Here is a 57,671-nt window from a genome sequence, read left to right on the forward strand (position 1 = left end):
CTCTTGTATTTCCAGTGGAAGTGAAGTTTGTTCAGTGATATAATTGGGGTTAGTAATCTTTGGATTGCTCATAAAAAATCGTCCTTCCTAAATGTTGGTGTGGTAACTTTCATTTTACAAGAAGTGACGATTTTTTTGTACCTATTTTTAATAACGGAAGGCACTGTTCTGAGAGGTTGTTGCTTTTAAAACCAACACTGTTTGAAGGTTGATTGGAGCGAAAGTGCGAGACTCCTGCGGGATGTGCGGACAGGTGAGACCCCACAGGCGTTTGCGCCGAGGAGGCTCACCGCCCGCCCCGCGGAAAGCGAGCAACTGTAGCGGAAATCAACCTTTACGCACTACTTGATAAAAAGCAACAAAGTATGTGAGAAAAGCCTAACGAAAAAAGGCAGTCCTCAGAAGTCATTTTTCATGGACTTTTGGGACAGCCCCTTTTTACATTGTAAAAGCAACCTATAAAAGGAATAATGCGTCATATGAAAATGTCGAAAAACTAGAGTGCATTTATAAATTCTATCTATTTTATATTAAGTCTAAAGTCCTTGCGTCCATTCTCCTACAATATTTTACAAATTTTTAAAAATAATATTGACTAATTGTTATATCAAGTTTAAACTGATAGTAACAATTATCAGTATATTTCATAGTTTCAATCAAGTAACTAGAAATAGTATTGATCACGATGCCAGAGTCTTTCAAAGGGATTTTAAGTCTAAAACTATGAAGCTAGTTAAAGTAGATTGAATTGGTAAATGACCAGAATCATAATGGAAGCGCTAAGAATTCTAAATTATATGAAAGGGGAAACTTCGACAAGTTCTTTATCTTTTTTATTTATTAAATTAAGTAAGCGTTATTAACTCAGAGTTTTCTAAAAATAAAAAACATCAAGATGTAATCGGGGGAGACGATATGGAAAAGGCAGTTGCAAGTAAAGATATCGTAATCGTGCCAAAAAAGAAATCGATTTTCTTTAGACTAGCAAATCAGTGGGAACTCCAATTAATGGTTATTCCTGCCGTAATCTTCATTTTTATCTTTAGCTATATTCCGATGTACGGAATCGTTATGGCGTTCAAGGATTACAACATTTTTAAGGGGATCGCGGAAAGTCCTTGGGCTGGCTTAAAACATTTCAAAATGTTTTTTAACGCTCCTGAATTTACACAAGTAATGAGAAATACGCTTGTGATTAGTTTTCTGAAATTCTTTATTGGATTTCCGGCACCAATCATTTTGGCTTTAATGCTGAATGAAGTTAGGAAAATGTTTTTTAAACGCATTGTGCAAACCGTGAGTTATTTACCTCACTTCATATCTTGGGTTATTGTGTCAGGATTCGTCATGTCACTACTATCCACAGATAACGGAAGCTTAAACATTGCTTTGGAAAAGATTGGAACCATTGATGAACCAATTAGTTTCCTAAGCATCCCGCAATATTTTTGGACGATTTTAGTGGCTACGAACGTATGGAAAGATATTGGTTTTGGTTCCATTGTTTATTTAGCCGCTATCGCCGGTGTTGATACTCAGCTTTATGAAGCGGCTGCACTTGACGGTGCAAATCGATTCAAACAAATGTATTTGATTACAATTCCTTCTATCTTGCCAGTCATCCTTATTTTCATGATTTTGGCGATTGGAAACTTATTGAATGCTGGTTTTGAGGATATTCTCCTTTTAGGCTCTAACCCTGTTGTGAGGGATGTAGCGGATGTCTTGGATACGTATGTATACCGAAGAGGTATTCAACACTCACTATTTTCTTATGCAACTGCTGTAGGTTTATTTAAAGCCATCATCAGTGTAGGCTTGCTCACATTGGCAAACTTCTTGTCAAGAAGAGCAGGATCAAGCTTGTGGTAAAAAAAGGGGAAAAGGAGGATTCCACATGTTAAAAATGACAACAGGCGATCGAGTCATGTCGGTTACCATTTACATCATGCTTACAATATTAGCTTTCGTCACCTTTTATCCATTCTGGAACGCATTGGTTATCTCGTTTAACAGCGGAATCGATACGATGAAAGGCGGAGTCACCTTTTGGCCAAGGGAATTCTCCCTGGACAATTATGAAATCGTCTTCCAGGATTCTCGTATCCTAAATGGATTTTTTATCTCTATTCTTCGTACCGTTATCGGAACAGCGACAGCCGTCATGTTTACAGCTATCTTCGCGTATGGGATGTCGAGAAAAGAATTAATTGGTCGTGACTATTACATGATTTTCTGTGTCATCACGATGTTTTTCAGTGGTGGTTTGATTCCTACCTTCTTATTGATTAGAGGATTAGGATTATTCAATACATTTTGGGTTATGATCATTCCGGGCTTAGTAAGCGTATGGAATATGATTATCTTCCGGACCTTCTTCCAAGGCTTGCCAGCAGGACTGGAAGAATCCGCGAGAGTGGATGGATGTGGATATTGGGGAACGTTTTTCCGAATCATCCTGCCGCTATCGGGCCCAGTTATCGCAACCTTATCGTTGTTTACAGCTGTTTATCATTGGAATGACTGGTTTTCACCAAGCATCTACATCTCAGAACAAAAACTATTGCCTATCCAAACCATGCTGCAGCAAATCCTTAGCTCCAACATTATGACGGAGCAAATGGCGCAGGCTGATTCAACCGCTGCCGCGCATATGCAGAAATTAAAATCAGTTTCAACAAAATCCCTGTCGATGGCGACAATGATGGTCGCGACGATCCCAATCATCTGTGTATACCCATTCGTTCAAAAGTATTTCGTTAAAGGGGTATTGGTTGGTTCTTTGAAAGGGTAATCAACTTGGTTTAAGGCGCAAGCTTTAAATATATTAAAAATATTTAAGGGGGAAAAGAAATGAGAAACAAGATGAAGGTTTTATCTTTATCTCTAGTTGCTCTACTTATGGTCTTCGCCGTATTGTCCGGTTGTTCTAAAGACAGTTCAGGCGATAGCAAGGGCAATGATAGCAACGGATCCAAAGATTCGGGCAGTAAAAGTGAAGGCTTTGTTCTTGGTGAAGACGAGTTAGAGTACACAATGTACGGCCATTATGACTGGTATACAATGCCAAACTGGGGCGAAGACGAAGCAACAAAATGGATTAAAGAAAACAAAAAGGTTAACGTCAAGCCAATCAGTTCTGGTGGTAATGCTGCACAAAAATTCAACACAATGATCGTTGGTAACGACCTTCCAGATGTAATGTGGTTGGATCGTAACGCAGACTTAGACAGACTTCGCAACAACGATATGTTAGTTCCACTTGATGAATATATTGAAAAGTATCCAAACATCAAGGAATGGGTTGGAGAGTCTACTCTTAACATGCTTCGTGCTGAAGATGGACATATTTATACTATTCCTAACTGGTATACAACACAACCAAATGGTAACTCTGGTTATGTCGTAAATGAAAAAATTTATAAAGAATTAGGTTCACCAAAACTAGAAACAACTGATGATCTTTATGCTTATTTGAAACAAGTTAAAGAAAAATATCCAGATGTATTACCTTTTGAAGTTGGACAAGGTGGCGGACTAGACGTTCTTTACTCAGCATTTGCTGAAGAACATCCAAACATGTTCATGAGTCAACACTTTGTACCAAATGGTGACAAATTATCTTCTATCTTTACAGATCCTGTATTTAGAGAAGCAATGGTTTATATGAACAAGCTTTATAGTGAAAGATTAATTTCACAAGATACTTTGACTCAAACAGCTGAACAAGTAAAAGAAAAAATTGTTTCGGGTAAATTCGCAGTATTTGCAGAAAGCTCTCCTACAGAGCACGGAAGCCTTGCTCATACCGAACTAAAAGCTGAAGATCCAGATGCAGGACTTAAAATGATCTGGCCAATTCATAAAGAAGGTTTGGACAAAGAAAAAATCACTCCAGGAACATGGAGCCAGCTTGGCTGGAACGTAAGTGTTATAACAAAAGCAGCTAAAAACCCAGAAGCCATCTTTGCTTTCCTTGATTGGATGGTAGGTCCAGAAGGTCAACGTACTATTTTCTGGGGACCAGAAGGCCTATATTGGGAAGGAACACAAGCTGTTGAAGGCATTGCGGAAGCTCCTGTATTTACGGATAAATATTTAACGGATGTTGAAAATCTTTCTAAATTGATGAATACAACAAACAGCTTCCAATGGGTTGGTAACACTGTTTATATCGATAAATCCAAAACAGCATTTGAAATGACGTTGCCAGAAGAACAACAAAACTGGGATACAAGATACCAAATGAGTATCACTTGGAAGACTCAAATGAATTCAACAGAATTCCAAAACCTATCGCCACTTCCTGAAACAGAAGAAGGTATGGCAGAACAACGTGTGAATGAAATTTATGATGAAGCAAGAGCAAAAGCACTTCATGCGAAGAGCGAAGATGAAGTTATAAAAATCCTCGATGCAGCTGAAAAAGATGCTCAAGCTGTTGGATATGAAAAATTGCTAGAATTCAAGACTCAAAAATGGCAAGATAACAAGGCAAAAATGGCTGGAAATTAATAGCCAATAAATGTATGGGTCACTTCAGAATTATAAACTGAAGTGACCTTTTCTATATTTTCGACATCTAAAGTAGATCATCAACAATATTCTACAATTCTCTTAAATTTATATTGACTATTTGTTACGCCAATATTAAAATTGTTTATAACAACATCAGCGTTTTTATTTTTTTATGAATCCTTTGAAAGGGATTACATAATTAATAGGTAAGAAAAGACATTTATAGAAACGCAAAAGATGTTGATTTTATTTTTCTGATAAGTAAGCGTTTTACCTATAGGATTGATTAGTTATATTCGGTTTAAGGCACAAGCTTTAAATATATTAAAGGACACCAAGGGGGAAAAAGAATGAAAAACAAGATGAAGTTCTTGACTTTATCTCTAGTCGCTCTACTTATGGTCTTTTCCATATTGTCGGGCTGTTCTAAAGGCAGTGCGGGCGATGGCAAAGGAAATAATAGCAGTGGATCGAAAGATTCCGAAAGTAAGGGCGAAGGATTCGTTCTCGGGGAAGACGAGCTAGAATACACTATGTATGGTCATTATGACTGGTACACAATGCCAACTTGGGGCGAAGATATCGCTTCAAAATGGATAAAAGAAAACAAAAAAGTTAATGTAAAATCCGTAAGCTCTGGTGGTAACGCGGCACAAAAGTTCAATACAATGATTGTTAGTAACGAACTTCCTGATGTTATCTGGATGGATCGTGGACCGGATGTAGATAAACTTCGTGATGCTGGAATGCTAGTAGCTCTTGACGAGTACATTGAAAAATATCCTAACCTTAAGGAATGGGCAGGCGAATCAACGCTTAACATGCTTCGTGCTGATGATGGACACATTTATCAGTTTCCGAACTGGTACACATCACAGCCAAATGGCAACTCTGGTTATGTTGTAAATGAAAAAATGTATAAAGAATTAGGATCACCAAAATTAGAAACAACAGAGGAATTATATGCTTATTTGAAACAAATAAAAGAAAAGTATCCTGATATTGTACCATATGAGCCTGGCCAAGGAGACGGACTTGATATTCTTTACTCCGCATTTGGTGAAGACCATACGACAGCTTATGTGGGAATGCGTGCTGTTCCACAAGGAGACAAGCTATCATCTATTTTTACAGATCCTGTTTATCGTGAGTCTATGCAATATGTAAGCAAGCTCTTCCGTGAAAAACTTATTTCACAAGATGCGTTAACGCAAACCGCGGATCAAGTAAAAGAAAAGGTTATGACTGGTAAATTTGCTGTTTATGCAGGAAGCAGTCCAACAGTTAACTCTAACTTGGCAGACTCCCTTTTAAGAGAGCAAGATCCAGATGCTGGTCTTAAAATGGTATGGCCTTTCCATAAAGAAGGCTTAGATAAAAACAAAATATGGACTGGAAGCTGGTCGCAGCTTGGTTGGAACGTAAGTGTCATCACAAAAGCAGCAAAAAATCCTGAAGCCATCTTTGCTTTTCTTGACTGGTATACTGGTCCAGAAGGTCAACGTCATATTTTCTGGGGACCTGAAGGTTTGTATTGGGAAGGAACACATGCTGTTGATGGAATCGACGAAGCACCAGTATTTACAGATAAATTTGTTACGGATGTAACTGAGCGTGATAAATTAATGCAAACGACGGATCCACTTCAATGGGCTGGAAATACAGTATACATTGATAAATCCAAATCTGCATTTGAGATGACGCTGCCGGAAGAGCAACAAAACTGGGCTACAAGATATCAATCTCAAATCACTTGGAAAACACAATATAATACAACTGAGTTTGTAAATCTTTCTCCAATGCCAGATTCTGAAGAAGGATTAATTGAACAGCGAGTTAACGATATTTATGACGAAGCAAGAGCTAAATCAGTTCACGCAAAGAGCGATGAGGAAGTCATAAAAATCCTTGACGAAGCAGAAAAAGATGCACAAGCAGTTGGATACGATAAATTATTGGAATTCAAAACTCAAAAATGGCAAGAAAATAAAGCGAAAATGGCTGGTAATTAATAACTAATAATAAAAGGGCCGCTTCGAACTGTATAGAGTGTCAAAGATTTGACACTCTATACACGTGCCGAGGCAGGGCCCTTATGTTATTCTATAAAAAGAAATATTGTTCAAGGGGGACATCATGGGATACACAGGTTTTTCAAGAATACTTCTCGTTTTTTCCGAATGGATTATGAAATTTGCAGTTACAAATATTATATGGCTCTTATTTAATTTGCCGGTCGTTTATTTTGTATTAATTTTGCTATATGCAGACACCTTTGAAAAATTCCAATTAATCGTTATTACCATTGCGGTATTGGCTCCTTTTTTCTTTTTCCCTGCGACAACAGCAATGTTTGGAGCAGTAAGAGATTGGATTTTGGGAAAAAAGGCTGTGCCACTTATAAGTTCTTATTGGAAATATTATAAAGAGAATTATTTAAAAAGCTTGTTAGGCGGCATTATTATTGTTCCAATATGGTCAGCTTGGCTTTATAATTATTTAACTTCCGGTGTTCAAATTGGTTCAATTTCATTTTACTTTTATGTGATAGTTACAATCTTCCTTTTTACATTTACTGTTCATTTCTTTTCGGACACAGTTCATTTTCAAGCGAAATTAAAGGATTCGTTTATAAAATCGATTTTGTTGGCGATAGGCAATCCTCATTACACACTTTTGTTAGCGGTGCTAAGTGGAATGTTCCTCTTCCTGTTGATCAAATATATTCCTGTTTTTATTCCATTTTGCCTTGGTTCAATCATTGCTTATTTATCATTTTATGGATATTATCGGATCTTTTTAAAGATGCAATCCTTAGTAGAAAAACTGGGTGGTACAGAAGAGAATACAGAACAATAATAGATAGATGGTATGTTATACCATGGTCAATACCTTGAAATTTTGCGAACGTATGTTATAATAATCAGTGTAACACCTTAGATGTTTTATTAGGTTAACTAAAAAGAAAACCGGAAAACATCTTCTTATTATGGGGACGTTACGGATTCGACAGGGATAGTTCGAGCTTAGGTTGCGAGTCGAGGGGATCGTCCTCGTAAAAACGTCAAAGCCAATAATAACTGGCAAAGAAAACAACAACTTCGCTTTCGCTGCTTAATAACAGTCGATAGCGGTTCCTCCCTCCATCGCCCATGTGGTAGGGTAAGGGACTCACTCTAAGTGGGCTACGCCGGACGTCCTCCGCCTGAGGACTATGGAAGAGATCAATCAGGCTAGCGTTTCGGATGCCCGTCGATAGGCGGAAGAAGTCGCGAAATTACAATATATTGACTACACTCGTAGACGCTTAAGTGCCGATGTTTCTGGACGAGGGTTCGACTCCCTCCGTCTCCACCAAATACATATTTGGTGGTTTTTATTTTTTTGACTAGGATTAGAAATTATTAAAAGTACCCTAAAGTAGACACTAAATAAGTCTATCTGTAGGGTGCTTTTTTGTATAATGAAAAAATACAACTTGTGAAAAATGGAAACGGAGAAAATAATGAATAAAAAAAACAAACTTTTTTTCTTCTTTAATTAAAGCGAGCCCGAGACGATCTCTCCTTTGAACATCGTAGCTGCTCGTTTCGATTTTCTTGCAATGGTTTCAGCAGAACAAGATGCATCAACTAATACGACATTTGCTTCGTCTCCCACTTTCGGCCAGACCTGTTTTCCCTCAGGGTTAAGAGGTGTTTTGCCACCGGTAATAAAATAGAGAGTTTGTGCTAATGATCGTTCATCGCTCCATCTTGAAATTTCCGCTAATCGTCCAGCTCGTTCTAAAATATCACCATTCCCAAAAGGTGACCAAACATCAAAAATATTATCGCATCCTACGGCAACTGAAACTCCTTTTCTGTGTAATAAACCTACAGGTGGAAACTTTCGACCAATTGGAACACTCGTAATAATAGTGATTCCTGCATCATCCAATTGATCTGCCATGGCTTCTGCTTGAGTTTCCGATATATCCCCAAGTCCAAATGCATGGCTGATTGCAACCTTCCCTTGTAGACCGGCTTCTTTTGTTAACTGAGCCAATCTTTTCATTGTGAAAATTCCTAGATGGTCTGCATCATGTAAATGCAAATCGATTCCTGCATTACCTACTACCGCAAGTTCAACCATTTCTTGTAAAGAAGCTTCTATATCTCCATCCACTGTGGCAGGGTCTACACCACCAACAAAGCTCGCTCCTTGTCGAATAGCTTCTCTTACTAAATCCTTTGCCTTCGTACGTAATAAACCATGTTGTGGAAATGCAACAATTTCATACGAAAGCTTTCCTTCAAACTTTTGCAATGCTTTTTGACCTTCTTCTAAATTCTTTAATCCAACCTCAGGGTATATGTCTACATGTGTACGTATATGAGTCACTCCGGCTTTCAAATATCGTTCAAGTAACTTTTCTGCACGTTCTTGCGTGGTAGTCTCCAAAGAAGGAAGAACTTTTTTTTCAATTTCAAGTCGTTCAAATATACTGTTAACAGGTGTGACTGCGCGCCACTTGTCAACTAGCAATGTTTTATCCAAATGACAATGTTTTTCTATAAAAGATGGAAGAACTAATAACTGTTTTGCATCTATTTTTTGTACATCATCTGCAATGGTTTCATCAGAGGAAATAATCTTTGCGATCTTTCCTTCCTGTATGAATAAATGAAAACATGCAGTCTGCGTTCCTGTTATGACATCATGATCGAATTGGTAGCCAGTCTCTAGTCGGGCATTTGTTAACCAAAAAGTAGAACTCATAGTATCTTTCCTTTCTTTTTCAATATTAAAGTTCCCCAGAAACGATCTTTCCTTTAAAGATTACAGCTTTTCTTTCCGCACGTCGTGCAACAGCTTCAGCGGAACAGCTTGCATGAACGAGAACAAGATTGGCATCATCACCAACATTTGGCCAAACACATTCACCACTTTTATTAAGAGGAGTTATGCCACCTGTAATATATCCTAAGGTTTGTCCAAGTGAACGCTCATCACTAAGACCAAATCGTTCTGCTAACGTTCCTGCTTTTTCCAAACTGTCTCCTTTTCCGAATGGGGACCAGTGATCTGTAATGCTATCATCACCTAGGGAGATGTCTACCCCTTTTTTATGCAAGAGAGGAATCGGGATCGTTCTTCCAATCGGAACAGATGAAGTAATTGAAATTCCTTGGTGAGCCAGTAACTCGGCGACTTCACTCGCTTCTTTAGGAGGGATATCAGCAAATGCCAATGCATGGCTAATCGTGACTTTACCTTGCCATCCGGCTTCTTCTGTTAGAGATGCTAATCGCTTAAACGTAAAAATACCTAAATGACCTGGGTCATGTATATGAAGATCGATGTTTGCATTGGCTTCTATAGCTAGTTCCATCACCGTTTGTAATGATTTCTCAATATTTTCATCAATTGATGCAGGGTCTACCCCACCAACTAAGGAAGCTCCACTGCGTAATGCTTCCTTCACTAATGAAATAGAATTGCTGCGCAATAAACCGTGTTGTGGGAATGCAACGATTTCAACAGAAGCTTTATCTTTATATGCTTCCGTTGCGCGTAATACGGCTTCTAAATTTTTTAATCCAATAAAAGGATCAACATTGCAATGTGTACGAATATGAGTCGAACCGTTACTTAACAACAAATCTAATAGCTTTTTCGCCCTTTCCTCGGCAACGGGCAATAAGCGTGGAAGTAGTTCTTCCTCTTCTTCTAACCGTGTGATCAACCCTTTAGTTGGAATAGTAGGGGCTTTCCAAGGACCTCCGTAATACGTTTTATCAATATGAATGTGCATGTCTCTAAACGATGGAAGCATTAAATAATGATTCGCGTCCCGTTTAGGTAGATGGGTTTCTAACAGTTTGTCTGCTTCAACAATTTCTTTTATTTTTCCATCTTCTATCTTTACATGGAAACATTCTGTTTTCGTTCCTGTAACTGTACCATTTTCGTAATGGTATCCAGTTTCTAAATGGACATTCGTTAACCAGTATGATGAATTTGTCATTTTTTAACGTCCCTTCTTAAAAGCTGGCGATTTATTCTACCGCTTTTTTTAATATATTTTCAATTGCTTGGAATCCACGTGTTTGAGCGTGTTCTAAAGGAGTAATTCCTTCACGATCACTAATATTGGGATCTGCTCTGTGGTCTACTAGCAGCTGAACAATCTTTTGATGATTATCTCCGCCGTCACCTAGAATGACCGCTTCTAATAATGCTGTCCAATTTAAATTATTGATGTGATTTACGTCAATATCCGAACGATTAAGAAGTTCATTAACAACTTCAACATGACCTCGTTCTGATGCTGGTATAAGAGCCGTACCCCCAAACCGGTTCGTAAGCTTCGTGTCTGCACCCGCATCAATCGCAAGTTTTACGATTTCAAGCAACCCTTCTGCTCCGGCATACAGGATCACATTGTTTAATTTGTTGTCACGAATATTTATGTCTGCACCTTTTTGGATGAGTGCTTTTACTGTATCTACATTATTGTTATAAGTCGCTGCTAAAACAGCTGTTCTCCCAAGATCATCCGTTGCATTAATATTTGCACCATCTTCTAGCAATTTCAGAACATTTTCGGTATCTCCTTTTTCAGCCGATGAAATGAATTGTTGATTCATAAGTTCCACCTTCTTTTCTTTAGATTGCGATTCTTTCTGTAAACTCTCTGAAGAATTGGGAATTCCATGACACCCTGCAAGCAAAACAACAACTAAAATCATGAAGAAACGATACATCCACGTATCTCCTTTTCCTGTCTATATAAAAATGCTAACATAAGAGTATGTATATGAAAAATATAAAAAAAATAAGTTTTACTTAAGTTTTTCATATAATAAAAAGGAGGATTTTCAGCGATGGATATAAGACAGCTACGATATTTTATAGCGATTGTAGAGGAAAGAAAAATTTCCGCTGCTGCTGAAAGACTGCATATATCTCAACCTCCATTAAGCCAACAATTAAAAACAATGGAAGATGAACTAGGCTCAAGATTAGTTGAGAGAAGTGGAAGACATTTTGAAGTAACAGAAGCCGGAAAAGCTTTATATAAATATGCCTTGCGAGTGACACAGTTAATGGAGGAGGCGAAAATAGAAGTCAAGGAAGTGGGAAATGGAGTAAATGGCAGGCTTACATTAGGCATTAACACGTTTTCAGCTGTTAAGTTAGCTGAAATACTTCATAAATTTCAAAAACAATACCCTAAAGTTACTTATAAAATTCAACAAAATGAATCCGCACATCTTTGTAAATTAGTAAGAGAGCGGATAGTTGAGCTTGCGATCATTCGATTGCCGCTCGAGTTGGATGATTTATCGGTTCTCCATCTTCATTCTGAGCCTTTTTATTTTATTACATCAAAAAAACGAAAACGGACTGGTAATGAAATCTCACTTGCTGATATTCAAAACGAACCACTCATTTTACCTAGCACGGAAGGATTAGGTGTGCATTATGTGATTATGGAGGCATTTTCTAAATTTCAAATACATCCTAACGTTGTTGGTGAATGTTCCGATATTACACTTTTGATGGACTTAGTCGCATCCGATTTTGGTGCTGCCATTGTTCCAGAAACATTACTTAAATGCCATAAAGGATATCCAATACATGCCTACAAAATTTCAAGCAAAACACTGTCCGCATCCGTCGGATTAATATGGCTGAAAAATCATTACTTGTCTAAGACTGCTCAAAACTTCGTAGATTTAATAAAAAAATAATTGGGGTTTATCAAGAAACTTATCACTAGACTAACGAGGGGAGTGATTTTACCACTCCTGTAAAGCAAGGGAATACCGAAGACCTAGTAGTGGAATATCATATAAGACCATCATCCTATTTGGAAGAAAACCCCAGACTTATTATCAGAATAGTGGTATAATTAAAAAACAATAGAATAGGTTTCTCAAGGGTGGTCAGCATACCTCTATAGAAAGGGGGAGTGCTTGTGTCGGTCTTTGAAGCGTTGATTTTTGCGTGTACCTTTGCAGGCTTACTCGTGGCAATGCTACAAACTGGACCAAAAAAATAACCCACCCTTGAGCCTCCAAGCATAAGGGGTGAGTTAATTTCCTTCTCATAGCCGATTGCCCAAGGAGGGAACCTTCTATTGGATGGACCGCGTTGTGCTTTAAGGTAAGCGCAGTGTTCCAGCACCAGCGGTCTTTTAAAATATGCTTCTCTATACTTTTATAATACCTGAAATTATGTAAGGTGACTAATGTAATGGTAAATAGTAACACTTTATAGATTTATAGCATCCTGTACTTCCCGAAATAGTTCATATTCAAGCAAGTAATTTTGGGACTAACACTTATTAGCTATAAAGTTTGGGATATCGGAGGACATCAATCATTGTATTGATGTCCTTTAATGTTGGCAATGTAAACAACCGCCGAAGTGCTGCTCTAAGCGGTGATACATTCTTTATCTGAGGGTACCAAACTTAATACAGATCTTCGAAACTATAAGTTCATATCATATTAAATTCATCATAACCTTTTATGTTGTTGTCTTTATTACTTTATGCCTATTGCTTTTGTGATTTCAAAATTGGCATAATTCCTTCAACATTTTCATATTTCTCCTTATAGGGCTTTATTCATTAAATAAATATTTCACAAAATCCATCCTATTCTAACCTCAAAAACTATTTTACAAAAAATATTATTATAAAGTAAGCGAAGAAAAATGACAAAGTTCATTGGTTTTTACAACATAATTCTCATCTTTGAAAAAAATAATCTTCCATTTCTAGAAAACATATGATAATATCTATGGAAAATAGATTGAATGTTTAATTGATTAAGAATTGTAATCGCTTACCAATGTATTTTGTATCGTAAGTAGTTTGTAATTAGGAGAAAAGTATTAGCCTGTGAAAATAAGGGAGGTGGTTTTGCTCAAAATCTTGCGGCATATGAATCAAATTGTAGTAACAAAAAGGAACACAATAAAAAAGGGGGTAATTGGATTGAGGAAAGTGTCAAGTTTCTACAAGGTTTTTATGATGGTTTTTATTTTAGTTATTTCCGCTGCTTTGACTGGTTGTGGAGGATCTGAATCCACTGGAGGAAGCAAAGGCGGCGACAAAAAAGTAGAAATTACTTGGCTTGTTAGAACAGATGCCAATATGATTGAATGGGAAAAACAAACAATCAAAGATTTTGAAGCAAAAAACCCGAATATTAAAGTGAAATTGGAAACAATTCCACAAGATGAGATTGACCAACGTTTAACGACTATGATTTCAAGTGGAAATGTACCAGATGTATGGTCCTCCAACTGGGCTAATTCAGGATTTGCGACATATCGCGGGATGGACGCATTACTTGATTTAACTCCTTATGTTGAAAATGATGCACAACAGCTTAGTGGAATTCCGGATCACTTAATGGATATTTATAAAATTGATGGGAAAGTTTATGGAATTCCAATGTTAGGTATTGGAAGCTATTTATTCTATAACAAAGATTTATTTGATGAAGCTGGATTAGAATACCCGACAACTGATTGGAATGATACTTCATGGAATTGGGAAAAAGCTCTTGAATACGCTAAAAAATTAACAAAGGACACTGGTAAAAGTGCAGACAAGATTTATGGATTGCTAGATAATAATTCACCTGCACGTAAGGCTTGGTCATTTGGTGGTGAATTCTGGAAACCAGAAGCATATACAACAGGTGTTATGGGCGAACCAGCCATTCTTGATAATCCTAAAAATGCTGAAGCACTTCAATTTTTTGCTGATTTAATTAATAAACATAAGGTTTCACCTAACCCATCTGCACTTGACGCCGTTTCTCAACTTGGTGATCCATTTATGACAGGTAAAGTGGCTATGGTTGTAAACGGTGGTTGGGGATTCTGGGCATATAAGCCAGCTGAATTTAATTGGGGTGTTGCACCAATTCCATATGCCGATGGACGTATTGCAACTCTATACGTGGATCCATGGAATATTAGTGCGAAAAGTAAACATCCAGATGAGTCTTGGGAATTTGTAAAATTCCTTGCTGATCCTAATGGCGCAGCTAAATCATTCATGCAAGCTACATCCGCCACTCCAGCAGATTCAACTTTGATGGATGATTGGTATCAACAAATGTCTGAAATCACTGGAATGTCAGTTGAAGAAATCAAACAAGTTAACGATGGTGCATTTGTAGACGGTAAAGAAGCAGATAACCATTTGATCACTAAATTCTCTATAATCTCAACAACCATTGATCAAACAATGACAGCCGTTTACGAAGGTAAAAAGACTGTACAAGAAGGTTTAGAAGAAATTGATAAGAACCTCCGTTCATTAAAATTAGAATAGAAGTTTCACAACATAGTATAAGTTGAGGGTGTCCCGTACAAACTGGGCACCCCTCTAACACAATTTTGTGTTGGCAGGATGTCATTTTCGGCGATACCCTTTTCACAAAAAACGGAGGGAAATTATTATGGATCAAAAAGTAAATTTATCTACTAATCAAAATGTGATCATTCCAAAAAAACGTAAACTTTCCGCAGAGGCTAAGAAAGAGGAAAGAGCTTTTTGGATATTTATTTCTCCTTGGATTATCGGATTTTTATTTTTTACGGGTGGTCCAATTATCGCCTCGTTAGTATTAAGTTTTACATCATATAACGTTATTGATGCTCCTAAGTTTATCGGTTTTGAAAATTTCGCTGGTCTTTTTGATGACAAGCTTTTTTATAAATCATTGACCGTCACCGCCTATTATGTTGTGCTGGCAGTGCCATTTAGTATCATAATCGGACTAGCAATGGCCGTATTGCTTAACCAAAAAGTAAGAGGACAAGCATTTTTTAGAACAATGTTTTACGCTCCATCGATTATATCCGGGGTTTCTGTAGCATTCCTATGGACTTGGTTATTGAATCCTGATTTTGGAATTGTGAATGGACTTCTTAATGACTTGTTTGGTATCGAAGGACCGGGTTGGTTTAATGATACAAAAACGGTTATTCCTTCAATGGTTCTAATGCAATTAACAGCTGTTGGTGGAACAATGGTCATTTTTCTAGCAAGTCTACAATCATTGCCTGCAGAATTGTACGAGGCAGCCGCAATCGATGGTGCCAGCAGATTGAAGCAGTTTTTCAAAATTACTGTACCGCTCATTTCACCGGTTATTTTATTTAATACAATCATGGGAATTATCGGATCTTTTCAGGTATTTACACAAGCCTATATTATTACAGGCGGCGGCCCCGATTGGATGTCATATTTCTATGTACTCTATTTATTTGATACCGCTTTTAGCCAATTTAGGATGGGATATGCATCCGCTCAGGCATGGATATTATTCATCATCATTTTCACTTTCACCATGCTATCGTTATTGGCTTCAAAAAAATTAGTACATTATGAATATGATTCGAAATAAATAGGGGGCGATCTTGATGCAATTAGCTAGGAAAAACAAAACATATAAATATGGGGAAATTAGTTTAACTGGTAAAGTAATTGTTTATATAGTGTTAATATTAGGGCTATGTTTATTCGGATTTCCAGTTTTTTGGATGATCTCTACTTCACTTAAAACGTTAGGACAGGTACATCTACAAACGCTATTACCGAAAACGCTGGAATGGGGTAACTTTAAAGAAGTATTTACTACGCATCCAATGGGTATGTATTTATGGAATACGTCATGGTATACGATTATAAGTATGTTTGGTGCAGCTTTTTCATCATCGTTAGTAGCGTACGCATTTGCAAGATTACGTGCACGAGGGAGCACCATTTTATTCGCTCTAATTTTAAGTACCATGATGATTCCATCTCAAGTAACAATGATTCCACAATACTTAATCTTTAGTAAGATCGGTTGGGTGGATTCGTATTTACCGTTAATCGTTCCATCATTTGGAGCAAGTGCATTTTTAATTTTCTTATTAAGACAATTTTATTTAGGGATTTCTAAGGAAATGGATGAAGCAGTCAAAATAGACGGAGGTGGATACTTCACTATTTATTTCCGCATTATTTTACCGCTATCTATTCCAGCTATTGCAACAGCGGGAATTATGGAATTTATGTATCGTTGGAACGACTTGATGGGGCCGCTTATTTATTTAAGCAGCCAATTAAAATATCCACTTTCATTAGGTTTAGCAAGCTTCCGAGGAGCTTATGCAACAACTCCGTGGAATTTATTAATGGCCGCTTCATTTGTTGCAGTCATTCCACCGTTGACACTGTTTTTCTTTGCCCAAAAATACTTCATCCAAGGTATTGTTATTTCTGGTGCGAAAGGATAATCAAAAAGGGAATTTCTTAAAGGGATTACTAAATAAGAAAAGAAGCGGAAGATGTAATTATACTTCCGCTTCTTTTTTATTTTCTTATACTATGCTTTTAAAAATTTACTTTTGCGTGAAAATGGTTTTGCTAAATATAATAAAATTCCGATGTTAATTAGTAATGAGAACACCATAATAAGGAATGGGAGCCTCGGATCCATTTTATATGCTAGCCCCGCTATGATACCCGCTGGAGAAATAAATAATAAAAGAAATACTTGCAAAATTGAATACATATTTGCACGATTAGCATCTTCAATGGAATTAGCCACTGCTGATTCCAAGTATGGATTAGCAATTAGGACACCAGCAGCAGAAAATATTAAACTAATAATGATTGGCGTCAAGCTGCTTCCTTTTGTTATGACTAAAATGATATTAGCAATTATTGATAGCGAAAATCCAATCATCATATAATAATAATTTTTTTCCTCTTTAAATTTTGGAATGACAAAAAAGAGGAGGAAAAGCATGCAGACTGATGATATGGCTGGGAATATTGAGATCGTTGACTCAGATACCGATAATGCCTCAACTAAATATACATATAAGTATGTATTTTGCATGACCATTTGGAAGTTGAAAAAAATATAAACGGCAAAGATCAGTAATAGTCCTTTATTTTTAATAATTTTTTTCATAATACTTCCATATTCTATAAATGTATCTTTTAATGAGATGTTCTTTGCTTCCTTTTGTTTTTGTAAACCTATATCGGTTTCGTGAGTCATAAAGTGGCGGGAGAGTATCATGATGAGCATTGATGTACCTGCAATCACATACATAATTCGAACAGCTGGAACTAAAGTCATTTTACTTACTAATAAACCGCCAAGCGGGGCGAATAGTCCGCCTACCACACCAATGACTTGCAAAATAGTAAATACAATAGATCGATCTTTCGGTTGTGTATCTTCTACTAAAAGACAAGTCCAGGCTGTTTGGGGAATCTTAAGAAATGCATTCAAAATAGCTGCAAAAATAAAGAACCATATATTTTGAGAGACGGCCCAAATATAAACTGCGAGTGGCCAGCTAATAAGATCATATATTAAAAGCGCTTTCTTTCTTCCTAAACGATCTGTTAAAAATCCGCTAATAAAAGAGGTGAAAATTTGTACGATTAAACCTAAACTTGCAATCATCCCAATTTGGGTTTTACCGACCCCAAGAGCCAGCATGTACACAGACACATATGGCAAATACATACTGTAGGGAAGAATGAATAAGGGTTCCACAACTAAACAGGCCCGAGCGTTTCCAGTAATTCTTTTGAACATAAAAGTACCCTCATTTCAGTTGTCATCTATGTGAAGTATCTCATAAACTTAGTATAGGAGTATTCTCAAAAATAGTATAGATAGCAAATAATATTTTTTACTCGCTAATATAATGAAAGTTCACTATGTTTTGTTTATACTAGTATCAAATAGAAAGAGAATAAGGAGGATAATATGAAAAGTGTAAAAGTAGGGATTATTGGTTGCGGGAATATTAGTAGTATTTACTGTCAAGCTGGTCAGAAATTTGATGTGCTTGATATTATCGCTGTTGCTGATTTAGATTTTGAGCGTGCAAAAGCAAGAGCTGAAGAATACAAGATTCCAAACGCATATACAGTCGAGGAATTATTGGCTGATCCTGAAATTGAAATTGTCATAAATTTAACGATACCGAAAGCGCATGCAGAAGTTTGTATTGCTGCACTTGAGGCAGGAAAACACGTATATGTTGAAAAACCATTGGCTGTTTCACGTGAGGATGGGGAACGAATCCTTAAGATTGCGAAGGAGAAGGGGCTTTTAGTTGGTGGTGCTCCTGACACGTTCTTAGGCGGCGGGATACAAACATGCCGGAAGTTAATTGATGATGGAGCAATTGGCGAAGTGGTTGGGGCTACTGGGTTCATGATGAGTCCAGGACATGAAAGCTGGCACCCGGATCCTGAGTTTTATTATCAAGTGGGTGGGGGGCCAATGTTTGACATGGGACCATATTACATAACTGCTTTTATCAATTTATTAGGACCAATTCGCCGCGTAACGGGATCAACAAGAATAAGCTTTCCGGAAAGGACAATTACGAGCAAGCCTAAACATGGACAAAAAATACAAGTAGAAGTACCAACCCATATAACCGGAATATTAGACTTTGAGAATGGGGCAATCGCAACACTCATTACGAGTTTTGATGTTGCTGGTTCAAAGCTTCCTAATTTAGAAGTATATGGATCGAAAGGAACGATTCTCGTTCCAGATCCAAATACGTTTGGCGGTCCGGTTTTTCTTCGTAAACACGGCAGTCAAGAATGGGAAGAAATTCCTTTGACACATGGATATATTGACAATAGTCGAGGTGTTGGTGTGGCCGATATGGCTTATGCACTTCGAAGTGGAAGAGCTCACCGTGCAAATGGGGATTTAGCTTTTCATGTATTGGATGTCATGCATGGGATCCATGATGCATCAACGAGCGGCTCGCATTATGAATTAAATAGCACATGTGAACAGCCTAAGCCTTTGCCAGCAGGGCTTAAAGAATATACGCTGGATATGTAGCCAAATAGAAAAACAAGGAAGCGTTCCGATAATAGGAGTCCGCTTTCTTCTTTTTTCACTAGTATAGAAAGCGTAAGTTGCATTATTTTTAATTCTGGAGCAACGTTGCACCTATAGCCTTCATATCCCTTCAGGCGCCTTGCGATTTTCTAATGAATTGGAGCATTTGTTCATGAATTCAAAAAGAAAGATATTATTTTATATCGTTACGATGATGTATTGGTTTTCCATGTATACGTATGTACCCATCCTATCTCCATATGTGGAGCATTTAGGAGGATCCATATTCATGATCGGCCTAGTTGTTGGGAGCTATGGTTTTACTCAGCTGCTCGTTCGCATACCACTAGGAATTTGGTCAGACGCAATCGGAAAACGAAAATTGTTTATAATAGCGGGGATCGCTTGTGCTGTGTTAAGCAGCTTAGGGCTTGCTATGACAACAAATGTGTGGGCAATTTTTGGTTTCCGCTCTCTTGCGGGAGTAGCTGCTGCAAGCTGGGTTGCCTTTACCGTTTTATTTGCTAGTTATTTTGAGCCGGAAGAAGCACCAAAAGCGATGGGGCTCATCAGTTTTTATACGAGCATCGGGCAAATGGCGGCTACAACATTAGGTGGGTTCTTAGCTGAATATATCAGTTGGACTGCCCCTTTCTATGCTGGAGCTTTTGTCGGGCTGCTCGGATTACTTTTGGCATTAAAAATTGTAGAAATGCCAGCTGAAAACAGAAAGCCCGTTGAGATTAAAGAGCTCGTCAAAATGGGTGGAGAAAAATTATTATTATTTGTCTCCTTAATGGCAATCATCGTCCAATGTATTACTTTTACAACAATGTTTGGATTTACGCCGCTTCATGCGGTAAGCTTAGGGGCATCGAATGGAGATTTAAGTATTTTGACACTTTTATCAACATTGCCAAATGCGATTGCAGGATATATGAGCGGAACCTATTTTGTCAGGAAATTTGGGGAAAAACGAACGATTTTATTAGGTTTTATAGCTGCCGGCCTGTGTACAGTCTTGTTGCCATTTACAAATAGCTTACTATTATTAATTATTACTCAGGCGTTCAATGGATTTGCACAAGGTTTAATGTTTCCAGTATTAATGGGATTAGCTATTCAGTCCGTTTCAGAAGAACGCAGGGCATCGGCGATGGGCTTTTTTCAAGCAATCTATTCTTTAGGGATGTTTGGCGGTCCATTTATTGCAGGGTGGATCGGAGAAATGGCTAGTCTTGCTACAGGATTTATTATAATCGGTTGTCTCAGTTTTGCTGGTGCGTTTATTACAATAAAATGGATGCCGAATAAATATTATAAAGAAAAAGTGGTAGAATAATATTTGAAGTGTTTTTGCATTCTTGTAAAAATAATCAGATTGAAGGTATCACACATGACTAAACAACTATCTGCTGAAGGGAAAAAAGTTGCTTTTCGTACATTGTTTTACTTTTTTATTCCTTTAGGAATTTCCGCAAGTCTTGTTACCATTTCACATGTCATTATTAATAGTACTCTTGCTCGTGCGGCGAATCCAGCGGTTGTCATTGCTAGTTATTCTGTCGCCATGAGTTTATTTGCCATTTTTGAACGGTGTGCAGTTATTTTACGGCAAACTTGCGCAACTCTAGTTCGAGACAGGCATTCTTTTAAACTCGTTTCACAGTTAACCATTTTCATATTGTCTGCTATTTTGCTTTTAAGTTTTATTATTGCGTACTCGCCTATTGGTGAACTGTTTTTTTTACATGTTATGGGTGTGAAGGATCACATGCTTGGCCCAACTTTATCTGTATATAAGGTTTTAATGTTTGTAACCATATTTTCGGGTATCCGCTGCCTCTTTCAAGGGATTATCATTTCTAATTTGCGCACGAAATGGTTAACGATTGGAATGGTCATTCGTTTATTGGTAATGGCGGGACTTTCATGGATCATTATTCAGAAAGGTTGGGTCAATCACGGGTATATTGGTGCTTATATCTTTTTGGCCGGAATGGTCATTGAAGCTCTTGTAAGTTTTATTGAGGGGCGCCAACTTGTTAAAAAAATGCCAGCAAAAAAAGAGAATCACCATATTGTAAGCCATTCCCAAGTTAGAAAATTTTATCTCCCCTTATTAATGGCGTCACTAATAGCTGTTATTATTTCCCCTGCTACGAATGCAGTGTTAGGATCGAGCGGCAAAGCAGAAATTGCGATAGCTTCCTATGCTGTTGCGTTTTCAGTTCTAAATTTATTACTTAGTTTTTCAACTTATTTCCATCAAATCGTTATAAACTTCTATGATCAAGACACGAAAATGGTTATTCGTTTTTCGTTTATTTTTAGTTTTGTTCCCAGTCTCTTATTGCTCGGAATTGCCTATACACCTATAGGGGTTTGGGGATTACAACATATAATGGGTGTTTCGGGAGAACTCCTTGATCAAAGTTTAATAGCACTAAAATTTTTCATCATTTTTGCTTTATGTTTTCCATGGCTTGATTTTATAAATGGAGTGTTGATGTTAAAAGGTCAAACAAAAGTATTGCAATTTTCCCAAGCAGGAAATGTGTTCATGACTATTGCTGTATTGCTTTTTCTTCTGTTCGTAATGCCCAATGGAGGAGGATTAATTGGATCAATCGCACAATCTGTTGGTGTTATGACGGAAACGATTATTGCGTATATTTTTATGAGGAAATTTTTAAATCAACCTATTATAGGGCTTAGAAGAAGAAAATTAAGTAATTGATATCAATATTGCAGCTAGTAGAAAACTATAATAATATGTATAAAAGGCTAGCTTCTTAAGTTTATTGTTTACAAAGTTTAACAATTCTTATGAAGTTTCCAGCTCTTTTCTCAGTTGAATTACTCGAAAAATTCATATTAAACAGTGGTTGAGAAAAGAGAAAATAAAACTACATGAATTCTCCGATGTAATATGCGGAGATTTCTTATTTAGGAGAGGGGTTATGGTAATGGCTGATTTTAAAATTGTAGTTGCCGGCTGCGGAGGCATGTCCCATCAATGGATTGAGTACGCACTGACAAGAAAAGATGCGGAAATTGTAGCTCTCGTTGATTTATTTGAGGAGACCGCAAAAAATGCTGCGAAAAATTATGCTTTGGATTGTAATACATATACGGATATTAGCTTAGCTATTAAGGAAACAGGAGCAAATTTAGTTTTTGATGTTACAATACCGGCAAGTCATAAAAGTATTACGATAACGGCTCTATCATTAGGCTGCGACGTATTTGGCGAAAAGCCAATGGGAGAATCTATGCAAGATGCCGTCGAAATGCAAAATGCAGCAAACGAATTTGGCAAAAGCTATGTAGTTATGCAGAATCGCCGCTTTAATAAGCAAATAAGAGCATTTCGTGATTTAGTTCAATCTGGCGAAATCGGTGATCAAGGATTTATTAATGCTGACTTTTTTCTAGGTCCACACTTTGGTGGATTTCGTGATGAAATGGACAGTCCATTAATCCTCGATATGGCAATCCATACGTTTGATCAGGCTAGATTTATCTCAGGAGCAAATCCTGTTTCGGTTTACTGCCATGAATTTAATCCGGCAGGTTCTTGGTATAAAGGGAATGCTTCAGCCATTTGTATTTTTGAAATGGACAACGGAGCCGTCTTTAATTATCGCGGTTCTTGGAGTGCAGAAGGTGCACCAACCTCATGGGAGTCCTCTTGGCGTGTAGTGGGAAGTAAAGGAACAGCTATCTGGGACGGAACACATTCACCATATGCTGAAATCACAATCCCATCAAATGAACACAAATTTTTACAAGACTATGAAAAAGTAGAAACGTCCTCCACTTATAATGGGCAAGATGGCCACTTCGGTTGTTTAGATGAAATGTTTGCATCTTTGTTAGAAGGCCGCAAAGCAGAAACAGATTGTACGGATAATATTCATAGCGTTTCCATGGTTTATAAAGCGATTGAAAGTGCCCGGACAGGTAAAAAAGTGTTTTTCTAGGTAACGTAAGTTTTTTTGCTGCAGTTGTGATGTTGTACGGATTTACGGAAAAGTAGCTTAGTTTGTCCATCAAGGCATCTATGATGGACAGATGTACGGAAATACCGAGTAGTTTGTCCACCAAGGTAGCTATGATAGACAGATGTACAGAAAAACCAAGTAGTTTGTCCATCAAGGCATCTATGATAGACAGATGTACAGAAAAACCGAGTAGTTTGTCCATCAAGGCAGCTATGATGGACAAAATTACGAAGACACCGAAGAATTTGTCCAACATTACAGTTTTTTTTTCGTCCTGATTCTTTAGGGATCATTCCAGAAAAGTTTTCTGTAAAAACTGATTGATTTTCACTATCTTAAATCGAATGATCCTAATCTATCACAATATAATTTACAGGAACGGTGTATTTGCTTTGGCGAAACTGTCCAGGTGGCATGCCATATCTTTTATGAAAAACCTTGCTAAAGTAATTGCCGTTTGAGTAGCCGATTTGACTGGCAATTTCTTCGATAGATAGATTGGATTGACGAAGTAATTCAATCGCCTTATCCATTCGGATTCTCGTTAAATATTTTAAAGGGGTTGTACTGATCGTTCCATGGAATAGTCTTGTAAAATGGTATTTGGAAAGTCCCGAAGCCTCTACCATGTCATCTAATCCGATTGGTTTATTATAGTGTTTTTGAGCAAATAATACTGCCTTCGAGATTGACTCTGGCCATTGTTCAACGGGAGACCCTATATTTTGAACAAATCGATTTAGTTCCATTAAAAAAGAATATCCAAATGCAGACGCCTGATAAGCGTCTGTTATTTTTTTACCGACAGCTGCTTCAAATATATTTAGTAATAATTTAATTGGTTCTGATTCGGGGGAAAACGAAATAATATGCCCGATATTTTCATTAATAAACTCAAAGGTTTTTTGTGCTTCATTTCCATACAATGTAATATGAATAAATTCCCATCGCTCACCGTTTGAAGGAAAATAATAACGATGATTACTTGGAATTTGCACTAAAAAAGCTTGCCCGGATGATAAAGGGTATTTTTTTTCGCCAACTTGAATCATCCCATGTCCAGCAAGAGTATATTGAAAAACACATTTTCCAACTTCGCTTCTTTTTAATCCATCCCAGTCGTAAGTGGGTGAGGTAACTTCGTCCCACCCAATCGAGTGGATACCGACAATCTTTTTTTGATGTTCGCCTGTAAATCGAAAACCGAAGGATTCATAGTTTTTTTTACGATGACTAATGAGCAATATTTTACCCTTCTTTCAATAGTTTTTACCATTGTAAGTGAATAATATTCATTTTATGATTAATATATCAAGCATTTTAACATATTTCTATAATAAAAGAATATAGCAATATGTTACACAACACAAAAAATGGAGGCTTTAAAAATGTCGAAAATAACTTTTTTAGGCGCTGGAAGCTCAGTTTTCGCAAAGAATGTACTAGGCGACTGTATGCAGGTTCCAAGTATTCAAGGATTTGAATTTGCGTTATATGACATTGATCATGAGAGATTAAAAGACTCAGAAAATATGCTAAATAACATGAAAGATACTTCTAAATCGACAGTTACTGTAAAGGCTTACACTGATCGCAAGGAAGCATTGCGCGGTGCGAAATATGTTATCAATGCCATTCAAGTAGGTGGATATGATCCGTGTACGATTACAGATTTTGAAGTTCCTAAAAAATACGGCTTGCGCCAAACAATTGCAGATACATTAGGAATTGGTGGGATCTTTAGAAACTTAAGAACGATTCCAGTTATGTTGGATTTTGCAAAGGATATGCAAGAGGTTTGTCCTGATGCATGGTTCTTAAACTATACAAATCCGATGGCAGTTTTAACAGGAACTATGATCCGCTATGGCGGAATTAAAACAGTTGGACTTTGCCACAGTGTGCAAGTATGTGCTGACCACTTACTTAAATCACTTGATATGCCGACAGATAACTTGCATTGGAAAATTGCAGGAATCAATCATATGGCTTGGTTGCTGGAAATTGAACGTAATGGCGAGGATTTATATCCAGAAATTAAGAGACGTGCTGAGGAAAAACAAAAAACAAAGCATGATGATATGGTCCGTTTTGAATTAATGAGGAAGTTTGGTTACTATGTAACTGAATCATCCGAGCATAATGCCGAATACCATCCGTATTTTATTAAGAGTCGTTATCCAGAGCTAATTGACCAGCTGAATATTCCTCTTGACGAATATCCTCGTCGCTGTGTGAATCAAATTGAAGGCTGGAAAAAAATGCGTAATGATCTTGTAAATAATAAAAATCTAGAGCACCATCGTTCACATGAATATGGCTCCTATATCATTGAAGCGATGGAAACAAACGTGCCATTTAAAATTGGCGGAAACGTGTTAAACACTGGTTTAATTACTAATCTACCAGAAAAAGCAGTTGTAGAAGTGCCATGTCTTGTAGATAGCAGTGGTGTTACGCCAACTTATGTTGGTGACTTGCCAGAACAACTTGCGGCACTGAATCGTACAAACATTAATACACAACTTCTCACAATTGAAGCTGCAATGACAAAGAAAAAAGAGCATATTTACCATGCAGCAATGTTGGATCCACATACAGCAGCTGAATTATCATTAGATGATATTGTTGCACTTTGTGACGACCTTATTGAAGCACATGGTGACTGGCTGCCGAAGTTTAATTAAATTGAAAAAAGGCTTGCCTAGTTTTTAGGCAAGCCTTTCTTAATAATTTAGGGAATTATATATTTTTACTTTGTGCATAACTTTTTAGGGATTAGTTTCCGTCTAGCTCAAGCGCCTAGAAACTTTCGGTTTCTTACTAGGATAAGTCAACTATTTGGGAGCACTCGGGTTTTTCATGACTCACCATGTTTCCTTTATTCTTCAGAATCCTAAAAGGTTTGTGCTGTGCTAAACAAGGGTCTTCCGCTTTTTGTTCTTAACTAACTTCCTGAACTTCTTGAGTTTCTTGATTTAATTGAATCATAGCTTCAATTTTATTGAATGACCTATGACATAAAGTATAGATTAAATAAAAACCGATGCTCCAAATGATGATAGTCGTAATAGGGATAAAGTAGCTAATTAAAGCTGTTAAAAGAAAGATAATCCCACAAACTATCGTAACCCAGAGCTGGCTGATCGAAAATAAGAAAGAATTTTTTATTAGGATTGTAAAACGAGTCTTGTAATGAACCATGACTGGGAATAGAAAAACGGTCGTCATTAAGAAAAATAAACAGATGAATGATAATGCAGAAACCATAATAACCTTTGCCGTTCCTGACATTTGCCAAGTGATCATAAAGTTAAAATAAAACATGAGAGCAAATGCAAACCAGACAAGTCCTAATAGAAAGCTTTGCAAGAAATTTTCTTTAAAAAGAGTAAAGAAAGGCTTGAACACTCCCGAATCTTTTTTCTGAACCCATTGTCTTACGACACCAAACATTGCGGCTGTGGCAGGGAATATCGTAATGATTGGGATACACATAATAAACCAAAGTAAATTTAAGAGAAAAAAGTTTGTAAACTTTTCCAAAAATCGATAGAAACCGCCATCAATACTGAAAATATTCATTTTCCACACCCTTTGTCTCATAGTCTATGTTATTCAAAAATAACACGATTATTTCATAAAGGCAATGTATAGAAAAAAGAAAAAACAGAAATTTTTTAATTACGAAAATCTATTTAACTATTGATTATTCCAAAAGACTAGATTATTATGAAATTTGTAACCGTTGTCTGAAATCGATTTCAGTTTTCAAATTTCAGATTTTAGACTTTATTTCGCAGGGGAGGAGGAATATGCCGACAATTTCCGACGTAGCTCGATTAGCTGGTTTATCGAGAGCGACTGTATCTAGAGTAATTAATAATCATCCCTACGTGTCAGAAGCCAAAAAAGAATCAGTTTTGAAAGCAATGCGGGATTTGGGATATATACCAAATTCTGCAGCACAAAATTTAAGGAAGCAAAAAACAAATATTATTGCTGTTTTGGTTCCAAAACTGACAAATCCATTTTTTGCTTATTTAGTCGAAAGTTTAGAAGAAAAAGCTGCTGAAAACGGTTTACAAATTTTAATCTGTAATACGAAGTATAACAGAAAAAGAGAATTAGATTTTTTACGGTATTTAAAATCAAAGCAGGTCGATGGAATTATTATGACATCCATTGAAAACAACTGGGAAGTAATTGAAGCAATCACCATGAACGGGCCAATTGTACTCTGCAATGAGTATAGTCTGGCAGCGAATGTTCCTTCCATTCGCTTAAACCAAGTGGAAGGAGGGTATATGGGAACCTCATTTTTGCTTAAACAAGGGTATACAAAGATCGGTTATTGTTGGGGAGGAATCCTTAGTGGACTAGCCCACGATCGTTACTTTGGCTTTGAAAAAGCAATGACAGAATCAGGGTTGCCAATTAATCGCAACTGGCTTTTTGAAAATGCTTTCGGTATTGAAGACGGAAAAAGAATTATGAATGAAATAACAAAAATGGAAAACAAGCCACATGCTCTTTTTACCGGAAGCGATGAAGTGGCTGCAGGAATTATTTCTGAGGCGAAGACTTTGGGATTCAAGGTTCCAGATGATATTGCGGTCGTTGGATTTGATGACCAACCAATCTCGGAGGTAATACAACCTACACTCACAACTATTCACCAACCAATTGCAGAAATTGGAGCGAAAACAATGGAAGTTATGATCAATTTACTCACAAATGATCAATTCGCTCCCGAAAAGATTTATGAACTTCCATTAAAGTTAGTTGTAAGGGAATCATGTTAAATGAAAATAACAAGGGGGATTTCTGAATGAAAAAGAAATGGACATTATGGAAAGTAGTTCCGATGTTTCTTATTTTATTGCTCGTTGTAACGGGCTGTGGGGGAAACAAATCTGGTAGTGGTGGATCCGGTGGTTCTGGTGACGATAAAGTAGAATTATCCATGGCTGCATGGGGAAACCCGGCTGAAATTAAAGTGTATCAAAAAGGCGTAGATGCCTATATGAAGGAACATCCGAATGTTAAGATCAAATTAGTCCCTGTACCAGGTGATAACTATGAGGAAAAATTATTGACAGAGTTATCTGGTGGTAAATCACATGATGTATTCTACGTTGGTGACAATACGATGCCAAAACTCGTTGAAACGGGTAAAATTGCAGATTTAACAGAGTTCCTTGACAGTTCTGCAAGCTATGTAAAAGCAAGTGAATTTGCAGACGGCCTGTGGGGAGCAGCTAGAAAAGATGGAAAAATATACGGAGTTTCCGTTGATAATAATCCTTTAGTAATGTATTACAACAAAAAAGTTCTTGCTGAAGCAGGAATTGATAAATCACCTCAAGAGCTTTATGATGCTGGTGAATGGAATTGGCAAGCATTTGAAGAAATGACTGGTAAAATCAATGCGGCTGGGAAAAAAGGATTTGTTGCGGATGGTTGGACTGCACACTTATTTTCTTGGGCATGGTCCAATGGTGGTCAAATTTACGATGATGAAGGCAATATGATTTTAGAAGAAAATGAAAAAGCTAAGGAAGCATTTAAATTCCTTGAAAGAAACATTAAAAATGGTAATTTCACTTATTCAGGTTCCCTTCCAAAAGGACAAGGTGCAGACGCGATGTTTATGTCAAACCAAGTTGGGTTTGCAGCGGCAGGTCGTTGGTGGACTCCAATGTTCAGCGAAAACAAGTCTTTGGAATTTGACTATATTCCATGGCCAACAAACACCGGCAACAAAATGGAGCCTGCAGCAATCGCAATCGCTTATATGTCAGTTGCAAAAGATTCTAAAAATGTAGAAGAAGCTATGAAGTTCATGTCATATTATACGTCTGCTGAAGGACAAAAAGCCCGTCTTGAAGGAAATGGTAATGCGGTTCCTTCCGTAAGCGGCGTTGATGAATTAATCACTGAAGATGCTGTTCCAGAACATGCAAAATATCTAATCGATGCTCGTGAAATTGGTATTGTTGAAGATAAACAAGTGCAAATCCCAGGTTTAGAACAAGAATTACGCGATATCATCGAACTAATGTATCTTGGAAAACAAGATGCAGATAAAACAATTGCTGAAGTGTCTAAAAAGGCAAAAGAGATGATCGATGAGCATAAGGCAAAGTAATTAACACCAAGATGAAAAATTGAAAGAAAGGGAGAAAGACCCTTTCTTTCAATAGTTTGAGAGGATGATTTCATGAGAAAGCATAATACTTTTTGGGGTTATTTCTTTTTAACGCCACAATTAATAGGTCTCCTTGCCTTTTCACTCATTCCCCTTGGCTTTGCGCTTGTACTAAGTTTTATGCAATGGGATGGATTTGGGGAAAAAACATTCGTTGGATTAGGTAATTTTATAGGACAGTTTAAAGATGCAGTCTTTTGGAAAGCACTTTGGAATACAACACTCTATACAATTCTTACAATTCCAGTTGGCGTAACCATATCTTTACTGCTAGCTTTAGCATTAAATAGAATCAAAGGTAAGGAATTGTATCGTGTTTTCTTTTTTATGCCAGTTGTCACAAGTTCGGTTTCAATCGGTGTCATTTGGATGTGGATCTTAAATGGGGATTTTGGAATTTTAAATCAGTTCCTAGCTACTATAGGAATTCAAGGTCCACAATGGTTGACAGATACGAAGTGGGTCATGGTTTCAATCGCCATGCTAAGTATTTGGTGGCAGGTTGGATATAATATGGTTATTTTCCTTGCGGGTCTTCAAGGCGTTTCCAACAGCTATTATGAAGCTGCAGAAATTGACGGGGCTTCCAAGTTTCAAAAGTTCAGACATATTACGTTGCCGCTTATTTCACCAACTACGTTTTTCGTCTCAATTATGTCCATTATTGGATCTTTTCAAGTTTTCGACCAAGCCTTTGTCATGACAAGTGGAGGCCCGGCTAAAGCGAGCTACACACTTGTTTATCACGTATACCAAACCGGCTTTCAGAATTTTAAATGGGGAGAAAGCTCCGCGGTGGCAATGATTTTATTTGTCATCATCTTAATCTTTACTCTCATTCAATTTAGAGTTTCTAAAAGGTGGGTTCATTATGAAGGCTAGTACAATTGAAATGAATAAACGTCCAGTAGTGGTTCAGAAAAAGAAATTTAAATTTAAGTTTTCCACTCTACTTGCTCATGTTGGTTTAATCATTGCTTCAGCAATTATGGTTTTTCCTTTTTTATGGACAATTAGCAGCTCGTTAAAAGATATATCACAAATATTCATCGTTCCTCCAGAGTTTATTCCGAAGCCGTTTGTTTGGTCGAATTACCCTGCATCATTGCAAGCAATGCCTTTTGGATTGGCCTATTGGAATAGTTTTTATATAACTATTTTAGTAGTGGGACTTCAGTTATTTACTGGCTCTATGGCTGCCTATGCATTTGCTAAAATTCGCTTTCGAGGATCAAATTTGTTATTCATCTTGTTCTTGGCTACTATGATGATTCCGAAACAAGTTACGATGATTCCTACATTTATGATTATGGATTATATCGGTTGGCTGGATACACATTTGCCGCTAATTATACCGGGTGCATTGTTTAACGCGTTTGCTGTATTTTTATTAAGGCAATTTATTATGGGAATACCAAATGAGTTGGAAGAAGCAGCAGTTATGGATGGAGCGAGCCCGCCTAGAATTTATTGGAGTGTAATACTACCACTTGTTCGGCCGGCACTTGCTGCAGTAGGGATCTTTATTTTTATGGGATCCTGGAATAACTTCTTAGAACCTTTGATTTACTTGACAACTCCAGAGCTTTATACAGTTCCTTTATTATTAAACTATTTTAAAGGACTTTATGTAACGGATTGGGCGCTTATGATGGCTGGTTCAACAATCTCCATTATCCCGGTCTTGATCATTTATATTGTTGCACAAAAACAAATTATTGAAGGGGTAGCTTTGACTGGAATAAAGGGATAACTACTTCTTATGCAAGAACCTTGGCATTGAACCAAGGTTCTTTTTTTATGTAAAAAAACCGCAATTTTCGTGTGAAAAGTGTTGACTATAACTTAAGGTGGGTGTTAAAATATAATATTTGACTAAAAATAATATAGTGTTATACTTAGTATATAGTGAACTTAGGAGTGATAAATTGTTTCAAATTGGTGATAAAGTATTGTATCCGATGCATGGAGCAGGTACCATCGAAGCAATTGAAGAAAAAGAAATATTAGGCGAACGCCGCCGATATTATGTAATATCTATTCCGATCAGTAATATGAATGTTATGATTCCAATAGGATCTGTAGAAACAGCAGGTGTACGGCCAGTAGCCGATAGCAAGACAATGAAGAGTATTATATTTGATTTTCATAATGAGGAGCCGACTTGTGGGCTTCCTTGGAAAGAAAGATATAAGCAAAATATGGAGAAGTTAAAGACCGGAGGTACGCTTGATGGAGCGGAAGTAGTACGAGATCTTTTACATCTTCAAAAAGAAAAACCACTCAATTCGAGTGAGAAACAGATGCTTAATGATGCATCAAAAATATTAATAAGTGAACTTAGCATCATTAAAGATATAAGCGAGACACAAGCTGCAGATTTATTAGTTATTTAATATGAACTATGGATTCTCATCATAAGAGAGTCCTTTTTTTATTTTAATAAAAACGTATTTCTAAGATACTTTGTAAAAAGATAGGATATTTTTACATTAGAGGAGGTACTAAATAGAGAGTTGAAAAATGATTATTAAAAAGCGTTTTGTAAATAAGGAGCTATCCTTTAAAGAAATCGCCCATCTTTGAAGATGACCAGTAGTATTACATAAATGGTGAAAAAATTCCCTTTTCTCAGCCTTTTCGATGTCTGCTATGTAACCATGGTTACACAATTTCCAGAGAAGCCTATAATTCCCCATTTCCACTTATACAACGCATACGAAATCAATCAATTATATTCCCGAATCAACTAAATCGGTTTTTTTGAAGTTAAGTAAAAGACCTTCAAATGTGAACAATCACCATAACAAAGTTGCATTCCTTTTATAAGGAAGAAACGCGTTTTACAAAAATAAGGGAATATACTAAATAGCACTCAGGAAAGGGATTATATGTGCATCTGGCAATCCATTTAATATTGAAAGAAAAAAGCTGGTATTAGTATGTGAAAACTGCAAAAGTATAGAAGTTATAGAGTTATCAATATTCAAGTTCATTGATGAAAATACCATTCTTTTTCCTGATAAAAAAATCACACTTAAGGATATTTATGAATGATGCTCCGTGGAAATTAATCCAAAAGATTGTAATAAGACACTTTAATAGTAGGAAAATGCAAAGGCTACATATTATGAAAGAAAAAATGTAATAATCTTTATAAAATAAGCTGTTATTTTCGGATTGAGATGAAATAGTGGCAATACTAGAAAATCCGTCTCAATTGAAATCGAATCGTGAAGGAGCGCTGGTAATCTCGGAAATGCCATTTCAATTGACCTCAAATCTCGCAGGAACACATGTAAATAAATTATTTTATTGACTCAATGAACTAATACAAATACGATAGACTTATCAGTTTTATAAGGAAGTGATTCGTTAACATGTTAAAAGCTTTAAAGTCATATACGTGGCAAATAAGCATTGTTGTCATCTTAACATTGGCAGGAATTTTACTAGAGCTATTGTTGCCTACGCTAATGGCGAATGTGGTTGATATCGGAATTGTAAACGGTGACATCCCATACATAGTAAAAACAGGCGTTTATATGATTATTTGTGCCTTGGCTGCTGTGTTTTTAACAGTAGGAGTATCTTACTTTGCTTCCAAAGTAGCACTTGGTTTTGGAAGAGATGTGAGACGGAATTTATTTGTTCATGTAGAAGATCTTTCCTTACAAGCATTCGATAAAATTGGAACAGCTTCTTTAATTACTAGGACAACAAATGATATTAAGCAAGTGCAGGATGTTCTCAATATGGTTTTACGTATGATGACGCGAGCACCCTTAATGCTGGTCGGTGGCGTCATTCTAGCAGTCTCTAGAGATGCAGGGTTATCACTCGTTTTTTTGGCTGCCTTGCCCATTCTGGCGTTGCTTATTTTCGTTATTTCAAGGAAAGCAATCCCACTATTTGTTTCATTGCAAAAGAAGACTGATCGACTAAATCTAATCGTTCGTGAAAATTTAACGGGCATCCGTGTTGTACGAGCCTTCAACAAAGTAAGCTTTGAAAAAAAGCGGTTTAATACGGCAAATGAAGACTTTCGTGACACAGGCATTAAAGTGAATAAGTTGATGGCCCTTATCTTTCCAGTCATGATGATTATCATGAATTTTACGAGTGTTGCTATCGTTTGGTTCGGGGCCATTCGTATTGATAATGGTTTGCTGCAAGTCGGAAATTTAATGGCTTTTTTACAATATGCGATGATGATTCTGTTTTCTTTAATCATGCTTTCCATGGGCTTTATTATGATTCCTCGTGCGCAAGCATCGGTCAATAGGATTAATGAAGTATTGAAGATGGAAGCCGAAATAGTAGATCCAGAAAATCCAAGAGAAATACCAACTGATAAAGGGTATGTAGAATTTCAAAATGTAACGTTTCGCTATGAAGGTGCGGAAAAACCAGTACTTGAAGATATATCATTTAAAGCACATCCAGGGGAAACAACAGCGATTATTGGCAGTACTGGGGCGGGGAAATCAACCCTCATTAAATTAATAGCCCGATTTTACGATGTCGAGGATGGGTCAATATTGATTGATGGGATTGATATAAAAGAAATGACTCAACAGACACTTAGAAACAAAATTGGCTACGTTCCGCAGAAAGCTTCTTTATTTAGTGGAAGTATAACGGATAATCTTCAATTTGGAAAAGAAGATGCAAGTGAAGAAGAGATGTTAGATGCTCTTGAAACTGCACAAGCCATTGATTTTGTATTGGATAAAGAAGATGGTATCCATACAAATATAGAGCAGGCGGGAGCTAATCTTTCAGGTGGTCAGAAACAGCGTCTTTCAATTGCCCGGGCACTGATTAGAAAGCCGGAAATCTATTTATTCGATGACAGTTTTTCAGCTTTGGATTATAAGACAGATTCGAAATTAAGAGCTGCATTAAATAAAGAGATACTTCATGCAACGATTATTTTAGTTGCGCAACGTGTAAGTACTGTCATCAATGCTGATCAAATTATTGTATTAAATGAAGGTAAAATTGCCGGAATCGGCACGCATCGTGAATTACTGGCTGAAAATAAAATTTACCAGGAAATTGTATCCTCACAACGTACAGAGGAGGAGGGCGCATGAGTAAAAATAATGAAAAAGGAACATCTTCTAGGGGACATGCTGGAGGCGGCCCTCCGCATATGATGCATGGAGAAAAGCCGAAGGAGTTCAAAAAAACGCTAAGACGCCTAGCGGGATATTTGAAGCCTCGTAAAAATCAATTAATATTTGTCTCAATCGCAGCTATTTTTTCTACATTATTTAATGTCATTAGTCCAAAGTTACTTGGTGATGCAACGACATCTATTTTTGCAAGTATCACAAAAGGAACAGGAATTGATTTCACGTTCTTAAGTCAGTTACTTTTAATATTAATAGGGTTATACGTTTTGTCTGCTCTTTTTGCTTATTTACAGCAATATATTATGGCAGGGGTCTCGCAAATGACGACCGCGGAACTTCGACAAGCTGTGAACGAAAAATTAACGAAGCTTCCTTTACGCTATTACGATCAGCATCCACATGGCGATGTGCTAAGTCGTGTTATTAATGATATCGATAATATCAATAACTCGATTCAACAAGCATTATCGCAATTGATTACATCTGCAATTGCCATCATTGGAACAATTATCATGATGCTAGTGATTAGTCCATTATTAACATTGGTGGCACTTATTACACTGCCATTAAGCGCCGTCGTCATTCGTTTTATCGCTTCATTTTCTCAAAAACATTTCGTGAATCAACAAAAAGAGCTTGGTAATGTAAATGGTCATGTAGAGGAAATGTTCTCGGGCCATCAAGTTGTAAAAGCATTTGGTCAAGAAAAAACATCCATTGAAAAGTTCGATGAAATGAACGATAGACTTTATGAATCAGGATGGAAAGCTCAGTTCATTAGTGGTATTATGATGCCGCTCATGACGTTTGTCGGAAATATTGGATATGTTTTTGTTAGTATTGCAGGTGGAATTCTTGTCCTAAACAGAACCATCTTCCTGGGGGATGTACAAGCATTTATTCAATATACACAGCAGTTGTCGCAACCTATGGCTCAAGCTGCCGGGATCGCAAATATGATTCAAACAGCGCTTGCATCAGCAGAAAGGATTTTCGCATTATTAGACGAAGAAGAGGAGAGGGTCGAAGAAAGATTGCCTGTTAACTTGGATTCGCTTGATGGAAGTATTTCATTTGAACATGTTCGATTTGGATATGATCCGGAAAAACCAGTCATTAAGGATTTGTCATTAGAAGTAAAATCTGGTCAAACGATCGCAATAGTTGGTCCGACTGGAGCTGGGAAAACAACCATTATAAATTTATTAATGAAGTTTTACGAGGTTAATAAAGGTAAGATTACGATCGACAAAATTAGTCTGCATGAATTATCAAGAGAACAGGTTAGGTCGATGTTTGCGATGGTTCTCCAAGATACATGGCTTTTCAATGGATCGATTCGTGACAATATTGCTTACGGACGGAGTGGCGCAACGGAAAAAGAGATTATTCGTGCAGCGGAAAGTGCATATGCTGACGATTTTATACGAACATTACCAGAGGGGTATGATACCATTTTAACGGAGGATGCCTCCAACATATCGCAAGGACAGCGTCAATTAATTACGATAGCTAGAGCTATACTAGCTAATCCAAAAATTCTTATTTTAGATGAAGCAACAAGTAGTGTAGATACGAGAACTGAAATGAATATTCAATTGGCTATGAATAAACTTATGGCAGGACGTACGAGTTTTGTAATTGCTCATAGACTTTCAACGATTCGGGATGCGGATATTATTTTAGTAATGAATGAAGGAGATATCATTGAAAAAGGCTCACATGATGAATTGATGAATCAAAATGGATTTTATGCTGATTTATATAGAAGCCAGTTTTCTGAAAAAAGTGCTGGTTAAACCGGCTTTCGTAAAAAACCATTGGGATTAATGTATTCCAATGGTTTTTTATAATAAATCTGCCATTCAATATTACACACAAAAAAAGCCAGGAAAAAATTCCTGGCTTTTTATCATATCTAGTTTTAGAGAAAGACGCTTTCGTCTTTCTATCAATCTCCCTTTGGATCTAACGCATCACGCAATCCGTCACCAACGAAGTTAAAGCATAGGACGGTGATCAAGATGAGTAGTCCTGGGAATGTTGGGTACCAAGGAGCTCTTATTAACACAGTTATACTTTGTGCATCTTGAAGCATATTGCCCCAGCTTGGAGTAGGGGGTTGAATACCAAGTCCAAGATAACTTAGGGCGGCTTCGGAAAGAATAACTCCACCAACTAATAAAGTCGCTGCTACAATAATCGGTCCCATAGCATTCGGTAAGATATGGCTAAAGATAATTTTAGATGCTCTTGTACCTATTGTCCTAGAGGCGAGAACGAATTCCCGGGTTCTTAAAGATAAGAACTCACCACGTACTAATCTTGCAGTACTTGTCCAAGATGTTAGGGCAAAGATGTAAATCAACTTATCCCAACCTGGTTGAAAAATCGTTACGATTGTAATAAGTAAAAATAAACTTGGAATGGAGATTACGATATCTACAAATCTCATAAGAATGGCATCCAATATCCCGCCATAGTAGCCGGCAAGTGCACCGATAGTTGTTCCAATAATGAGGGCACCCGCAACGGAACCAAAAGCTACCAATAAGGAGATTCGACCTCCGAAAAGGAGACGAGAGAAAATATCACGTCCAAAACGATCCGTTCCAAGCCAATATTCTTTACCTGGCGGTTTTAGCTTATCTCCCATTTTAACTAATTCGTGATTATGGGGAGCGATTAAGGGAGCAAAAATTGCCATAAGAATAATAATGAGTAAAATAATCGCACCAATGACGGCTAATTTATTTTTAAAAAACTTACGGAAAAATATTCTTGTTAATGTGTCGGGCTTTTGTGGTTTGGGATTTAATTCGAGTTCGTCTATTGCAGAATTTGTTGACATGTTAAATCCCTCCCTAATACTCAATTCGCGGATCAAATATTGCATAAAGAATATCCGCTACTAAATTTCCGATTACAACAAATACTGCTGAAATAACTGTAAGAGCCATAATGACTGGATAATCTCGGGTAAATGCCGATTCGATGAATAAACGACCAAGACCCGGCCAACTAAATACGTTTTCTGTAATAGCGGCTCCACTAATGAAAGACGGGATCATAAGACCAAAAATGGTGATGATAGGAATTAATCCATTTCGAAGCCCGTGTTTTAAAACAACCTTACCTTCTTTAAAACCTTTTGATTTTGCAGTTCGAATATAATCCTGTTGAAGGACATCAAGCATACTTGAACGTGTATAACGAGTTAAAGCAGCCATATCGGCAGCTGCTAATACAAATGCCGGCATGATTAAATGGTGAATTCTATCCCATATACTGAATGGAGCATTTAGAGTCGCAACTCCACCAGTTGGAAACCACTTAAGCTGAACTCCAAAAAAGAGAATCATCATTAAGCCGAGCCAAAAGTTTGGAGTAGCTACACCAAGAAACGAACCGACTGTCACTGTATAATCCCGTATTGTATAGGGCCGCATCGAAGAAAATATGCCCAAAGGTACGGCTATGAGGATTGCAAGTATAGTGGAAACACCCATGAGTAATAAAGTATTTGGTAAACGTGCCATAATCAACTCACTGACAGGAACGCCTCGTTCAATGATGGAAGTGCCAAAATCGCCTTGAACCATTTTACCAAGCCATACTACGTATTGTTTAGGAACGGGATCGTCTAAGCCGTATTTTTCTCTAAACTTTGCTTGGTCTTGTGGTTTTAAACTTGGATCCATCATTAATGTTGTAGGGTCCCCTGGTGCTAATTGAATAATGGCAAATGATAAGATCGAGATCCCGAGCAATAACGGAATGGCCATCAGCGTTCGACGAATTATATAGGAAATCATTGCCTATTCTCCTTCCAATTGAATCATCTATCTTAAATATACTGCATAGATGCAGGACATTAGTTTTCAAGTTAATATTATAACACAGGAAAAAGGGGAAGCGGACAATCCATTTCCCCCTTTTTAAAAAAAGCAATTCTTATTTAGCTGGTTTCAACCACCATTTGTGTGGGTGATAGATATAGTTTTTAGCATGGAACTCATAACCTTGAAGCTCAGCTGGCATTGCACGATATTCTTCTGGATAGTAAAGGAAGCTATATGGTTGGTCCTCTGCAATTCCTGCTTGGACTTGTCCAATTTGTTCTTTACGCTTATCTTTATCTCTTTGTTGTAGTTGCTCATCCATTAATTTATCTAATTCTGGGTTAGAGTAACCAGCAAAGTTTAATCCTTCAGCAATTTCTTTCGTATGGAAAATACCACTTGGGTCTGGATCTGTTGCAAGGCTCCAACCTAGAACGATTGCATCAAAGTTCCATACACCTGGATCGATATCAGCAATTAGAGAGCTGAATTCAACGATCATTGGTTTAACTTCAATCCCAACTTCTTTCAATTGTGCTTGAAGAAGAACTGTAATATCTTCACGTACTTTGTTACCTTGGTTTGTTTTTAATTCAAATGAGAAACGTTTTCCATCTTTTTCAAGAATGCCATCAGAGCCTGGTGTCCAACCTGCATCAGCAAGCATTTGCTTCGCTTTTTCAGGATCAAAATCGAATTTAGGAACATCAGGATTGTAAGCCCAGCTTAATGGACTTTCAGGAACGTCGGCAACTTCACCTTTTCCGTCCATGATTTCATCAACAATTTGTTGACGATCAATTGCATGTGTAATAGCTTGACGAACTTCTTTGTCTTTAAATAGGTCATTACGTAGGTTATAACCTAAGAAACTGTATGATAGAGCAAGACCATGTTCAAGTTTAACTCCAATGGAATCAGCGAAACTTTCAACTGTTTCTACATCAGATTGTGGTACTCCAGCCCAGAAATCAATGTCTCTGTTTTGAAGTTGAGTTAACATAGCGTTCGCATCAGGAACAATCTTCATTGTAATAGAATCTAAATGTGGACGACCTTGATAATAGTCATCAAATGCTTCTACTTTTACGTATTCACCTGGTTTGTTTTCAACGAATTTAAATGGACCAGATCCAATAGGAGTTTTTGTATTAAATTCATTTTCACCAAGTTCAGTAATTGGAACATCTTTAAGAATATGCTCAGGAAGAATTCCGAAGCTTAATCCAACAGATGGGAACTGTACATCCACTTGTTTTAAAGTGAATTTAACAGTTAAATCATCCACTTTTTCAACTTTTTCTAATGCTTCAAAATATGATTTACGAGGACCGTCATAGTCTTTACTTAATGGGATATTGTAAGTGAAAACTACGTCGTCAGCAGTTAAAGGCTCACCGTCATGGAATTTAATTCCGTCACGAAGTTTAACTGTATAAGTAAGACCATCTTCAGATTCATCTACTTTTTCTGCCATTGCATCATCTGTAGTAGGATTGAATTCTAAGTCAGAGCCGATTAAGCTGTCATAAATAAGACCTTCAACGTCAGAACTTACGCTGTCGTTTGAATATAATGGGTTAAATAAAGTAGGTTTACCACTTGACCCGATAATTAAATCTCCGCCATCAACTGGCTCATCACTTTCTGCTGGTTCTTCAGTTTTTTCACCAGAATTACCACTGTCGTTGCCCTTGTTATTGTCTTTTGGAGCAGCGTCATTGCCGCCACAAGCAGCCAAGAACATGGAAAGTACAAGCATCATGCTTATTAAAAGCCATGCAGGTTTCTTCATTGTTTTCCCCCCATAAAATAGTATTCCATAATTAATCACTACTACTTAGATTGATTAGATGCATCTCCCCCTTTCAAGTGTCCCATTTTGTTACTTATCTTGATATAAATGACAAGCAACAAAATGTTCAGGCTTTACTTCTTGAAATTGTGGGACTACTTTTCGACAAATATCCATAGCCATAGGGCAGCGTGTATGGAATACACACCCTGTAGGTGGATTTGCCGGACTTGGTAGCTCTCCCTTTAATACAATTCTTTCTCGTGGCTGAGCACCTTTTTTTCTAGGGACAGGCACTGCTGAAAGAAGTGCTTGCGTATAAGGATGCAGTGGTTCTCCATATAAATCAGCTTTAGGAGCCATTTCCATCATTTTACCAAGATACATAACACCGACGCGATCACTAATATGACGGACGACACTTAAATCATGGGAAATAAATATATAAGTAAGACCAAAATCGTCTTGTAAATCTTTCATTAAGTTGATAATTTGAGCTTGGATAGATACGTCCAAGGCAGATACTGCTTCATCAGCGATAATTAAATCAGGATTTAAAGTCAATGCACGAGCGATTCCGATTCTTTGGCGTTGACCACCTGAGAATTCATGCGGATACCGGTTGATAAAGGATGGATTGAAACCAACTCGATCAAGTAATTCAGCTATTTTTTCGTCACGCTCTTTACGATTGTACAATTTATGAGTAATCATTGGTTCGGTCAAAATTGATTTCAATGTTTTCCTAGGATTCATTGAAGCGTAAGGATCCTGGAAAATCATTTGAATATTTTTACGGACGGAGCGCCTTAATTCTTTTTCAGACATTTTGGAAATATCTTGGTTGTTAAAAATAATATTCCCTTCTGTAGGATCGTATAGCCTGATAAGGGTTCTACCAGCAGTCGATTTTCCACAGCCCGACTCACCCACAATACCGAGAGTTTCTCCTTTTTTTACATGAAGATTTATTCCATCTACTGCTTTCACATGTCCAACCGTTCTTTGGAGAATACCAGCTTTAATAGGAAAGTGTTTTTTTAAATTATTTACCTCTAATAAATATTCTGACTTTTTGTCATTCGAGAGGCTTTGTTTGTCTTTAACATGAGTTGTCATACTGTAGCCTCCTCCTTGTCGTATAAAAAGCAGCGTACTGAACGTTTTCCATCAATCGTCATCAAGCTCGGCACTTCTTGGAGGCAACGATCAAAAGCATGAGGACAACGTGGTGCAAAACGGCAGCCTTTCGGGAAGTTTTCCGGTGAAGGTACATTACCTTGGATAGGGACTAGTCGATCCGTATCCATTTCAAGAGAAGGAATGGATTCCATCAATCCTACAGTATATGGGTGAAGCGGCTCGCCAAAAAGATCATCTACATCGGCTTCTTCTACTACTTGGCCACAATACATAACGAGTACTTTATCGGCGATATCAGAAACTACGCCTAAATCATGTGTGATAATTAAGATAGAAGTATTTGTTTTATCACTTAACTCTTTCATTAAGTCTAAAATTTGTGCTTGAATCGTTACGTCAAGGGCAGTAGTAGGCTCGTCTGCAATTAGCAGCTTCGGATCGCAGCTCATCGCAATTGCGATCATGACCCTTTGTCTCATTCCGCCAGATAAACGATGTGGATAATCGTGAATGATTTCTTCAGCACGAGAAAATCCTACCATTTTTAATAAATCAATCGCTTTTCTTGTAGCTTCTTTTTTTGACATTTTCTTATGATATATAAGAACTTCAGTAATTTGTTCGCCAATCGTCAATACAGGATTTAATGATGTCATTGGCTCTTGGAAAATCATAGAGATATCGTTGCCACGAACTCGGCACATTTCATTCTCTGATAGTTTTGCTAAATCAGTTCCATTAAATAAAATTTCTCCATCAACAATCTTTCCGGGAGGGCTAGGGATTAATCTCATAATAGAGAGAGAGGTAATACTTTTCCCTGATCCAGACTCACCAACAAGCGCAACTGTTTCACCTTTATTAATTTTTATATCTACGCCATCAACAGCGGGGATAACCTTTTTTCTATTGAAAAAATGTGTCTTTAAATTCTTGACTTCTAGTAAAGTAGTCAATTAAAAGTCACCTTCCTTGTTCTAAGACTATTTAACTATAAAACACGATATTAATAGATTGTATAATATATATATAAATTGCTCAATAAAATAATCGTTTTCACCATAAAAAACTATTATTCCAATATATTAAAGTTTTCAGTAAAATCTTATGGCTCATATGTATATTATTACAGATTAATTACGAATACAATAACTTTTTGAAAATTAATATAGCATTAAGTTTGGTCATTTATTATTTTTTTATAAAACAATCATACATAATAGCTTATTTTTTTGAATTCGTATGTTTTATTTATCCCCTGTAGTTAACGTATTATACTAAAATAAAATAGCGATTAATAATTATTTTTTAAGAGAATAATATAATAAATTAAAAAATGTATGTATTTACATATTTATGCAATTAATCCACAAATTATAAAAGCCGTTCCTAAAAGAAGGAACGGCTTCGTTATCTAGTCTTTTTGCCAGTAATGAGATTGAAAATGAAAAGGACGAGAGCAGCTATTAGCAAAATGTGGATGAGCGCGCCGCCAATTTTTGCTATAAATCCAAGTAACCATAGTACGATTAATATTCCAATAATGGTCCAAAGCATAGATCAAAATCCTTTCGCTAGCTAATTTTTGATGCTTATTATTAAAGTACCCTATGTATACATTTTTAAAACTTCCTTGTCCGTGGAATAATCAGGACATTCGATATGGGAGGAAATGTTGAATAAAAACATTTTATCGTAAGAGAATATAGTTGGAGGTGAAAAACATGCAATTGGCATCGCATGAGCTTCATGATCTAAGTGAACTTATTGCAAGTTGTTTTAATACTGTAACTTGCATGGGGATGTTTATTAACCAAGCTCAGGATCCTGAATTAAAATCATTGCTTCAAAGACATTATCCAAAGCATATTGAAGATTACAATTTAAAAGTGGAATTTGTTCAAAGTTCTTCAATACCAGATATTTCAAAATTTCAACCAGACGTATTATCGCCAAAGTTAAATAATTACACACAGCCACCAGTAAACTTAACTCAAGCAGCTGCTCCACGAACAAATGCACAAACTCACAATGATCGAGAAATTGCCACAGCATATTTACTTAATCAAAAAGCTGCCGCAAAAAACTATGCCGCTTCCGTTCTAGAGTGTGCTAATCCTACATTAAGAACATTTTTAGAAAATGCATTTCTCAATAGCAGCCGCCATAGCTACGAGATTTGGGAATATATGATGCAAAAGGGGTACTATCCGCTTACACCAGCTACAGGAGAAGCAATCCAAACAATTGGAAGCTTGTATCAGCCTGTACAGCAATTTCCATATATGGGTGATTCGACGACTATGCAGCAGCATTTACAGTAAGGAATTATTAAAAAAAGCCAAGTATCTTCTATTTGAAGATACTTGGCTTTTGAATTGGAAATTGTGATGTTGAAATAAGTTCGAAATTGCGATTGGAAATACTAAAAAGTCGTGATTTCAAGCTTTAATCGCATATGATTCGGACTCATAAACTGAAAGGTCACGATTAAGTTCGAAATTCTTTCTAATTTGGACTGTAAAATTAAAAAGTCCCGACTTTAATCCGAACCAGCGCTCGATTCGAACTGAAAAAAATAAGGATTTAAGTGCTTTATTTTATACTTTCAAGAAATTCGTTTACTTGTTCCGGTGATTTTGCATTTGCACTGTGTAAATGGGCTGTTTTTTCACCATTTTGGAAACGGAGCAAGCTAGGAATACCCATGACCGCATTTTTTTCAGCGATTTCAGGAAATTTATCACGGTCTATCTCATACCAACTGTACTGGCTATTTGCCTTCACAATATCGTCGATGAACATATCCATGCGTTTACAATCTGGGCACCAATCAGCTTCAAATTTCACGATAACGGGGCTGCTGCCTGAAATAATTTCTTCAAATTGTTCTTTAGTTTTAATTTCTTCCATATATACCACCTCCTTATTGATATCTTATAAGCTTAGACTAAGCAATTCAATTTTCAAGCATTCCATCAATATTGTGAAAACCACAAATTCCTACTTTTTATATTTAACTTCATTCAGTATAATGATAAGATGACCAAAGATGATTTTTGCTGAATTATAAAGTTGATATCTGCTTCAATCATCATAGTGTTGGAATTACCAACAAAAAGAAAACTATAAAAGCCTATTAATATAGAGGAGACGAAGTGATGACTTCTCAAAAAAAACCAATTCCTAAAATAGATTATGGTATCATTTTATCATTAATGTTATTGACAATCGTCAGTTTAATTACTATATTTAGTGCCCAAAAAACAGGACAATATGGTTCGACGAATTTTGTTTTGCAGCAGGTTATGTGGTATGCGATTAGTACAGTGGCAATAGTTGTGATTGTTCAGCTGGATTCAGACCAGATGAAAAAAGTCGCATGGTATTTGTATGGATTTTGTTTACTATTATTAATCGGTTTAATTATCGCTCCTGAAACGAAACTAACTCCGATTAGAAATGGTGCGCAAAGTTGGTATGTGATTCCGGGGGCGGGAGCAATTCAACCATCAGAGTTTATGAAAGTTTTTACTATTATCGTACTCGCAAAATTGACGGCAGGACATCATCTTAAATTTATTAATAAGAGTGTTAAAACTGATATTTGGCTTTTAATCAAGCTTGTAGTAGTTACGATGATTCCAACTGCTTTAGTCTTCAAACAACCTGATTTAGGTACATCACTCGTATTTGGATGTATTTTACTAGCGGTTATTCTTGTTTCCGGAATAACGTGGAAGCTGCTATTTCCGCTTTTTTCATCCATGGCTGTTTTGGTCGGAGGCGTGCTTTATGTTGCGATATTTCAGCATGAGCTTTTAAAAGGAATTTTGGCAGACCATCAATATAAAAGAATATATTCGTGGCTCGATCCACATTCGTATCGATCAGATGAAAGCTTTCAACTAGTTAAATCATTACTCGCAATTGGGTCAGGACAAACAACAGGAAAAGGCTATAGAAGCGGGGAAGTATATATGCCGGAAGCCCATTCTGACTTTATTTTCAGTACTGTAGGAGAGGAATTCGGCTTTATTGGCGGCAGTATTGTGATCAGTTTGTTTTTTATGCTAATCTATCAAATCACCAAAACAGGGATAGAAACGAAAAATCCTTTTTATTCTTATATTTGCGCCGGAGTTGTAGCGATGATGGCATTCCACGTTTTTGAAAATATCGGTATGACTATTGGGCTGGTTCCCATTACTGGAATACCATTGCCATTTATTAGCTATGGGGGAAGTGCGTTGCTTGGAAATATGATGGCGGTTGGAGTAGTTTTATCGATTCGCTATCATTATAAAAAATATATGTTTTCTGATGACTAAGAAGGCTGACCGATGATGGCAGCCTTCTTTTCCTTATTCTAGCGTTCCAGATTCGGAAATCGTAACATTTGAATGGATACGGAATGTTATATTTTTATAATCCTCTTTCCATTTTTTTTTGTCAAAATTCCTATGCTGCTGGATGAACTTTCGCTCAATTCCGACAGGATCAATTCCTTTTTCCTGAAAATCGGTTAGTAACTTCAATACCTTTTTCTCTATACTTTTTTCCGCATTTTTAGTAATTTTATTTTTAATACCGCTCTTCAACTTTCTTCCCGTATATTTTGTTATAATACCTGTCATATTGTATTCGATATCAACAGTCATTTTCTTCAAATCTGTTTTAATGGAAGAGTTTGATTTTATGTTTTGGATGGTTGCACCATGATCTTCTACACTTACATCTAAACTCCCTTTGTTATGTCGATCAACTAATAGCTTGAAATAAAACATTTCATCAGTCGGAATTTTATACACTACCTTATCTTTTGAAAAGATTGCAAGTCCGTCTATTTTTACTTTTTCATTTGAAACCTTTTTCAAAATAGGAAGAAAAGATCCTTTTGCCTCCTGAAAAAAATCAGCCGCATACATATGTAGATTTGTTTTTGGGATATCACGATGTTTAATATTTGTTTCAATCATAGTGGAAATAAATTTACCATTTCCCTCAGTCCCATATTTCCCCATTAGAAGATCATGTGCAGATCCTTCTGAGATCATTAAATATAACCGGGAACCCACACTCGGCTCTCTTTGCAACGTATCGATAATTGGATAAATGCCTTTTTTCGCCGTCTGCATGTCAATAACAATGATATCGAGATCTCCGATTAAAATCGGTGATGTTGCTTCCCTAGATAAATGATCGAGAAGGCCAGCATCTTTATTCATAGTCATCGTTATATTATTATCTTCCGCCTTTTTTTCTTCATTATAAAGAGTGTATACGCCCGTAACTTTAATGTTATTTTCATCAATATAATCAATCCCACCTGCGTTAATTAAGGTTAGATTATCAATGACTTTTGTCTGCACACATCCAGCTAATATGATTAGAAGCAGAGAAAAAATAAACATGTTCTTCCTCATTTCTTCACCTTCTTTACAATAAGTAAAATGATAAATAAAAGCGGAATATAAATAAAATTGATGATAAAGCCCGCTTGATTGAGGAAAGAAAGAAAGAAATAAATTTGATTTCTTGTTTGAAATAGAGGCACAATAAACAAGATTACGGCGGAAATCCAAACTAGTGCACTTCGTTGTGTCGTTTTAATTGTTTTCTTCATGATTCTGCTTGCACACCAAAGGGGAATGCATATATTTGGAAGAATGACCATGAACCAAGTGGCAATTCCAATATATTCAAACCGCCACATAAAAGAAAGCTTCACTATTTTCCAAATCGACAAAGTGGCCCAAATAATATGTTGGAGCTGCGATTCACTATAATAGCCGAATGAAATAAACGTAATAAATAAGTAAATGATACATGTAAACAATAATCCGAAGTGTGCCCATTTTTTTGATTTCTTTGGATTTTGGATAAACGGATAGTAGTAAAGCAAAGTTTCATAGCCTAAATAAGCAATGGATAGTTGCAATATTGCTTTATAAATATCTTTTAAGGAATGGTGAAGAATTGGCAAAAAATCGCTATAGTCCGAAAAAGGCACAGCGAAAAGAAAAGCAAAAAATAAATAAAACGGAATGACAACACTAAAAAAAGCAATCCCTGTAACTGTTCTTATGCCACCATTGACAATATATATCGCCAGAAGCAAAAAGCTGAAAGTAAACCAAAACACACTTAAATCTTGAAAGAGCCAAATCTGTAAAATTTCGATATATGTGCGGGTAACAGCGATAACCATTAAGATGAAATAAACAGAGAAAACAAGATTGAATACTCCGCCTATATATTTTCCAAAAATAAAGAGATGTGTATCATTCATATCCCCTTTTCCGAGCTCGGCAATTTTATAAATAATAAAAAGAATGATATGTGATAATGCACATGCAATTAGGACGGCAATCCAAGAATCATAGCCGGCACTTTTAGATATTTGTCGTTGGAAACCGAGGACACCAATCCCAATCTGCATGGAATGGACTAGGAAGAAAACGAGATATGGTGAAATTTGCACTCCCTTTATGGTGCTGCTCATTGTGATGTCCTCCAGACTTTTCATTCATCAATATCCTTCTTTTTATTTTCTTTATTTGTTTGAAAGCGTACCGGCTTTTGGCTATGTAAATAACCTGGACGTAATTGCCCTTTGTAAAAAGGGAACCTAATAAAAGCATCTTTCAAGTCTGTAAGTCTTGGTGGATAAACTGGCTCTAAGTAAGGTCGCCCTAATGATTTTAATTGAATAAGATGTGCTAATATTATGCAGACGTTTATGACAATTCCGAGAAAGCCCCATAATTGAGCGAACAGCAAAAAAGGGAAGCGGATCAATCGGATTGTCGTGCTTATTTTATATACTGGTGTAGTAAATGATGCTAAAGCAGCGATTGAAACGAGAATTAACAAAACATTACTTGTCAAGCTTGCTTCAACGGAGGCCGTCCCGAGGACGATACCTCCGACGATGCCGATTGTTTGTCCAACCTTTGTCGGAAGGCGGGCTCCAGCTTCACGAAGGAGTTCTATCGTAATTTCTAAGAACAAAGCTTCCAGAAAAGGCGGGAAAGGGACATGCTTTCTGGAACTTATAATGGAAGCCATTAAGTCTTTTGGAATGATTTCTGGATGATACGTTAAAATGGCAACGTACATTGGTGTGGCAAAAATCGAAGCGGTCACTCCAATTATTCTCAAAATTCTTATGAAAGAAGCTACTCCCCAACTCATTAAATAATCTTCAGCTGAACTAAAGAAAGACATAATAGAGGATGGCCCCATAATGGCAAAAGGGGATCCATCCGAAATGACTGCAACTTTTCCCTCAACTAGTGATGAAATGACCTTTAAAGGTCTTTCACTATTTAATAACTGGGGGAAGGGAGAATTCTTGTTGTCAGCGATCATTTCTTCAATATAGGCACTATCTTGAATTTGATCAAAATTGATATTCTCTATTCTTTGTCTCATTGTGTTTATATTGTCTGTTTTGGTAAGGCCGTCAATGTAAATGATGGCTACCCTTGTTTTAGTCAATGTTCCGACGATTACTTCTTCAATTACGAGCTCTTTGATAGGAAGCCTTTTTCTTATTAAGTTAAGGTTTTTTTCAATTGATTCTACAAAGCTTTCTTTCGGTCCACCTACTGTAAATTCTACTTCAGAAGGCGATACTTCCCGTCCAACCTCTTCAGTTGCAGGTAATAACGCTACAGTTTTATCTTTGTTATTCAGCCGAATCATAATCCAGCCGGTAAGTAATTTTTCCTCTATATCAGCTGGATCCGATGTGATATTACAATCACGTGAAGGCATCATATACTTTATATCTTCAAGAGTATTAAAATTCCCATATAGTAAATAAGGCATCAAATCTTTTTGTGTAATTTTGTCATCCACCAAGGTAGAAATATATGCAACGAGAAAGGAAGTGTTTGATGGTTCATTGATTGCTTCTGATTGTTTAAAGTCTTTTGACTTGGATAATATTTCTATGATCTCCGAAAGGGATTTTACCGGATTAATAATATTGGATGTGATCTTTTTTTGTTTTTTGGAGTACAATGTCATCAATCTCTCCCTATAAAGTGAATGTTTGTTTTATCTGTGCCCGTTTTCACATAAAATATTCTTATATAAAAAAAGAGATGCAAACGGCAAGGTGTTTGCATCTTAGTCAGTTATTGCATTTGCCCGCTATAGGGGAATTGGTTTGTATAACCAGTATGCTGCTGGTATGATTGCTGAATTTTCTGCGCATCCTGGACCTCCATGCTATACCAGCCTTTTTGAAACATAAGATTGAATAAATCTCTTTGCATTTGTTGGGTTTCTGTAAAAATAGATAACAAATCATCGTATAAGTGTTGGTGACTCGCTTCGTGTAGGGCTGTTGTGTATGCTTGAGTCATATATTTTTCAGTAGAAAGCAAATCGTTTATAAAATCTCGATCATTCATTGTTGGAGTTTTAGGAACTTGAGTCGTTGGATTTTGAATTTTACTTTGATTTTGATTTTGCATAATGAGCCTCCTGTTTTATTTTCTAGCTACAGCGCTTATCGACTAGCAAACTTCCTGTCCTCTTTCTCACGATAAGTCAACATCAATTCGCCTTTCGGGCTCATTGTGTTTCCTTTATCTCAGTCAGAGGCCGAAAAAGGAACGTCGACTAAGACCCGCCACGTCCTGTGGCAACGTCGACGGACCCACATCCTGTGGGCTCGTACGTCGATGTACAGACGCTTTCGCTTTTCTTTGTCCAGCTCCAGCGTCTATCGACTAGCAAACTTCTTGTCCTCTTCCCTACGATAAGTCAACATCAATTCGCCTTACGGCTCATTGTGTTTCCTTTATCTCAGTCAGAGGCCAAAGAAGGAACGTCGACTAAGACCCGCCACGTCCTGTGGCAACGTCGACGGACCCACATCCTGTGGGCCCGTACGTCGATGTACAGACGCTTTCGCTTTTCTTATTGCATTATTGAATTGTTTTGTTGTTTTTCCTCTAAATGTCCGAGAATCTTCATATAATGTTGTTGATGCATTTGTCCGCAGGCATCTAGCTGGGTTTTGATTTGCTGGTCTTGACATTGAGAAGCTGCGAAATGAGCTTTTTTCATGACTAGTAAATTCCAAGACAACATATCATTAATATAAGCAAAATCCTTTGTAGTAATGACATGCGGCGGCTGTTGCATTAAGTTCTGTTGGTTTTGTGGCTGCTGCATCATATTTTGCTGATTTTGCATTTGTTGATTATGCATATCTAGATCCTCCTTTATTATTTCTGTACTTAGCATGCCTGACCATTTTCTTTTTTATGTAAGAAAATAAATGTTAAAATGAAAACGAACACATTAAAGGTTCAAGGGAGAAATGAATCGTGGAAAAAATAATGCGGACATTCTTTTTATTTTTATCGAAAAATAGATTCCTAACGAAAATGGCAAAAAAATATGGACTCAGATTTGGGGCTTCAAAATTTGTAGCAGGGGAAACGATTGAGGAAGCTGTCCATGTCATTAAGGAATTAAATAATAAAGGGTTATCCGTAACGATTGATTTCTTAGGGGAGTTTGTGGATAGTGAACAGGAAGCGAATGTAATGGCTGATAATTCTATCCATGCGATCCAAGCAATTAGAAAAGAAAGACTAAATGCACAATTATCATTGAAGCTTACATCAATGGGGCTTGATATTTCTGATGAACTTGTACTTTATAATATGAGGAGAATCATGGATGTGGCTGCTAGGAATCAAGTTTTTGTGACGATTGACATGGAGGATTATGCCCGTTGTGAGAAGATATTGCAAGTATATAAAATGTTAAAATCAGAGTACGAAAACATCGGGACCGTTTTACAGGCTTATTTGTATCGGGCTGAACAGGATTTAAATCATCTAGCCAGACATTCGGCTAATTTAAGACTTGTAAAAGGTGCATATAAAGAATCGGCAGAAGTTGCCTTTCCGTTTAAAGAAGAAGTGGATAAAAACTTCAAAAAATTGATTGCCGCCCATATATTAAATGGACACTTTACTGCTGTCGCCACCCATGATGAAAAAATCATTGAATATATGAAACTATTTGTTTTGGAAAAGCAGATTGACTATGACTTATTTGAATTTCAAATGCTTTATGGGATTAGGTCTGAACGCCAACTTGAACTTGTAAAAGAAGGATACAATATGAGAGTGTATGTGCCATATGGGAAGGATTGGTATGGTTACTTTATGCGCAGATTAGCGGAAAGGCCAGCCAACGTTGCATTTGTACTAAAAGGAATATTCAAAAGATAGAATTTTTTAAGATTAAAAGATTGCACATAAAGAATATTTTCGATATATTAATAATAATTATATACTCATAAGTGAGCATTTTTTTACCGTAAAAATGAATGAGTATTCATTCAAAAAATAGAGGGGGAGTTACTTTTGACTTTCAGCATTAAAAAAGCCGCTGTTTTAGGCTCAGGAGTCATGGGTTCAGGAATTGCAGCTCATCTTGCAAATGTTGGTATTCCCGTATTATTGCTTGATATCGTTCCTAAAGAATTAACAAAGGAAGAAATGGCTAAAGGATTGTCGTTAAAAGACAAGGAAGTTCGGAATCGTATGACAAACTTGGCGCTAGCAAAACTGTTGAAACAAAAGCCTGCACCTCTTACCCATAAAAATCGCTTATCATACATCAGTCCAGGCAATCTTGAAGATGATATAGAAAAATTATCGGAAGTCGACTGGATCATTGAAGTTGTAGTTGAAAAACTTGAAGTAAAAAAGAAAGTGTTTGAGCAAGTCGATAAATATAGAAAGAAAGGCTCAATCGTAAGTTCCAATACATCTGGAATCTCGGTCGAAGCAATGGCGAAAGGCCGCTCAGATGATTTTCAGAAGCACTTTTTAGGGACTCACTTTTTTAATCCTCCACGTTATTTGAAATTACTTGAAATCATTCCAACCGAGAAAACTGATAATAATGTTTTAGCTTTCATGCAACAATTCAGTGAGGATATTTTAGGAAAAGGTGTGGTTGTTGCAAAGGATACACCGAATTTCATCGCAAACCGCATCGGAACGTACGGTTTGCTTGTGACGGTAAGAGAGATGCTAAAAGGCGGATTTAGTATTGGGGAAGTTGATTCGATTACAGGTACACTGATTGGCCGGCCAAAAAGTGCAACCTTCCGGACATTGGACGTTGTTGGTCTCGACACCTTCATTCATGTTGCGAATAATGTTTACGAACAAGTTGAAGGAGACGAAAAGAAAGTATTCGAAGTACCTGAATTCATGAATAAGATGCATGAAAATGGATGGCTAGGCAGTAAGTCGGGTCAAGGGTTTTATTTGAAGCAAGGAAAAGACATATTGGAATTAAATCCAGAAACACTTGAATACGCACCACGAAAAAGCTTAAAGACCCCAGGAATTGAAATGGCAAAACAAGCAAAAGGAACGGCGCAAAAAATGAAAGCGCTTGTATACTCGGAAGATAAAGCTGGAAAGCTCCTTTGGAATATTATGGCCCCAGTACTCGCGATTTCGGCGCAACTATTAGGTGAAATTGCCGACTCGATTGTATCAATTGATCAGGCGATGAAATGGGGATTTGGATGGAGATTAGGACCATTTGAAACATGGGATGCGATTGGCGTTGAGAAATCCGTTCAGAAAATGGAAGAGCAAGGGATTCAAGTTCCTACTTTTGTGAAAGAGATGCTTGATGCAGGATTTACATCATTTTATAAGGACGTAGACGGGCGTAAGTTATATTTTTCAAATGGAGAGTATAAAGAAATTCTCAAAAATCCAAAAGAAATCGACTTGAAGGTATTAAAAAAAGAAGGGAAAGTACTTAAGAAAAATAGCGGAGCTAATTTAATAGATTTGGGAGATGACGTTCTTTTACTAGAGTTCCAGTCGCCAAATAATGCTATTGGCTTTGATATTATTCAAATGATCAATTATGCCATTGATGAAGTGGAGAGGAATTATAAAGGTCTTGTCATTGGAAATCAGGGCAAAAACTTTTGTGTTGGAGCCAATCTTGCAATGATTTTAATGGCGGCCCAAGACGATGATATTTTTGAGATCGATATGATCGTGCGCCAATTCCAGCAAGCGATGATGAAAATTAAATATAGTAAGAAGCCTGTTGCCGCTGCCCCTTTTGGGATGTCCTTAGGTGGTGGTGCAGAAGTTTGTCTTCCTTGTGCACATATACAAGCGTCGATGGAAACGTATATAGGCCTTGTTGAAACTGGAGTTGGACTTATTCCAGGAGGCGGTGGAAACAAGGAATTGTACTTGAAGCTGTTGAACGAAATGCCGGACGGAATGGCTGATTTACAAAAAGTGGCTAATCGTGTTTTTGAAACGATCGCGATGGCGAAAGTATCAACTTCTGGAGAAGAAGGAAGGGAAAATCATTTTCTAAACGATCAAGACGGCATTAGCATTAATGGGGATCATCAGCTATACGATGCAAAACAGGCTGTTATTGCGTTACACAATCAAGGCTATATCCCACCAGCAAGGAGAAAAATCCCGGTTACGGGAGAAACTGGCTATGCCACTCTCCTACTTGGAGCGGAAGCGATGCATCTATCAGGCTATATTTCCGATCATGATATGAAAATTGCGAAAAAGCTTGCTTATGTCATCGCAGGAGGAAATCTTCCTTATGGGACAGAAGTGGAAGAACAATATTTACTAGATTTGGAGCGCCAAGCATTTTTAAGTTTAATAGCAGAGCCGAAATCTCAGCAACGTATGCAGCATATGCTTGTTAAAGGAAAACCACTACGGAACTAAAAATGGAAGTTCAGGCTTAAATAATCGAAAAGTAAAACCACTAAGAACATAGGGGGGATACCATGCGAGAGGCGGTAATAGTCGCAGGAGCAAGGACGCCTGTTGGGAGAGCGAAAAAAGGAACACTTGCCCATATGCGACCAGATGATTTAGGAGCGATTGCGGTTAAAGAAACATTGAAACGTGCAGGGAATTATGAAGGGAATATTGATGATTTAATCATTGGCTGTGCCATGCCTGAGGCGGAGCAAGGCATGAATATGGCGCGGTATATAGGAGTGCTTTCTGGTCTCCCTAATACAGTACCGGCGATTACAATCAATCGTTATTGTTCATCCGGCTTGCAGTCAATTGCGTATGCAGCTGAAAGAATTATGCTAGGGAATGCTGATACGATTATTGCCGGTGGAGCAGAGTCTATGAGTCTAGTACCAATGATGGGTCATGTCGTAAGACCAAATGTCAAAATTGCCGAAAGCATGCCGGAATATTATATGGGAATGGGTCATACAGCAGAGGAGGTAGCACGAAGGTTTCATATTTCACGTGAGGATCAAGATGCGTTTGCAGTCAGAAGTCATCAAAAAGCAGCAGCGGCGATTGCGGAAGGGAAATTCAATGATGAAATTGTCCCTGTAAATGTTGTATCACGCTCTGTCGAAGATAACAAACTAGTCGAAAAAAATATAGAATTTGCGATGGATGAAGGTGTCCGTCCCAACACAAATATGGAAATTCTATCAACACTTCGCCCGGCCTTTTCTGTAAGTGGCACGGTCACTGCGGGGAATGCGTCGCAAACGAGTGATGGAGCAGCGGCGGTCATGGTTATGGACCGTGAAAAAGCTAATTCGCTAGGGCTGACCCCGATGATTAAATTCAGATCCTTTGCAGTTGCAGGAGTTGCGCCTGAAATTATGGGAGTCGGCCCTGTTGAAGCAGTTCCAAGGGCATTAAAAATGGCGGGCCTTCAACTTTCGGATATAGGTCTTTTTGAATTAAATGAAGCTTTTGCCTCTCAATCGATCCAAGTCATACGTCAGTTAGGACTAAATGAAGAAATGGTCAATGTTAATGGAGGAGCGATTGCACTTGGTCACCCACTTGGTTGTACAGGAACGAAGTTAACACTCACTCTTGCTCATGAAATGAAACGGAGGAATGTTCAATTTGGAATAGTGACGATGTGTATCGGCGGGGGCATGGGAGCTGCTGGAGTATTTGAGTTAGTTTAATGACTGGGAGGGAAAACGATGGAAAGTAAAACGGAAAAACTGATTAAAGGCGGCGCGTTTTTAATCGAAGATATTTCTGCTGACCAAATGTTTACACCAGAGGATTATACAGATGAACATAAAATGATTTATAAAACGAGTGAAGATTTCGTCGTAAACGAGGTATTACCTTTAGTCGAAAAATTAGAAAACCAAGAATTTGAACATTCTGTTAGGTTGCTGAAGCAGGCTGGAGAACTTGGTCTGCTCGGAGCTGATGTTCCTGAGGAATACGGGGGATTAGCTCTTGATAAAGTGAGTTCTTCTCTTATTTCCGAGGCAATGTCTAGAGCTGGAGGATTCTCGATTTCCCACGGAGCTCACGTAGGAATCGGCTCTCTTCCAATTGTTCTATTTGGAAATGAGGCACAGAAGGAAAAATATTTACCAGCACTTGCAACAGGTGAAAAGCTGGCTGCATATGCGTTAACAGAACCAGGATCAGGTTCAGATGCACTTGGAGCAAAAACGACTGCTAAATTAAATGACGCTGGAACTCATTATCTTTTAAATGGAGAAAAACAGTGGATTACGAATTCCGCTTTTGCCGATGTATTCATCGTATATGCGAAAATCGATGGGAAACAGTTTTCCGCCTTTATCGTGGAGCGTGATTTCCCAGGGGTTTCGACTGGGGCGGAAGAAAAGAAAATGGGCATCAAAAGCTCATCGACACGAACATTGATTTTAGAAGATGCAGAAGTACCTGTTGAAAACTTGCTTGGCGAAGCGGGAAAAGGGCATCGAATTGCATTTAATATTTTAAATATTGGCCGCTATAAGCTTGGAGTTGGGGCCGTAGGTGGTTCGAAAAGAGCTTTTGAAATTACCGTGCAATATGCGAATCAGCGGAAGCAATTTAAAACACCAATATCACAGTTTAATTTGACGAAGGAGAAGTTCGGAACGCTTGGCGCCGAGCTATATGCTGCAGAAAGTTCTGTTTATCGTACAGTTGGTTTGTTTGAAGATCGCATGAGCCAATTAACAGAAGAACAAATAAAGAACGGTGCAGATGTAGCGGTTTCCATAGCAGAGTATGCCATTGAATGTTCATTAAATAAAGTTTTTGCATCGGAAGTTCTTGACCATGTTGTGGACGAAGGAGTCCAAATTCATGGCGGCTACGGTTATATGCAAGAATATGAGATCGAAAGAGCATTTCGTGATTCTCGCATTAATCGTATTTTTGAAGGGACGAATGAAATCAATCGATTGCTCGTGCCAGGAACCTTTTTGCGAAAAGCATTTAAAGGAGAACTGCCATTACTGGAAAAGGCCCAAACCTTGCAGGAAGAATTAATGATGTTAATGCCAGAGGACCCTGGTGACGCACCTCTTGAACAAGAAAAACATTTAGTAAAAGGAACGAAAAAAGTAGCTTTAATGATTGCGGGACTTGCCGCACAAAAATACGGTCAAGAGCTGGAGAGGGAGCAAGAAATTTTAGCAAAGCTTGCGGATATTGTTTCATTTGCATATGCGATGGAGTCTACTGTTCTCCGGACTGAAAAAGCAATTGATAAAGTGGGTCTTGAAAAAAGTACACAAAAACTTCTTTATACTCAAATTTTCTGCCAAGACTCCATCGTTAAAGTCGAACAGCTAGCACGGGAGAGCCTGGCAGCAATTGAAGAAGGCGACATGTTTAGAATGATGAATTCAGCATTAAGAAAATTAATTCGCCACACGCCAATTAATGTCATTGCCAAAAAGCGGGAGGTAGCTGAAAAATTAATTGATGCTGAGCGATTTGTTGTGTGAATTTTGATATGAATGAAAGGGCATCGAAATGATCGATGCTCTTTTACGTTAAAATCATTTCTATGTTACAATTAATGTAATGATTGGTTGGAGGGATATAATTAGTGTTAACCTTTTATTGTTATCCAAAATGCGGTACATGCCGCAAAGCTAAAAAGTGGTTGGAGGATCATCAAATTAAATATAATGAAATACATATTGTTGAAAATACTCCAACAAGTGAGGAAATCGAGAAAATCTATAAAAACAGTCATTTGGAACTTAAGAAATTTTTCAATACAAGTGGAAATA

Annotated in this window: 46 protein-coding genes and 1 other RNA gene (1 of these 47 running past the window's edge); 29 read left to right on the forward strand and 18 right to left on the reverse strand. The window is 37.2% G+C overall.

Annotated elements, in window-relative coordinates; genetic code table 11:
* Positions 1-915: 915 nt before the first annotated feature.
* The 6 genes from KHA96_RS20995 to ssrA all read left to right on the forward strand — a co-directional run bounded on the left by KHA96_RS20995 (position 916) and on the right by ssrA (position 7,875).
* The gene (locus KHA96_RS20995) at positions 916-1,872 is read left to right on the forward strand and encodes an ABC transporter permease (RefSeq protein ID WP_213131306.1); all 957 of its coding nucleotides are present in this window, start codon (positions 916-918) and stop codon (positions 1,870-1,872) included.
* A gap of 25 nt (positions 1,873-1,897) precedes the next feature.
* Positions 1,898-2,794: a carbohydrate ABC transporter permease gene (locus tag KHA96_RS21000; RefSeq protein ID WP_213131307.1), complete on the forward strand. Its 897-nt coding sequence runs from the start codon at positions 1,898-1,900 to the stop codon at positions 2,792-2,794.
* Between the two features lie 59 nt (positions 2,795-2,853).
* Positions 2,854-4,515, forward strand: coding sequence for an extracellular solute-binding protein (locus KHA96_RS21005; RefSeq protein ID WP_213131308.1), 1,662 nt, complete (start codon positions 2,854-2,856; stop codon positions 4,513-4,515).
* A gap of 353 nt (positions 4,516-4,868) precedes the next feature.
* The gene (locus KHA96_RS21010) at positions 4,869-6,530 is read left to right on the forward strand and encodes an extracellular solute-binding protein (protein WP_213131309.1); all 1,662 of its coding nucleotides are present in this window, start codon (positions 4,869-4,871) and stop codon (positions 6,528-6,530) included.
* A 124-nt stretch (positions 6,531-6,654) separates the two neighbouring features.
* Positions 6,655-7,377, forward strand: coding sequence for a YesL family protein (locus KHA96_RS21015; protein WP_213131310.1), 723 nt, complete (start codon positions 6,655-6,657; stop codon positions 7,375-7,377).
* 132 nt (positions 7,378-7,509) lie between these two features.
* Positions 7,510-7,875: a transfer-messenger RNA gene (ssrA, locus tag KHA96_RS21020) on the forward strand.
* Between the two features lie 183 nt (positions 7,876-8,058).
* Here ssrA and KHA96_RS21025 read toward each other — a convergent pair.
* The 3 genes from KHA96_RS21025 to KHA96_RS21035 are packed head-to-tail and all read right to left on the reverse strand — an operon-like array spanning position 8,059 to position 11,150.
* Positions 8,059-9,279 carry an amidohydrolase gene (locus KHA96_RS21025; protein WP_213131311.1) on the reverse strand — a complete coding sequence of 407 codons (1,221 nt, stop codon included), beginning with the start codon at positions 9,277-9,279 and terminating at the stop codon, positions 8,059-8,061.
* A gap of 25 nt (positions 9,280-9,304) precedes the next feature.
* Positions 9,305-10,528, reverse strand: coding sequence for an amidohydrolase family protein (locus KHA96_RS21030; protein ID WP_213131312.1), 1,224 nt, complete (start codon positions 10,526-10,528; stop codon positions 9,305-9,307).
* A 31-nt stretch (positions 10,529-10,559) separates the two neighbouring features.
* Complete coding sequence (locus tag KHA96_RS21035; protein ID WP_249315854.1) at positions 10,560-11,150, reverse strand: ankyrin repeat domain-containing protein; 591 nt, start codon at positions 11,148-11,150, stop codon at positions 10,560-10,562.
* Between the two features lie 237 nt (positions 11,151-11,387).
* Here KHA96_RS21035 and KHA96_RS21040 point away from each other — a divergent pair, with 237 nt between their 5' ends.
* The 4 genes from KHA96_RS21040 (at position 11,388) to KHA96_RS21055 (ending at position 16,818) form a co-directional block, all read left to right on the forward strand.
* Positions 11,388-12,257: a LysR family transcriptional regulator gene (locus tag KHA96_RS21040; protein ID WP_213131314.1), complete on the forward strand. Its 870-nt coding sequence runs from the start codon at positions 11,388-11,390 to the stop codon at positions 12,255-12,257.
* A gap of 1,262 nt (positions 12,258-13,519) precedes the next feature.
* A complete protein-coding gene (locus tag KHA96_RS21045; protein ID WP_349305825.1) occupies positions 13,520-14,863 on the forward strand; it encodes an ABC transporter substrate-binding protein in 1,344 nt (447 codons plus the stop codon).
* Positions 14,864-14,990: 127 nt separating this feature from the next.
* Complete coding sequence (locus KHA96_RS21050) at positions 14,991-15,941, forward strand: carbohydrate ABC transporter permease (protein ID WP_213131316.1); 951 nt, start codon at positions 14,991-14,993, stop codon at positions 15,939-15,941.
* A gap of 16 nt (positions 15,942-15,957) precedes the next feature.
* Positions 15,958-16,818, forward strand: coding sequence for a carbohydrate ABC transporter permease (locus KHA96_RS21055; protein ID WP_213131317.1), 861 nt, complete (start codon positions 15,958-15,960; stop codon positions 16,816-16,818).
* An 89-nt stretch (positions 16,819-16,907) separates the two neighbouring features.
* On the opposite strand, the gene KHA96_RS21060 is transcribed toward KHA96_RS21055, so the two are convergent.
* Entirely contained in the window at positions 16,908-18,140 is a 1,233-nt protein-coding gene (locus tag KHA96_RS21060; protein WP_213131318.1) for an MFS transporter, read from the reverse strand.
* Positions 18,141-18,314: 174 nt separating this feature from the next.
* On the opposite strand from KHA96_RS21060, the gene KHA96_RS21065 reads away from it, so the two are divergent.
* From KHA96_RS21065 to KHA96_RS21080, 4 genes are all read left to right on the forward strand, one after another.
* Positions 18,315-19,418 carry a Gfo/Idh/MocA family protein gene (locus tag KHA96_RS21065; protein WP_213131319.1) on the forward strand — a complete coding sequence of 368 codons (1,104 nt, stop codon included), beginning with the start codon at positions 18,315-18,317 and terminating at the stop codon, positions 19,416-19,418.
* Between the two features lie 172 nt (positions 19,419-19,590).
* Positions 19,591-20,760 carry an MFS transporter gene (locus KHA96_RS21070; RefSeq protein ID WP_213131320.1) on the forward strand — a complete coding sequence of 390 codons (1,170 nt, stop codon included), beginning with the start codon at positions 19,591-19,593 and terminating at the stop codon, positions 20,758-20,760.
* Between the two features lie 54 nt (positions 20,761-20,814).
* Positions 20,815-22,158 carry an MATE family efflux transporter gene (locus KHA96_RS21075; protein WP_213131321.1) on the forward strand — a complete coding sequence of 448 codons (1,344 nt, stop codon included), beginning with the start codon at positions 20,815-20,817 and terminating at the stop codon, positions 22,156-22,158.
* A 229-nt stretch (positions 22,159-22,387) separates the two neighbouring features.
* Positions 22,388-23,404 carry a Gfo/Idh/MocA family protein gene (locus KHA96_RS21080; protein WP_213131322.1) on the forward strand — a complete coding sequence of 339 codons (1,017 nt, stop codon included), beginning with the start codon at positions 22,388-22,390 and terminating at the stop codon, positions 23,402-23,404.
* A 371-nt stretch (positions 23,405-23,775) separates the two neighbouring features.
* On the opposite strand, the gene KHA96_RS21085 is transcribed toward KHA96_RS21080, so the two are convergent.
* Positions 23,776-24,669: a helix-turn-helix domain-containing protein gene (locus KHA96_RS21085; protein ID WP_213131323.1), complete on the reverse strand. Its 894-nt coding sequence runs from the start codon at positions 24,667-24,669 to the stop codon at positions 23,776-23,778.
* A 144-nt stretch (positions 24,670-24,813) separates the two neighbouring features.
* Here KHA96_RS21085 and melA point away from each other — a divergent pair, with 144 nt between their 5' ends.
* Positions 24,814-26,112 carry an alpha-glucosidase/alpha-galactosidase gene (gene melA, locus KHA96_RS21090; RefSeq protein ID WP_213131324.1) on the forward strand — a complete coding sequence of 433 codons (1,299 nt, stop codon included), beginning with the start codon at positions 24,814-24,816 and terminating at the stop codon, positions 26,110-26,112.
* A gap of 256 nt (positions 26,113-26,368) precedes the next feature.
* On the opposite strand, the gene KHA96_RS21095 is transcribed toward melA, so the two are convergent.
* Positions 26,369-27,010: a YesL family protein gene (locus KHA96_RS21095; RefSeq protein WP_213131325.1), complete on the reverse strand. Its 642-nt coding sequence runs from the start codon at positions 27,008-27,010 to the stop codon at positions 26,369-26,371.
* Positions 27,011-27,207: 197 nt separating this feature from the next.
* Here KHA96_RS21095 and KHA96_RS21100 point away from each other — a divergent pair, with 197 nt between their 5' ends.
* The 7 genes from KHA96_RS21100 (at position 27,208) to KHA96_RS21130 (ending at position 36,576) form a co-directional block, all read left to right on the forward strand.
* On the forward strand, positions 27,208-28,230 hold the full coding sequence (locus KHA96_RS21100) for a LacI family DNA-binding transcriptional regulator (protein WP_349305826.1): 1,023 nt from the start codon (positions 27,208-27,210) through the stop codon (positions 28,228-28,230).
* A 26-nt stretch (positions 28,231-28,256) separates the two neighbouring features.
* Entirely contained in the window at positions 28,257-29,576 is a 1,320-nt protein-coding gene (locus KHA96_RS21105; RefSeq protein WP_213131327.1) for an ABC transporter substrate-binding protein, read from the forward strand.
* Positions 29,577-29,648: 72 nt separating this feature from the next.
* The gene (locus KHA96_RS21110; protein WP_213131328.1) at positions 29,649-30,518 is read left to right on the forward strand and encodes a carbohydrate ABC transporter permease; all 870 of its coding nucleotides are present in this window, start codon (positions 29,649-29,651) and stop codon (positions 30,516-30,518) included.
* 10 nt (positions 30,519-30,528) lie between these two features.
* On the forward strand, positions 30,529-31,389 hold the full coding sequence (locus tag KHA96_RS21115) for a carbohydrate ABC transporter permease (RefSeq protein ID WP_249315855.1): 861 nt from the start codon (positions 30,529-30,531) through the stop codon (positions 31,387-31,389).
* Between the two features lie 175 nt (positions 31,390-31,564).
* Positions 31,565-32,032: a CarD family transcriptional regulator gene (locus tag KHA96_RS21120; RefSeq protein WP_213131330.1), complete on the forward strand. Its 468-nt coding sequence runs from the start codon at positions 31,565-31,567 to the stop codon at positions 32,030-32,032.
* A gap of 984 nt (positions 32,033-33,016) precedes the next feature.
* Positions 33,017-34,735 (forward strand): ABC transporter ATP-binding protein, encoded by a 1,719-nt coding sequence (locus tag KHA96_RS21125; protein ID WP_213131331.1) that lies wholly within the window; start codon positions 33,017-33,019, stop codon positions 34,733-34,735.
* The gene (locus tag KHA96_RS21130) at positions 34,732-36,576 is read left to right on the forward strand and encodes an ABC transporter ATP-binding protein (protein WP_213131332.1); all 1,845 of its coding nucleotides are present in this window, start codon (positions 34,732-34,734) and stop codon (positions 36,574-36,576) included. The genes KHA96_RS21125 and KHA96_RS21130 overlap by 4 nt, the downstream gene beginning before the upstream one ends.
* A gap of 152 nt (positions 36,577-36,728) precedes the next feature.
* Here the strand turns inward: KHA96_RS21130 and opp4C are convergent, their stop codons facing one another.
* The 6 genes from opp4C to KHA96_RS21160 form a co-directional block, all read right to left on the reverse strand.
* Positions 36,729-37,628 carry an oligopeptide ABC transporter permease gene (opp4C, locus tag KHA96_RS21135; RefSeq protein WP_213131333.1) on the reverse strand — a complete coding sequence of 300 codons (900 nt, stop codon included), beginning with the start codon at positions 37,626-37,628 and terminating at the stop codon, positions 36,729-36,731.
* A gap of 13 nt (positions 37,629-37,641) precedes the next feature.
* Positions 37,642-38,592, reverse strand: a complete 951-nt coding sequence (locus tag KHA96_RS21140) for an ABC transporter permease (protein WP_213131334.1) — start codon at positions 38,590-38,592, stop codon at positions 37,642-37,644.
* Between the two features lie 139 nt (positions 38,593-38,731).
* A complete protein-coding gene (locus tag KHA96_RS21145) occupies positions 38,732-40,414 on the reverse strand; it encodes a peptide-binding protein (RefSeq protein WP_213131335.1) in 1,683 nt (560 codons plus the stop codon).
* 90 nt (positions 40,415-40,504) lie between these two features.
* Positions 40,505-41,533 (reverse strand): ABC transporter ATP-binding protein, encoded by a 1,029-nt coding sequence (locus KHA96_RS21150; protein ID WP_213131336.1) that lies wholly within the window; start codon positions 41,531-41,533, stop codon positions 40,505-40,507.
* On the reverse strand, positions 41,530-42,513 hold the full coding sequence (locus tag KHA96_RS21155) for an ABC transporter ATP-binding protein (protein WP_213131337.1): 984 nt from the start codon (positions 42,511-42,513) through the stop codon (positions 41,530-41,532). The genes KHA96_RS21150 and KHA96_RS21155 overlap by 4 nt, the downstream gene beginning before the upstream one ends.
* Positions 42,514-42,967: 454 nt before the next feature.
* On the reverse strand, positions 42,968-43,114 hold the full coding sequence (locus KHA96_RS21160) for a lmo0937 family membrane protein (protein WP_213131338.1): 147 nt from the start codon (positions 43,112-43,114) through the stop codon (positions 42,968-42,970).
* A 167-nt stretch (positions 43,115-43,281) separates the two neighbouring features.
* Between KHA96_RS21160 and KHA96_RS21165 the strand changes: the two genes are divergently transcribed.
* Positions 43,282-43,881 carry a spore coat protein gene (locus tag KHA96_RS21165; protein ID WP_213131339.1) on the forward strand — a complete coding sequence of 200 codons (600 nt, stop codon included), beginning with the start codon at positions 43,282-43,284 and terminating at the stop codon, positions 43,879-43,881.
* A gap of 271 nt (positions 43,882-44,152) precedes the next feature.
* Here KHA96_RS21165 and KHA96_RS21170 read toward each other — a convergent pair whose 3' ends face one another.
* On the reverse strand, positions 44,153-44,470 hold the full coding sequence (locus tag KHA96_RS21170; protein ID WP_213131340.1) for a thioredoxin family protein: 318 nt from the start codon (positions 44,468-44,470) through the stop codon (positions 44,153-44,155).
* A 248-nt stretch (positions 44,471-44,718) separates the two neighbouring features.
* On the opposite strand from KHA96_RS21170, the gene KHA96_RS21175 reads away from it, so the two are divergent.
* Entirely contained in the window at positions 44,719-45,888 is a 1,170-nt protein-coding gene (locus KHA96_RS21175) for an FtsW/RodA/SpoVE family cell cycle protein (RefSeq protein ID WP_213131341.1), read from the forward strand.
* Positions 45,889-45,921: 33 nt separating this feature from the next.
* On the opposite strand, the gene KHA96_RS21180 is transcribed toward KHA96_RS21175, so the two are convergent.
* From KHA96_RS21180 to KHA96_RS21200, 5 genes are all read right to left on the reverse strand, one after another.
* Positions 45,922-46,983 carry a Ger(x)C family spore germination protein gene (locus KHA96_RS21180; RefSeq protein ID WP_213131342.1) on the reverse strand — a complete coding sequence of 354 codons (1,062 nt, stop codon included), beginning with the start codon at positions 46,981-46,983 and terminating at the stop codon, positions 45,922-45,924.
* Entirely contained in the window at positions 46,980-48,062 is a 1,083-nt protein-coding gene (locus KHA96_RS21185) for a GerAB/ArcD/ProY family transporter (protein WP_249315843.1), read from the reverse strand. The genes KHA96_RS21180 and KHA96_RS21185 overlap by 4 nt, the downstream gene beginning before the upstream one ends.
* A gap of 20 nt (positions 48,063-48,082) precedes the next feature.
* A complete protein-coding gene (locus tag KHA96_RS21190; RefSeq protein ID WP_213131343.1) occupies positions 48,083-49,594 on the reverse strand; it encodes a spore germination protein in 1,512 nt (503 codons plus the stop codon).
* A gap of 110 nt (positions 49,595-49,704) precedes the next feature.
* Positions 49,705-50,046: a spore coat protein gene (locus tag KHA96_RS21195; protein WP_213131344.1), complete on the reverse strand. Its 342-nt coding sequence runs from the start codon at positions 50,044-50,046 to the stop codon at positions 49,705-49,707.
* A 448-nt stretch (positions 50,047-50,494) separates the two neighbouring features.
* The gene (locus KHA96_RS21200; protein WP_249315845.1) at positions 50,495-50,788 is read right to left on the reverse strand and encodes a hypothetical protein; all 294 of its coding nucleotides are present in this window, start codon (positions 50,786-50,788) and stop codon (positions 50,495-50,497) included.
* Positions 50,789-50,907: 119 nt separating this feature from the next.
* Here KHA96_RS21200 and KHA96_RS21205 point away from each other — a divergent pair, with 119 nt between their 5' ends.
* The 5 genes from KHA96_RS21205 to KHA96_RS21225 form a co-directional block, all read left to right on the forward strand.
* On the forward strand, positions 50,908-51,825 hold the full coding sequence (locus KHA96_RS21205; protein WP_349305823.1) for a proline dehydrogenase family protein: 918 nt from the start codon (positions 50,908-50,910) through the stop codon (positions 51,823-51,825).
* Positions 51,826-51,960: 135 nt separating this feature from the next.
* Positions 51,961-54,342 carry a 3-hydroxyacyl-CoA dehydrogenase/enoyl-CoA hydratase family protein gene (locus KHA96_RS21210; RefSeq protein ID WP_213131345.1) on the forward strand — a complete coding sequence of 794 codons (2,382 nt, stop codon included), beginning with the start codon at positions 51,961-51,963 and terminating at the stop codon, positions 54,340-54,342.
* 62 nt (positions 54,343-54,404) lie between these two features.
* A complete protein-coding gene (locus KHA96_RS21215; protein WP_213131346.1) occupies positions 54,405-55,577 on the forward strand; it encodes an acetyl-CoA C-acetyltransferase in 1,173 nt (390 codons plus the stop codon).
* A gap of 18 nt (positions 55,578-55,595) precedes the next feature.
* Positions 55,596-57,380: an acyl-CoA dehydrogenase family protein gene (locus tag KHA96_RS21220; RefSeq protein WP_213131347.1), complete on the forward strand. Its 1,785-nt coding sequence runs from the start codon at positions 55,596-55,598 to the stop codon at positions 57,378-57,380.
* Between the two features lie 104 nt (positions 57,381-57,484).
* Positions 57,485-57,671, forward strand: the 5' portion of a protein-coding gene (locus KHA96_RS21225) for an arsenate reductase family protein (RefSeq protein WP_213131348.1). The gene runs 170 nt beyond the window's last position; the window shows 187 of its 357 coding nt (coding positions 1-187); its start codon is at positions 57,485-57,487; its stop codon lies off the right edge, out of view.

It is taken from the genome of Bacillus sp. FJAT-49711 (genome assembly GCF_018343715.1).
Taxonomy (GTDB): domain Bacteria; phylum Bacillota; class Bacilli; order Bacillales; family Bacillaceae_C; genus Lederbergia.

Coding starts and splice junctions, on each gene's coding strand:
- KHA96_RS21170 (WP_213131340.1), bottom strand. CDS start 44,470: ATGGAAGAAATTAAAACTAAAGAACAATTTGAAGAAATTATTTCAGGC.
- KHA96_RS21050 (WP_213131316.1), top strand. CDS start 14,991: ATGGATCAAAAAGTAAATTTATCTACTAATCAAAATGTGATCATTCCA.
- KHA96_RS21145 (WP_213131335.1), bottom strand. CDS start 40,414: ATGAAGAAACCTGCATGGCTTTTAATAAGCATGATGCTTGTACTTTCC.
- KHA96_RS21160 (WP_213131338.1), bottom strand. CDS start 43,114: ATGCTTTGGACCATTATTGGAATATTAATCGTACTATGGTTACTTGGA.
- KHA96_RS21015 (WP_213131310.1), top strand. CDS start 6,655: ATGGGATACACAGGTTTTTCAAGAATACTTCTCGTTTTTTCCGAATGG.
- KHA96_RS21115 (WP_249315855.1), top strand. CDS start 30,529: ATGAATAAACGTCCAGTAGTGGTTCAGAAAAAGAAATTTAAATTTAAG.
- KHA96_RS21215 (WP_213131346.1), top strand. CDS start 54,405: ATGCGAGAGGCGGTAATAGTCGCAGGAGCAAGGACGCCTGTTGGGAGA.
- KHA96_RS21200 (WP_249315845.1), bottom strand. CDS start 50,788: ATGCATAATCAACAAATGCAAAATCAGCAAAATATGATGCAGCAGCCA.
- KHA96_RS21190 (WP_213131343.1), bottom strand. CDS start 49,594: ATGACATTGTACTCCAAAAAACAAAAAAAGATCACATCCAATATTATT.
- KHA96_RS21030 (WP_213131312.1), bottom strand. CDS start 10,528: ATGACAAATTCATCATACTGGTTAACGAATGTCCATTTAGAAACTGGA.
- KHA96_RS21005 (WP_213131308.1), top strand. CDS start 2,854: ATGAGAAACAAGATGAAGGTTTTATCTTTATCTCTAGTTGCTCTACTT.
- KHA96_RS21025 (WP_213131311.1), bottom strand. CDS start 9,279: ATGAGTTCTACTTTTTGGTTAACAAATGCCCGACTAGAGACTGGCTAC.
- KHA96_RS21185 (WP_249315843.1), bottom strand. CDS start 48,062: ATGAGCAGCACCATAAAGGGAGTGCAAATTTCACCATATCTCGTTTTC.
- KHA96_RS21010 (WP_213131309.1), top strand. CDS start 4,869: ATGAAAAACAAGATGAAGTTCTTGACTTTATCTCTAGTCGCTCTACTT.
- KHA96_RS21040 (WP_213131314.1), top strand. CDS start 11,388: ATGGATATAAGACAGCTACGATATTTTATAGCGATTGTAGAGGAAAGA.
- KHA96_RS21105 (WP_213131327.1), top strand. CDS start 28,257: ATGAAAAAGAAATGGACATTATGGAAAGTAGTTCCGATGTTTCTTATT.
- KHA96_RS20995 (WP_213131306.1), top strand. CDS start 916: ATGGAAAAGGCAGTTGCAAGTAAAGATATCGTAATCGTGCCAAAAAAG.
- KHA96_RS21165 (WP_213131339.1), top strand. CDS start 43,282: ATGCAATTGGCATCGCATGAGCTTCATGATCTAAGTGAACTTATTGCA.
- KHA96_RS21065 (WP_213131319.1), top strand. CDS start 18,315: ATGAAAAGTGTAAAAGTAGGGATTATTGGTTGCGGGAATATTAGTAGT.
- KHA96_RS21060 (WP_213131318.1), bottom strand. CDS start 18,140: ATGTTCAAAAGAATTACTGGAAACGCTCGGGCCTGTTTAGTTGTGGAA.
- KHA96_RS21140 (WP_213131334.1), bottom strand. CDS start 38,592: ATGATTTCCTATATAATTCGTCGAACGCTGATGGCCATTCCGTTATTG.
- KHA96_RS21130 (WP_213131332.1), top strand. CDS start 34,732: ATGAGTAAAAATAATGAAAAAGGAACATCTTCTAGGGGACATGCTGGA.
- KHA96_RS21110 (WP_213131328.1), top strand. CDS start 29,649: ATGAGAAAGCATAATACTTTTTGGGGTTATTTCTTTTTAACGCCACAA.
- KHA96_RS21055 (WP_213131317.1), top strand. CDS start 15,958: ATGCAATTAGCTAGGAAAAACAAAACATATAAATATGGGGAAATTAGT.
- KHA96_RS21070 (WP_213131320.1), top strand. CDS start 19,591: ATGAATTCAAAAAGAAAGATATTATTTTATATCGTTACGATGATGTAT.
- KHA96_RS21220 (WP_213131347.1), top strand. CDS start 55,596: ATGGAAAGTAAAACGGAAAAACTGATTAAAGGCGGCGCGTTTTTAATC.
- melA (WP_213131324.1), top strand. CDS start 24,814: ATGTCGAAAATAACTTTTTTAGGCGCTGGAAGCTCAGTTTTCGCAAAG.
- KHA96_RS21000 (WP_213131307.1), top strand. CDS start 1,898: ATGTTAAAAATGACAACAGGCGATCGAGTCATGTCGGTTACCATTTAC.
- KHA96_RS21180 (WP_213131342.1), bottom strand. CDS start 46,983: ATGAGGAAGAACATGTTTATTTTTTCTCTGCTTCTAATCATATTAGCT.
- KHA96_RS21080 (WP_213131322.1), top strand. CDS start 22,388: ATGGCTGATTTTAAAATTGTAGTTGCCGGCTGCGGAGGCATGTCCCAT.
- KHA96_RS21075 (WP_213131321.1), top strand. CDS start 20,815: ATGACTAAACAACTATCTGCTGAAGGGAAAAAAGTTGCTTTTCGTACA.
- opp4C (WP_213131333.1), bottom strand. CDS start 37,628: ATGTCAACAAATTCTGCAATAGACGAACTCGAATTAAATCCCAAACCA.
- KHA96_RS21150 (WP_213131336.1), bottom strand. CDS start 41,533: ATGACAACTCATGTTAAAGACAAACAAAGCCTCTCGAATGACAAAAAG.
- KHA96_RS21195 (WP_213131344.1), bottom strand. CDS start 50,046: ATGCAAAATCAAAATCAAAGTAAAATTCAAAATCCAACGACTCAAGTT.
- KHA96_RS21095 (WP_213131325.1), bottom strand. CDS start 27,010: ATGAATATTTTCAGTATTGATGGCGGTTTCTATCGATTTTTGGAAAAG.
- KHA96_RS21125 (WP_213131331.1), top strand. CDS start 33,017: ATGTTAAAAGCTTTAAAGTCATATACGTGGCAAATAAGCATTGTTGTC.
- KHA96_RS21035 (WP_249315854.1), bottom strand. CDS start 11,150: ATGAATCAACAATTCATTTCATCGGCTGAAAAAGGAGATACCGAAAAT.
- KHA96_RS21175 (WP_213131341.1), top strand. CDS start 44,719: ATGACTTCTCAAAAAAAACCAATTCCTAAAATAGATTATGGTATCATT.